Origin of the sequence: Lysinibacillus sp. UBA5994, assembly GCF_002429725.1 — a bacterium.
Classification (GTDB): Bacteria; Bacillota; Bacilli; order Bacillales_A; family Planococcaceae; genus Lysinibacillus; species Lysinibacillus capsici.
Window position 1 is genome coordinate 1 of the sequence record NZ_DJAU01000026.1, and the last position, 57,671, is coordinate 57,671.

The window sequence follows — 57,671 nt, forward strand, 5'->3', positions numbered from 1 at the left end:
AAACCACGTGAAATCTTAACAGTAACTGCTAAATCTGAAGACGGCACAGTTAAAACTTTCCAAGCTTTAGCTCGTTTCGACTCAGAAGTAGAGGTAGACTACTACCGCCATGGTGGTATCCTACAAATGGTTCTACGCGCAAAAGCTGCTGAGTAATCATCACCATAAAAACCGATCTCTTAGGAGGTCGGTTTTTTATTTATTAAGAGAGTGTTGGATAGAAGTGACCAAAATATGTATAAATAGCACCAAATGACGGATTTAATGGATAATTATAATTTAATTTCCAATGAACCTAGCATTTTTCCAATTCTTTCGCTAAAATTAATAGGTAAGCATTAAATTTACATAAACGGGGGACGATTGATTATGACAAAGAAAAAACATAAGTTTTATACAGCGGCAACAGCTGCAATGGCGGTTACTGCTGTTGCGGTAGTACCTGTATCGGCGGCTAGTCCATTTTCAGATGTGAGTGAGGATTATGCGCATTTTAATAGTATTTCTACATTGCATGCAGCAGACATCATTAATGGTTTTCCAGATGGTACATTTAAGCCTTCAAAGGATGTGACACGTGGACAAGCAGCAAAGATGATAGCAAGTGCTTTTCATCTAACTACAACGGATACGGCTGTCGAGAATCCGAATTTCAAGGATGTCGACTCATCTAGCCCATACTATAAAGCGATTGTTACATTAGTTAATCTTGGCGTTGTACAAGGCTATGAGGATGATACATTCCGTCCAGATGACACAATTACTCGTGGTCAAATGGCAGTAATGGTAGCAGAGGCTGCAGGTTTAACAGCAGAAGGTAAAAGTCCATTCACAGATGTACAGCAAGATAGTCCATTTGCAGATGCAGTAACAGCTCTGTATGAGGCAGGCATTGCGAAGGGTGTTACTGCCACAGAATTTGGTGTAGATAAAAATGTTACTCGTGGTCAGTTAGCAACATTTATTGTGAACGCATTAGGCTTAGCTGAGGATACACAGCCTACAACAGAGGTAAAAGAGGAAGAGCCTAAAGAGGAGCAAGTAACAGAAGAACAACCTACTACAACAAAGGATAGTGCTTTGTTAGAGGAAGTATTTACGAAAACATTAGCCAAGCAAAAAGAGCTAAAAAGCATGAAGGCTACCATGACGATCTCTCAGACAGTAGAGGCAAACGATGGTAAGGAAACCATGAAAATGGATTCTAAAGGCAACATGAAGATGGAAATTGTTACAGAGCCAATGCAATTCTTTGCTGATGGTTCAATGGCTTTAACAGATCCAACAAGTGGTGAAGCGATTAATTTGCCGATTAAAATGTATATGACGGCTAAAGATGGTATGTATATGTATGAGGCAGAACAAAAGGCCTGGGTAAAGTTCCCGAAACAATTATTTGAAGATGTACTGAGCCAAACAGGGATGCAGCCAGATGCAACTGAACAATTGGAGATGCTACAAGCATTTGCCGAAGATTTTACATTAGTAGAATCAGCAAACCGTTATGAATTAACATTAAAAGGCTCTGGCGATAAATTCACAGAGCTAGTGAAGCAGCAGCTTGGCGCAATGGATTTAGGAATGGAAGCGGATCTAGAGGCACAATTAGGCAATATTTCCTTTGATGGTCTCACATATAAATTATTGATTAATAAAGAAACATTCGATGTAGAAGAAATTGCTATGGACATGACATTAAAGATGCAAGTAGAAGGCAATTCGATCAAAACAAGACAGCAAACAACGATCAAATATCATGATTTCAATGCGGTAACGACAATTACGATTCCAAAAGATGTGCTAGACAATGCAAAGGAAATGGATTTGAGTGCATCAGAAACAGCACCAGTAAGTAAATAATACAAAAAGTAGGTTTATGCCAAGTATATTGGTGTAAGCCTACTTTTTTTATGCTTTAGTGGAAGCCCATTAATTCTTTTACTTTCGCTGTGTTTGGAGCAGATGTTAGAGTTTCTAGTAAGCGAAAGGCAACATCAAAGGCTGTTCCTGGATTGGAGGAGGTGATGATATGATCAGTTTGCACAATGCGCTCGTTGACAATTGCTGCACCATAGCCCTTTAGCTGTGCTAAACGTTTACTTGTTGGATGATTATAGGTTGTTGCTTGACGATGCTGAAGAATTCCACTGTGGCCTAAAATAAGAGAAGCTACACAGATTGTTGCAATCGGTTTTTTGTGTTCATCAAAGTGACGAACGACTGCCTGAAATTCCTCGCTAAACGCATCCTCATAAAAACCGGCTTCCTCAAAGCCTCCAGGAATCGCTAATGCATCAAAATCCTCTAATACAATTTCATGAAGCAATTTTTCAGGAGTGACTTTAAAATTCCAGGTGCATTGCAGCTGTTCATGCAGGCCGACCGTAACCACATCTGTTGTACCATCACCTTCCCACTTATTCCAGCCGAGCACATCAGTAAAGACGCTTGCCTCCACCGCTTCAAAGCCATTTGCTAATAGTAACAATATTTTTTTCATGTTTGATTTGCCTCCTTTATTGATATTATTGTAAACAAAAGGGAGAAAAGATTACATACGTTGTATAATGGATTTTAGGTAAAAAACTTTATTTGAAAAGGTATTATGTCATAAATAATTTATTTAGAAAGGTGAAGGACCATGGATCATATTGATACACAAATATTACAGCAGTTACAGCAAAATGCCAAAATCTCTATGAAGGAATTAGCCACTACCGTTCATTTATCCTCTCCTGCCGTTATTGAAAGAATCAGAAAGCTAGAGGAGCAGGGGGTGATTGAGGGCTATCATGCAAAGGTAAATCTGAAAAAGATGGAGCGTACGATTGAAGCCATTATTTTATTTAAGTCCATTGATTGTAAAAGTCTTTCTTCATTTTGTAATGCTCATCCTGATGTTTTGGCATGTTATCGAGTGGCTGGGGAAATTAGCTATATTGTTAAATTAGCGACCTATTCAGTAGAAACATTAGAACAATTTATTGATGCGGCTATGCCCTATGGCACACCTTCTACTAATATCGTGTTATCTTCAACGGAAAAACAAGTGATTACACCATTTGCTGACAATGATTTGGAGTAAATGACAAAAAAAGCAAACCTCGAAGCCGTGAGCACCGTTTATAGGGTAGAGAGGAGGAAGAATGTTGCTAATTCATGAACTGGAAAGAATAATGGAACAGCATACAGAGAGGCTTATTCGTCTTGCCTTTTACTATGTGAGAGATTTACAAAGTGCTGAAGATATCGTACAGGATGTCTTTATTAAGTTCTATGATAATCAGCAAAACTATGAGGAACGCGGGGAGCTAAAGGCGTATTTATCGAAATTAGTTAGTAATCGAAGTAAAGATTATTTACGCAGCTGGACCTATCGGAAAATTCAAGTGCAACAGAAGATTTTTCCGCAGCAAACCGTTATGAGAAGAGATATGCTTGTACAGCAAGATGAACGTACTTTGATTGAAAATGCGATTCTAGCTCTCCCTTTCAAACAGCGAGAGGTCATTATACATTTTTATTTTGAAGAAATGCCTGTGGTAGATATTGCAGAGCTGTTAACGATTCCTGAAAGCACCGTCAAAACAAGGCTACGTCGTGGGCGAGAGTTATTGAAGCTACAATTACAGCATGTTGAATGGGAGGTGCTCCTGCATGAGTAAAATGGATGCTCGCGTAGTAAGGGATTTATCAGAAAGTAAAAAGCGTGTGATGACAAATGTGGTTCAGCATTTACAGCAACGCCATGAAAAAAAATCTGCAAAACGCTGGCCATATGGTGTTTTGGCTATGATTTTAAGTGTCTGCATAGGGCTGTTTATATATCAGCAATATAATGAACAACAACAGCAAGCTTCTACTATTCCACCCGTATTAGATGAGCGGATTTTAGAGCTATATTTACAACTTGATTCTTTTATGAACGGAAAGAATCGTTTATATAAGGCAAGCTTTGATAATTTTTTATATTTTGAATCGACCTTTGCTTATGCGCAATCGAAAAAACTAGTACCTACACAAGAGCAAATAGATAAGGCACTCGAACAGTTCATGCAAGAGTGGAGCTATGAGGATGATACTCGGCCAACTTATGATAAGCTTCTGCAAATGTTGCAAGTCACAAACGAAGGGTTTATAGAGAACTATGGCAAGCCAATTGCCTATAAAATGGCTACATTTGACTTGTTATGGGAGGCAAGCCAAGCCGATTATAAGGATGTAAGTAATCCCATTCGTACATGGCTTGTCGAGCAAGAAGCCATGAATTATTTAGAACAACATTATCATAAAGACCTTGCTTCCTTACGAGAAAAATATAAAATCCCTGAAAAGGACAGCCAAATGAAGCTCATCAGAAGTGGAACCGTCTTAGCGATCAAGGAACATGAATTTTTAGTTGTCTCAGGCGTATTGGCTAGCGAGGTTGGGCAAAAATCTGTCGATGAATTAGTGCAAAAACATAGTAATGGTACATGGTTTCCTCTAGTGGATGTCCCGCAAACACTATCAGTTGGTGATCGAGTAGAAGTTCAATATAGACAGTCGATTGGGAACGATGACGCTCAGCCATTCATTGATTATAAGGATATCGTAGAAATGAAAATAGTAAAGGAATCTCCCTAACAAGAAGCTAGACATTCTCGTGCTATTCAATAGTAAAACATTGCTGAAGAGCTTTTTGATTCAAACCATTCAACAGCCACAATATGCTGATCTCCATCAAAGTATTGCCACTTGTCTCAACGAAATTTTTTAAGATTGTCCACCGTTGACAGACAATTGGTAATTTGCTAAGATGAAGGACAATAAAAGCATACAAATTCGTTGATGAGAAAGAGTAGTGTTTCACTTTGTTCTACAGAGAGCCGACATTTGGTGGAAGTCGGTGTGCAGGTGTTACATGAAAATCCTCTCTGAGAAGATTAGCTGAATGGAGTAAGCTAATCCGGGTGTCTACCGTTAAAAAGAACACGTATGATTGTACGTTGCTGAGTGCTATTGGCCATCGTGTCAATAGAATTAGGGTGGTATTCGCGGTTAACCCCGTCCCTTTTCCTTGGGACGGGGTTTTTTGTATGCCTTTTATACAAATTTGCTTGTATAGGAGGAACTAATATGCAGAAAGAACAAAAGAAAGAAACAACGGTTGAACGAGAAACAAGGATTCGTACATTATGGGCGCAAGAAGGGACCTTTGCAAAATCTGTAAGTAATCGTGCTGAACAGCAGCCCTTTGTATTTTATGAGGGACCCCCAACAGCGAATGGTTTACCACATGTTGGCCATGCATTTGGTAGAACCATAAAAGATGTGGTGGCACGTTATAAAACAATGCAAGGCTATTTAGTTGAACGCAAAGCAGGTTGGGATACACATGGGTTGCCTGTGGAATTAGGGGTAGAAAAGGCATTAGGAATCTCAGGAAAGCAGGAGATTGAGAACTATGGGGTGGAGCAATTTATTCAAGCATGTAAGAAGAGCGTTTTTACCTATGAGCAAAAATGGCGTACTTTTACAGAGCAGCTTGGCTACTGGCTTGACATGGATGATCCTTACCTAACATTAAGTAATGACTATATTGAATCTGTGTGGCATATTTTAAGCCATGTTCACAAGGAAAAACTGTTATACAAAGGACATCGCGTTTCACCTTATTGCCCTAGCTGTCAAACTTCCTTAAGCTCTCATGAGGTGGCACAGGGCTATAAGGATGTTAAGGATTTATCCGTTACTGCAATGTTTAAGCTAGAGGATCGAGACGAATATATCTTAGGCTGGACAACGACGCCTTGGACACTACCAGCCAATGTAGCCTTGGCTATGAATCCTGCTCTTCGATATGTCCGTGTAAGGCATGCAAACAGCATCTATATACTAGCTAAATCGTTGGTATCAAAGGTTTTTTCAGAGCCTGTAGAAATATTAAGTGAGCATGACGGACAGGAGTTTGCAGGTGTTTCCTATCTATCACCATTTTCCTATGTAACCGTCGATAAAGGGCATATCATTGTCATGGCAGATTATGTGACAGAGCATAGTGGAACAGGAATTGTACACATAGCGCCTGCTTATGGAGAGGACGATTATAAAACGGTGCAGCAACATGGCTTGTCCTTTGTCAATGTAGTTGATCTTAAAGGCTGTTATACAGAAGCGGTACCTGAGCTTGTTGGACGATTTGTGAAAGATTGTGATGTCGATATCATTAAAATGCTTGCAGCAAAAGAGCTTTTATTTACTAAAGAAAAATATGAGCATAGCTATCCGCATTGCTGGCGCTGTGATTCACCATTATTGTACTATGCAACAGATAGCTGGTTTATCAAAATGTCGGCATTAAAAGAGCAGCTTTTACAAAATAATCAGCAGGTGACATGGTACCCTACCCATATTAAGGATGGACGATTTGGCAACTTCCTAGAAAACTTAGTGGATTGGAATATTAGTCGTAATCGTTATTGGGGAACACCACTCAATGTGTGGATTTGTCAGGATTGCAATCATGAGGAGGCACCTAACAGTGTTGCAGCGCTACAACAATTAGCCAAAGGAGCTGTCAAAGAACAATTAGAGCTCCATAAGCCATTTATAGATACCATTGTCTGTACCTGTCCTGTCTGCCAGGGCGACATGAAACGTACGCCTGAAGTTATCGATGTTTGGTTTGACAGTGGCTCGATGCCATTTGCCCAACAGCATTATCCTTTTGAAGACGTAGCGAACTTTCATCATCAGTTTCCAGCAGATGTGGTCATTGAGGGCATCGACCAAACGCGAGGATTTTTCTATAGCTTATTAGCAGTATCGACCTTGTTTACAGGAAAACCACCTTATAAAAATGTGCTATCGTTAGGGCATGTACTCGATGAGCATGGACAGAAGATGTCCAAAAGTAAAGGCAATGCATTAGAGCCTGTTGAGTTAATCCAGGAGTATGGAGCAGATGCTCTGCGTTGGGCATTTTTAGTTGATAGCTCACCATGGAATCCAAAGCGTTTTTCGAAGAAAATTGTCTTAGATGCGAAATCTAAGCTGGTGGATACACTCGACAATACGTTTAAATTTTATGACATGTATGCCCAAATCGATAACTTTACGTATGATGCTACAAATACAGGTACACGTTCACAGCTAGATCATTGGATATTGTCCCGCTTACATCACACTATCCAGCTTGTCACAACCTCTATGGATGATTATCAATTTACACAGGCTACAAGGGAAATTGGTCAATTGGTGGAAGAGTTAAGCAATTGGTATATACGTCGTTCACGTGCTAGATTTTGGGCAAATGGAATGACAGCAGATAAACGAGGTGCATTTAGCACACTTTACGAGGCACTGACATCCATTTGTCAATTAATAGCACCGTTTACACCATTTATAGCAGAAGATATCTACCGTCAACTATGTGGAAAAAGTGTTCATCTTGAGGAATATCCAATATTCGACGATCAACTAGTGGATGTGAAGCTTGAACAAGAAATGGCAACGGTCTTAACCGTTGTGGAACTTGGACGTAGTATTCGCAATAGTCAGGGAATAAAGGTCAAGCAGCCTTTAAGTGAACTCATTGTTGCCCTAAAAGGTGAACTGTCGGATTACCAAGCCTATAGCGAACTCATTCAGGATGAGTTAAACATCAAAGCTTGTAGATGGACACATGATTTTTCAGCCTATGAAAGCGTGCATTATAAATTGAATTTTAAAACAGCGGGAGCGGCATTTGGTCCAAAGGTTCATCAAGTAAAAGAGTATGTGTTGTCATTAACAGAGGAAGAGAAACAAAGGCTACAACATCATGAAACTGTGGATCTCATGATGGACGGTCAACAGCTAACATTATTAAGAGAACATGTAATAGCTGAATCAATCGTCAAGGACCATTATATTTTAGCGGAGGATAGCACTTGCCGTGTCTTGATGAATGTTCAACTTACAGAGAGCTTACTACAAGAAGGGCAAATACGAGAATTGATTCGTACTATACAAGATGCACGAAAAAAATGGCAGCTACCAGTGGCGCAATATGTATCGATTGCCTTTAATGGTAGTGCAGGGGTACTTTTCATGATTCAGCAGCACGAAGCTTTATTACAAGAAAATGTATTAGTTAAAGCTATTCATTATGGTGAGCAATGGCCTCATGCAAAATCCATTGAGACGTCATTGTTTAATGAAAAGCTCACTTTATTTGTTACTCTATAAAAGAAAAGCTCAGGGTTACCTCCTGAGCTTTTTCTATGTACGTTAAAATAAGCCACTTGCCAGATAACATGCTGTTGCCCAAATAAAGACGGCGGAGCATTTATTAAATAGTCGCATCAATTTTCCAGAGCCGTCTAGTTTTTTGAACGAGGCGCCAGTCAATGTGAGACCGAAAAACCATAGCCAGGAAATGAACACACAAGCAACAGTGAACATTATTTGCTCGGTTCCACTATATTTTAATGCGCTTGTACCAATAACACCGATTGTATCTAAAATAGCATGTGGATTTAGAAGTGACACAGAGAGTGCGAAGAGAATTTGTTTTTTTATAGGCAATGCTTCGCTATTTTCAGTGTTTGCTGGATTTGAACGCCAAATGCTATAGCCCATGTAAAGTAAAAAGATGATACCAATAGTCATTAAAGTGATACGCAACCATTCAAACTGTAGAACAATTAATGACAGACCGAATACCGCAAGTAGAATAAGCAGTGTATCACAGATCGCAGCAGTCACACCTGCTGGCAAAGCGCGTAATAAACTTGGTTGTGTAGCACCTTGTGAAAAAACAAAAACATTTTGTACACCTAATGGCAAAATGAGTCCAAATGCTAAAATGATCCCATGAAGAAAAGCTTCCAATGACCATTCCTCCTTTCTTTACTTATTTTAGATATGGTATAACTAAAAGAAAACGACCAATTGGATGGTTTTTTATCCACCCAATTTCATTGCATGGAAGGAGAAGGAACATGAGCTGGCAGCCGAATAGACGAAGTGATAATACATTACAGCAGCAGATTGTACAGTGGATAACAGCCAATGTGGAGCGAGGAGACTGGGCAGCAGGGACAAAACTACCTACCCAAAGACAGCTGGCCATGCAGTTCGATGTGAATCGTAGCACAGTTCAGCAGGCTTTGGAGGAATTAAAAGCAATGGGCATTCTTGAAGCAAAGGTAGGCTCTGGTGTTTATGTTACGCACAATTCCTGGCATGCATTAATCCAACAAACACAGCCGAATTGGCAAACTTATATCGAAACAAGCATCCACAAGCCAAACTACCACACCATCCAATTAATTAACGAATACGAACAGCGCGAGGATGTAATTCGTTTAGGAACGGGAGAGCTAGCACCCAGTTTGTTGCCTACCGAGGAAATAGAAGCTTCACTGCGAGAGCTATCCTTTCAACCCAAAGCATTAGGCTACTCTTCGCCACAAGGTAATGATCAGCTTCGTAAAGCTATTTGTAAATATGTTCAAAAAAGAGGCATTCCTGCTGAGCCTCAAAACGTCTGTATTGTTTCAGGTGCACTTCAGGCACTACAATTAATTGCTGTTGGCTTATTAGAGCAAGGGTCTATTGTGTTTCAGGAGCCAACCTCCTATTTAAATTCTGTTCACCCTTTTCAGTCAGTTGGCATGCAAATGATTAGTATTGAACGTGATGTACAGCTTGCTCAAACATTAGCGCAAAGGAAACGAAAGAAACAAGCCGTGTTTTATGCCATTCCTACTTTACATAATCCAACAGGTCATGTATGGACAACACGAGAAAAAGAACAGCTATATGAAGCTTGTCAGGCATCACGGATTCCGATTGTAGAAGATGATGTTTATCATGAATTGCTTTTTGAAGAGGCATCACCGCCGCTTAAGGCCATGGATAATAGCGGACAAGTTCTTTATATTGGCAGCGTCTCTAAAACCTTAAGCCCAGGGCTACGCATTGGCTGGCTCATCGGTCCAACCACTGTCATTGAGCGATTAGCCGATATAAAAATGCAAACAGACTATGGCTCAAGTGCCATTTCTCAGGAAATTGTCCTACATTGGCTGCAATCAGGAAAATATGAAAAGCATCTCGCAGGATTACGTCAACAATTACAGGAGCGAGCCGATTTTACGGAACAGCTTTTAAAGGAGAAGTTTACAGATGTGGCGAATTGGAGCAAACCAAGGGGAGGCTTTTATATTTGGCTCAAGTTTCATGAGCCGCTTGTAGATAAAGACTTCTTTATGAAGCTGTTGCAGCGGCAAGTATTAATCAATCCCGGCTATATCTATGATCCACAAGATCATCATCATATTCGTCTATCCTACGCCTATGCAACCTATGAAGAATTACAGGAAGGCTTACAAATCCTACATGAATGTGCGGTGGAGGCTATTGGACGAAAGAGTAAATAAGGGCTTGTCCTGAAGTTAGGGAAACGAGAGAAGGTTGCTCTAAAATTGATCAAAGAAGTGAGAAACCCGCTCTAAAGTGGTTGAGAAACGATCAAACAAGTAAGGAACCCGCTCCAAAGTAGATGAGAAGTGATCAAACAACTGAAGAACCCGCTCGAAAATTAGCGAAAAGTGATCAATATAGCAAGCTCCTCTCTCAATAAAGTATCTATGCTTAGTAGCCAACCCACTGCCAGAAAAGAAAGAGAATAATCCAAGCTGTGTATCCATACATTTTAGAAGAATAGAAGTATTTTATTTTGATTACAAACATAAAGAGGTGAACGATTGGAAAATTTGCCACCGGGTTATTTTCAGGTGCCTCAGCCTATTCGAGGTGATGGGGCTGGAGGGGTGGATAAGGGGCCACGGGATATTATGAGGGATTTAGAAAATCCTGATATGCTAGTGCCACCAACGACTGATGCGGGTTTGATTCCTAATTTACGATTCTCGTTTTCAGACACGCATATGACCTTAAATCAAGGTGGGTGGTCACGGGAAATTACGGTTCGTGAATTACCGATTGCTACGACTTTGGCGGGTGTGAACATGAGTTTGACACCAGGAGGCGTACGTGAGCTGCACTGGCATCAACAGGCAGAGTGGTCTTATATGCTGCTTGGCCATGCTCGCATTACAGCCGTCGATCAGAATGGTTGTAACTTTATAGCGGATGTGGGACCTGGTGATTTATGGTATTTTCCACCTGGCATTCCTCATTCCATTCAAGGACTTGAGGATGGCTGTGAATTCTTATTAGTATTTGATGATGGGCATTTCTCAGATCTGAACACACTGTCAATTTCAGATTGGTTTGCTCATACGCCAAAAGAAGTGTTATCAGCGAATTTTGGGGTTCCTATTCATGCTTTCGATCACATCCCGAGTGAACAGGTATATATTTATCAGGATCGGGTTCCGGGGCCAATTGATTCTCAGAAAGTGCAATCTCCATATGGTGAGGTTCCGCAAACCTTTAAACATCGTTTGTTGGCACAGCCTCCATTAAAAACACCTGGAGGCAGTGTGCGCATTGTCGATTCGACTAATTTTCCAATTTCTAAAAATATCGCGGCTGCACTGGTGGAAATTGAGCCAGGGGCGATGCGGGAGTTGCATTGGCATCCTAACAACGATGAATGGCAATATTATCTGCAAGGAAAAGGCCGTATGACAGTTTTCACAGGGAATGGAACGGCTCGAACATTTGATTATCGGGCGGGAGATGTTGGCTATGTCCCATTTGCGACGGGGCATTATATTGAAAATACTGGAACAGAGCCATTATGGTTTTTAGAAATGTTTAAAAGTGATCGATTCCAGGATGTGTCCTTAAATCAATGGATGGCGTTAACGCCGACAGAATTGGTGCGAAGTAATTTACAGGTCGGTCCTGAGCTGCTTGAGGCTCTCAGAAAAGAAAAATGGCCGGTTGTAAAATATCCTGGTTTTTCCTATTATCCGAAATAATTAAAGCAGGTGGGAAGTTCTCCACCTGCTTTTTGTTTAATATTGATATTTTTTGCGTGTCATTAGCAAAATAGCGATGGCTGGTATTGTACAAATGAGCATGGCTGCGAAGGACAGACCTGGTGATATTTCGTATAAATAGCCACCTAAAAATGTAAGGATGGCAGTACTTAAGCCCATAGCTAATGCAGAGTATAAACCTTGTGCATTGGGGATTTGTTCCTTTGGTAGCGCTTTTGTTAAGTAGCGAATAAAGGCAAAATGGGCTAATGCAAAGGATAATGCGTGCAAGGTTTGAGAAGCGATAAATACCCAGACATTTGGGAACAAAAAGATAAGTAACCAACGTAGGGAAGAGCCGCTCGCTGCTAAGAGTAATAAGGATGATGAGCGCCATTTCGTCAATAACGTATCAGCCTTCATAAAGTAAAGAATTTCGCAAATAACAGCGATATTAATAATCATACCCATATAGAATGGATCAACCTGTAAATCTTCTAAATAAATATAACCGTAGCTATAATAGGAGGCATGTGCACCCTGTAGCAAGATCACGATGAATAAAACAATCGGGAAGCCTTTGATAGTCCATAGTGTTTTCATCGACAATGATTTTGCACGCTGTTCTTTTGTTGGTACTACGAGTAATTCCTTTGGTGTTGCTAATTGTTGCATAAGTAACATGCCCACCAACCCTATAATCATGCTCCAGAAGATGATGTTCTTTCCAAAAACGCCGGTCAGCATACTAATAATTAAAACAGCGATGACAAAGCCAAATGAACCATAGGAACGGCTTTTACCATAATGAATATTGCCATACTGCACAAGCGTAGCGGCACTGCTTTCCACAGCAGGTAATAGTGCTGGGTAAAAAACACTAAATAAAATGGTCACGATTAATAATGCTGTAAAGCCTGTGCTTGGAATATAGAGCAAGGCAGTTAGCAACGAGCCTATTGCTAAAATTGTAATGAGTCGTTTATTGTGTACGTATTTTGCAAGTGTTGGGAAGAAGAAGAGATTGGATGTGGCACGAGCTAGGAGCCCACAGCCCATCACTACACTTGCCTGCGAGACGGTTAGATGTTTCGCATCCACCAGCCAACCTGTCCAGTAGGGTAAGAAAATGCCCCAAGTGATAAAAAATGTAAAGAAATTCTGAGAAAGCCATCGTTGATTGTTCATATAATTTCCGTACCTCCATTAACTATGTTGAATAATAGCATGTTCATCGCTACAATAATGTGAGATATCTCATATTTTTTATAGGAGAGAGTAAAAAATGCATATTTTAACAGCTGAAGCCCGTACCCATTATCTTGAAAAATATCCGATCGATGATTTTTTCTCATTTGATATCAATCCCTATTTAGAAGTCCGCCAGTTTGACAAGGGGGAGTGGATCTTCCAGGAAGGCTCCTTTCCAGACACCGTGTATTACATGATAGAAGGAAAGGCGAAGCTCTATATGACACATAAAAATGGGAAGGTATCTCTTATTGAATACCTAGAGGCTCCTCTTTTTATGGGGGAAATTGAATTGTTAAATGAGGCTAGGTATACAAAGGGGATACAAACCGTCACCAAAACAATTTGCTATTCGATTACACAGTCATGTAAGGAGAAGTTACTTGCGGATGCTTTGTTTTTACGTAGACTTTGTGTATTTTTAGGGGAAAAAGCGACAAAAATGACATCTAAATATACACAAAATCAGGCCTATCCGCTGGAAAATCGCTTAGCAGCCTTTATCCAATTATCAGCCGACCAAGGTGTCTACAAGGAAAAACATACGGAAATCTGCGAATATTTAGGGGTCTCTTATCGCCATTTACTATATGTCTTGGCACAGTTTTGTGAAGAGAGGATATTGGAAAAGCGTAAGACAGGCTACCAAATTATTGATAAAAATCGTCTCGCACAACTGGCACAGGAAGTACTATGAAAACAACCATTCCATAAAGGTTGTCTATTAGTGCAGATCAGCTGAGGGAATTAATTCAATTTTATAAGTTATAAATTAAAAAGGATTTGACTTCTTTAAATGAAGTCAAATCCATTTTTGTTGTATTCACTTTTTTTAATTAACCAGCGAGCGATATCCTTACCACTATGGTAAAAGTCCACTTCATTTACCTTGTTTTTTTGGATGGAGAGGTCAGGGATGTTTTCTAAAACGTCAAAAGGTAAAACACCGATACATAAATGATTATTTGTTGGAAAATCTCCTTGTTGCTTACTGCCACTTTGTATCGATTCACTATGCTTGTTCATTGAGTTTTGTGTCATATGGAATGCAAGTAGTTCTCCTTGTGCCAATGCTGTCCTTGATGAGTAACCAGTACTTTTCATTCAACATGCCCCCTTTTGTCGTTACAGTTATTGTACAAGACTAAGTGGGAAAATAGCCGTTATTTACAAGGCTTTTACAATAACTTTAAGGTTCATGGAAAATTTAGTGATTTGTAACCGTATTCATACCATTATGGGATAAAAACCATAGAAAACTGATATAAATTCTTTTTAAAAAACTCATACTCAAACTATTGTGAATTTTTCTAACACGAAGTATTATTGTAATTAGATTTAACGTGAAAGTTTTCACAAAGTCGCGAAATCGTTAGGAGGAATTTTTAATGAGTGCAATTCGAGTAGGTATTGTAGGATATGGAAATTTAGGACGTGGTGTGGAGTATGCCATTTCACAAAATCCAGATATGGAATTAGTAGCAGTGTTCACACGACGTGATCCTTCAACAGTAAACGTAGCAAGCAATGCAAGCGTATATTTAGTAGATGACGCTGAAAAATTCCAAAACGACATTGATGTTATGATTTTATGTGGTGGTTCTGCAACAGATTTACCAGAGCAAGGTCCACATTTTGCACAATGGTTTAATACAATTGATAGCTTCGATACACATGCGAAAATTCCTGAATTTTTCGATGCTGTAGATGCAGCGGCACAAAAATCTGGTAAAGTATCTGTTATCTCAGTTGGTTGGGATCCAGGTCTATTCTCTTTAAATCGTCTACTTGGAGAATCAGTATTACCAGTTGGTACAACATATACATTCTGGGGCGATGGCCTAAGTCAAGGACATTCAGATGCTGTTCGTCGTATTGAAGGCGTAAAAAATGCTGTTCAATACACATTACCGATTAAAGAAGCGGTAGAACGAGTTCGTAACGGTGAAAACCCTGAACTAACAACACGTGAAAAACATGCACGTGAATGTTGGGTTGTATTAGAAGAAGGTGCAGATGCAACAAAGGTTGAACAAGAAATTGTCACAATGCCTAACTATTTCGATGAATATGACACAACAGTGAACTTCATTTCTGAAGATGAATTTAAAGCAAATCATACTGGTATGCCACATGGTGGTTTTGTCATTCGCAGTGGTGACAGTGGTGCAAACGATAAACAAATTCTCGAATTCTCATTAAAACTGGACAGTAATCCAAACTTTACATCTAGCGTATTAGTGGCTTTTGCACGTGCAGCACACCGTTTAAGTCAAGCGGGTGATAAAGGGGCGAAAACAGTATTTGATATCCCATTCAGCCTACTTTCGCCAAAATCAGCTGCTGAATTACGTAAAGAATTACTATAAACGTAGCTAATAATCCCGATTATCATTGAGTTGATAATCGGGAATTTTTTTAAGCCTAATTTTTTGCTAAAAGTAATGCTTCCTTTATAGCAAGAATAGCCTTTCTAGTTGCCACTGTTAAATTTTCTTTCATAAATGGTACTAAGTCTTTTGGAATTGCAATAACCACATATCCATACTTCACTCAAATTCCTTCGCTCGGTAAAGCAGTTCCATTATAATCGGAACTCGTATAATCTCTATATTTAAAGGCGGTTCATTTAGCCACTTTCCTTCTCAATTTTAGTAATATAACAGGATACTAAAATTGAGAAGAAAATACCAACTAAATTCAACTTCCATCCCTCAAACAAAAAATGGGGATAAAATCTATAAAAATACATAAAAAATATGGTAAACTGTCAATAATTTAATAATCCGAATTTTTGTAACCTTACAAAATATGGAGGTTATGTTTATATGACAGCAGATATTATTATTCAATCAAAATGTATGGCCCCCAATCCATCCACGCATTGTATTAATAGAGCAACACTAATGCGAACGCTAAAGAAAAGTCATCATCATACTTGTACTTTCTTGCATAGTGGTGCAGGGTACGGTAAAACAACCATTCTAACTCAATTTCTTGCAACCGAATCAAGTACGTTTTCTTGGTATAGTATTTCTGATGAAGATGATAATTTATTACCCTTTTTGAGGCACCTCTTTTTTAGTATACAGCGCGTCGTACCGAATTTTGGTCATACATTTGATGGGTGGAACCAATTATCGCGCTTTCCAAAAATGGATGAGCTCAATCGATGGTATAAGCTTTTTGTCAATTGCCTCTGCGATATAGATGAGCCTCTTCTCATCGTGATTGACGATTTTCACCTAGTAGATCATGTTTTTCCTATTAATTATTTCATGGAAAAAATCATTGAATTTGCTCCACCCAGCATTCATTTTATTTTGGCTTCCAGAACACTACCCAATTGGGATATTATGAGGAAATTAAAGCTACAAAAAAGATGGCTCGTTATAAAAGAGGACGAACTGGCATTTTCAACTGAGGAGATTGAAGTGTTTTTTGAAGAATATGTAGATGTACATTTATCCGAGGCTGAAATGAAAAAAGTATTAGAGATCACTGAAGGCTGGGCCATTAGCATTTCCTTATTGGCAGAGCAATGGCATCATGCTTCGCTAGATCATTGGCTGACGATTCCCACAAATGAGCTATTCACATATTTATCAGAGGAAGTTTATAGTAGGATGACTGCTACTGAGCGGGAGACGATCTTAAAATTAGCGATTTTTCCTACCTTTTCTGCGGAGCTATTGAAAGCATTTTATGGCGCTGAGATTGCGCAAATGCTGAATGCATTAACTCAGCGTCATTTATTTATCCAACCTGTGACAACAGATGGCTTCTATCGTTTTCATGCATTGTTTAGTCGATTTTTAGAAATGAAATGGCGACAGTATCCAACACAACATGCGGACCTTCATAAACAAGCAGCATTGTATTATGTAGAACTTCAAAATATTCAAGCTGTCCTGTATCATGCCTTTAAAACGAATGATCATCATTTTTGCGGAGAGCTCCTACAGCTTCATGCAGAATCAATCGTACGGGCTGGTCAATTTGAGTGGTTGCTAGATAAAATCAATCGATTCACTGTACAGGAAAAAGATAAATTTTATAAATTAAATTATTTTGAGGGTGAATGTCATCGCTACCGAGCTTATTATGAAAAAGCGAAACAATCCTATGAAAAATGTGCAATCCTCGCAAAGCAGCAGCGGGATCACCTATTTATGACAAAGTCACAAGCTGGGATAGCCCATATTTACTTAGACACCATTCAACCTGCTTTAGCAGAGCCATATCTCGAGAAAGCATTAGAGCTAGCGAAACATACACCATTGCGCAAAGAGGAATTACTAGAACTTCAACGGCAATACGCTGAAAATTTAGTGAATCTAGGGAAGGCCAAGGGTGCACAGCTCTTTATGGAGGACGTCGCATTGCCAGAGGATGTCATACAGCGAGCAAATGTTGATGTACGTGTTTTACTACGAACAGGACAACTACGGGAGGCCAAGGAGTTATTAGCGCAGCGACTTGAATTACCGCCTCAGCTTGTTGCAACCCATCGAGAAAGTGAACTGCTAGCAGCTTTCGTTTATGCACTGTTAGGTCAAGGCAAAGAAGCCTGGTATGCTGCCCAGCATGGCATTCGAAGAGGAATAAAAGAGAAGTCTATTTTCATAGAGGCGGTTGGCTATATCAGAAAGGCTCATGCCCTGCTGTTAATGGATTTCCCAGATCATTATGGGGCATGTCAAGCCTATGAAAAAGCGTTGACCCTCATGAATGCCATTAATATTTCTCGTGTGAAGGCGGAGCCATATATGGGGTTAGCCATTGTCAAACATTTGTTAGGAGATATGGTAGCGGCTAAGAAATACTTAGCATTGGGCTTACAGGAAACGGAGCAAGTTCAAGATGCTTGGATGACAGCGCTTATTCTTTTAGCAGAAGTAAAAATAATACTTTCTGAGCAAGAAATAGGGAGAGCGAAGCAATTATTAAAGAAGACACAGCAACTATTTCAGGAGTGCGGTGATCGCAATGGCTTGATGCATGTCTTATTTTATCAATCAATGATTGCCCTAAAAGAGTGTAATAAGAAGCCGTTTCAACAGTATTTTCAACAGTTTGCACAACTATGTGTCTCAAATGGCTATGAATACTTCTTACAAAGGCCAACGATACTTGGTCCGAGCAATCGAATGGTTTTTTACGAGCTATTGCAATTTAGTCAAAAATGCCAGATGGAGCATCCAGCTATATTAGCATTGCAAAATCATTTTCAGGTCGAGGATAGTATTAGTTATCCGCATGATGAAATACAGATGAATCTTTTCGGGAGTTTAAATTTAATTCGTACACAACGAAAGCTAGAAGACAAAGAATGGCAACGTGATAAATCAAAGGAATTATTCGTATATCTCTATTGCCATCGCCATCGCTTTACACCAAAGGAAGAAATAGCACAGGCATTATGGCCAGATCGTAGTGTCGAGTCCTTGGATCGTGATTTTAAGGTGGTGTTAAATACGTTACTTAAAGTGTTGGAGCCGCAACGACATGCAAGACAAGAGAGCTTTTTCATTCAGCGGAAAAATAATATGTATCAGTTACAAAATATTGCTTTTCTCCAAATTGATGTTGAACGTTTTCACTATTATTACAGCTTAGGAATCGACGAATTTGATCCACAGCTGTCCAATGAGTGGCTCTTATTAGCGGAAGCGAGCTATACGGATGCGCTCTATGCGGAAAAAAAGCAAATCGACTGGCTAACGCAGGACCGTGAAAAGCTACAATTTTTATATATCGAAGTCTTAGAACGACTAGCACAAAATGCAACAAGACAACAGCAATATAAAAAAGCCATTTTTTTCGCAGAAAAGATGCTACGCGAGGATGCACTCTGGGAAGAAGCGTATCGCCTGCTCATGTACAGCCACTACCAGCTCCATAATCGTTCTCTTGCCTTAAAATGGTATGAAAAATGTGTCCAGCAATTACAACAGGAGCTAAACACAACCCCGATGGAATCTACCATGACGGTCTATGATTTGATAATGGGGTAATTGGTGTTGTTATTAAGGCTAGGTGAAGTGATTTTGTATTGGATGGGCTTGCTCAAGTGTGGGGAAGTGCGCCATTGATTATGGGAATGCTCATTCATATGAGGAAACCGACTCCAACTGAGAGTAGAGCCGCTCCTAAGTTAATGTGAAAACGCTCCAACAGAGGGGGTGCCCTTCCTAGTCAAAGCGCTCATTCTATGAGGAACTCACTCATAAACTATGTCAATCCGCTCCAACAGTGGGGTAGACAATACTATAAAAATGTAACCTATATGGAGGAACAACAATGCCATTTTGTCAGACAAATAAAGCGAAAATTTACTACGAAATAATTGGAACAGGGATACCTATCATCATGCTACATGGTTTTTCTCCTGATCATCGTTTGATGAAGGGCTGTATGGAGCCTGTTTTTAAAAAACGTGAAGGGTGGAAACGTATTTATCTGGATCTTCCGGGAATGGGAAAAACAACAGACTATTCATCAATTCAAAACTCGGATGAAATGCTAGAAGCGATTATCGAATTGATACACACAATCATTCCACAAGAATCGTACTTGTTGGTTGGTGAATCTTATGGTGGCTATTTAGCGCGCGGTATTATGAGGAAATCAGTGGATCAACTTTTAGGTACTGCCTTTATTTGCCCTCTCATCATTCCTGAAAAAGAACAACGTACGGTGCCACCGCATTGTATTGTACAAGCAGACACCGCTTTTTTATCAACATTAAGTCAGCAGGAGCAAGATGATTTTATGGCTAATCAAGTTGTCTTAGATGCCTATAATTGGGAGCGTTATTCAACAGAGGTGTTGGCAGGGTGTAATCTAGCAGATCAGGCATTTTTAGAAAAAATTCAGCAAAGCTACGGATTTTCCTTTGCCGTTGACGAAAAGTCCTTTGATAAGCCAAGTCTCTTTTTGCTGGGTAAACAAGATTCTGTGGTTGGCTATAAGGACGCGTTATCACTTCTAGAGAAGTTTCCCAGAGCAAGCTTTGCCATTTTAGATAGAGCAGGCCACAATTTGCAGATCGAGCAACCTGAATTGTTTACCGAGCTGATGAGTGAATGGTTGAATCGTGTAGAGGGAGCGATGGATTAAAGTGATACTTGCAAATGATAAATTATTTTTAAGAGAATTCAGACAGCAAGACTGGGTTGATGTGCATAAATATGCCTCTCAGGAGGTTGTTTGTAGGTATCAAACATGGGGACCGAATTCAGAAGAGGATACAAAAGAATTCATTCAGGATGCTCTCGAAGAAGCAACACAAACACCAAGGGAACGATATGTTTTTGCTATTATTCATCAAGAAACATTAATAGGTGCGGTAGAAATCATGATTAGGGATTTTGTAAATGAAATCGGGGAGATTGGCTATATCGTGAACCCTGATTATTGGGGTAAGGGAATAGCAACGCAGAGTGCTAAATTGATGATGACTTTCGGCTTTGAAACATTAAAGCTCCATCGTATTTATGCAACCTGCGACCCTCGAAATATTGGATCATCCAAAGTGTTAGAGAAAATAGGAATGTCAAAGGAAGGAATATTACGTGAAAACATGCTAATGCAAGACGGCGTTTGGCGAGATTCATTATTGTATAGTATGTTGAAACAGGAATGGTTATCATGAAGCGTACGATTAAAAGTCATCTTTATTTAGGGGTATAAAGCTATGCAGAAGGAAAAGAGCAATAAGAATCCGATGTATCACTGCAATTAAATGCAGTAGGGAAAGAGAAACGAATTATAGGAAAAAAATAGATGTGGACTCTAAAAAGCAAGAATGTTGATTTCTAAACATTCTTGCCTTTTTGTTTTAAGAAATGTTGTTTAGTTGCCATTCTGCTTCGCTCCATTTTCGGGACAGAGCTAGGTGGCTCATATTTGAGCCATCTAGCTTGTAACTAATTTGTAACTGGACTTTTATATAGTGTTGTCATAGCAAGAAAGCGCTTTCTAGGGAGCTTATTTTGAAGGGGGATATGGGATGAGGAAGCAGTGGTATTGGTTTCTTTTAGTGATGTTGGCTGTGGTGTTGGTGGCTTGTAATGGGGATACGAAAGACGGCGCAACGGAAGCGGATTCTTCTGATGGGGAGACGAAGGCGGTTACTGCGGAAGGCGGCACAATTAAGATTGGTGTACTTGCATCGTTAACTGGGGCGCTTGAGTCATATGGGAAGCAGACGCAGCGAGGATTTGATTTAGGAATTGAGTATGCAACAGGCGGCACGATGGAGGTCAATGGTAAGAAAATAGAAATTGTATATGAGGATACCGAAACAAAGCCAGAGGTGGCTGTGCAAAAAGCGACAAAGCTTTTAGAAGATGATCAGGTTGATTTTTTAGTCGGCTCTTCAAGCTCGGGTGATACGCTCGCTGTTCTACCACTTGCCGAGGAGTATGAAAAAATTATGGTGGTAGAGCCTGCAGTGGCTGACAGTATTACAGGTTCAGAGTTCAATGAGTATATTTTCCGAACAGGTCGTAATTCATCACAGGATGCCTATGCGGCAGCAGCGGCTATTGCAGGCAAAGGTGTGAAGATTGCTACATTTGCGCCAGATTATTCGTTTGGCTGGGATGGTGTGAATGCCTTTAAAACGGCAGCGGAGAAATTAGGGGCTGAAATTGTACTAGAGGAGTATGCAGATCCTGCTGCAACAGATTTTACTTCCAATTTGCAAAAAGTGATTGATGCGAAGCCAGACTATTTGTTTGTGGTTTGGGCGGGGGCAAATTCACCATGGAATCAAATTGCAGATCTTAAAATTCAAGAAAAGGGCATTAAAATTTCGACGGGTGCGCCGGATATTATTGCGCTTCAATTTATGAACCCATTGGTTGGGATGGAAGGCTTCTCGGTGTATTATCATACACTTCCTCAAAATGATGTCAATGAATGGTTAGTAGATGAACATCAAAAACGTTTCAATGAAGTGCCCGACTTATTTACGCCTGGCGGCATGTCTGCGGCGATTGCTATTGTGGAGGCATTGAAACAATCGGATGGGGATGCAGACGCCAACAAGTTAATCGACGTTATGGAAGGTATGTCCTTTGAAACACCAAAAGGGACAATGACATTCCGTGAAGAGGATCACCAGGCTCTACAATCCATGTATTCGATTCGCTTAGAGCAACAAGATGGTGTGGATTATCCAGTACCAGTACTTATTCGGGAGCTTAGTCCTGAAGAGACAGCACCGCCCGTTATGAATTAAAGAATTGAGAGGCAGCATAGCTGTCTCTCTACATAAATGTGAGAAGGAAGGGAGTAGAGAATGGAGCCTATATTATATACAGATAATTTAACAATTCGTTTTGGGGGACATACGGCTGTAGATGGCGTTAATTTTCAAATGCCTGAGAAGCATTTAAAGTCCATTATTGGGCCGAATGGTGCTGGGAAAACAACCTTCTTTAATTTGATTAGTGGTGAGCTAAAGCCAACTGCGGGTGATGTTTATTTTAAAGGGCAATCACTTGCACAAAAGTCGGCCATTGAAAGAACTCGAATAGGATTGGGACGATCTTTTCAGATTACCAATGTTTTTCCAAACTTAACGGTTCTCGAAAATGTTCGTTTAGCCGTCCAATCCAAGGAGAGAATTCGTTATCAGCTATTCCGCCATTACAAAAGCTATCAGGCGATTACGGACAAAGCGGAGGAGTTATTGGCACTTGTGTTACTCGACAATAAACGAGATGCCCTGACAACAATGCTATCCCATGGAGAGAAAAGAAAGCTTGAGATTGCCATGCTACTCGCGTTAGATACAGAAATTCTACTGCTCGATGAACCAACTGCAGGGATGTCATTAGAGGAAGTACCTACGATTTTAGAAATTATTCGAAGCATAAAACAGCAGGGGGATAAAACCATTTTGCTCATTGAACACAAAATGGATATGATTTTGGATTTATCGGATTCTATTATGGTGTTGTTCAATGGTCAGCTATTAGCAGATGGCTCACCAGAGGAAATTATGAATAATGATACTGTGCAACATGCATATTTAGGAGGGCTGTACGATGACCACCTTACTGACATTAAATGAGGTTCACACGCATATTGGTCAATATCATATTTTGCAGGGCGTTAATTTTGAAGCGAAGGAGGGGCAGGTTACGGTACTGCTCGGACGCAATGGCGCAGGGAAAACGACCACCCTGAAAACAATAATGGGTTTAACGCCTGCAACAAAGGGTGACATTGCCTTTCGCTCCCAATCGATTAAAAAAAGTCCTACCTATAAGGTGGCGAAATTAGGAATCGGCTATGTACCTGAAAATCAAGGGATTTTTGCAGATTTAACGGTAGAGGAAAACATGAAGGTAGCGATGCGCAAGGAGGATACAGCCACATTAGAGCGACAGCAATATGTGCTAGAGCTGTTTCCTGATTTAAAGAAGTTTTGGAAAAAGGCTGGTGGGCATTTATCGGGTGGTCAAAAGCAAATGCTGTCCATGGCAAGAGCCTTTATCAATGATAGCCAATTAATATTGATAGATGAGCCTTCCAAGGGACTTGCTCCGATAGTTGTGGAAAAAGTGATGGAAGCGATTGTGGAAATGAAAAAGAAAACGTCCATTGTTCTAGTGGAGCAAAACTTTATAATGGCTAGTCGAATTGGTGATACCTATACATTAATCGATGATGGTAGAACAGTAAATTCGGGCAATATGCAGGATTTGATTGATGATGAAGAGCTAAAACGCAAGTATCTTGGCATTGGATAGAGGGGGGTGACTATCATTGGAGCTATTGGTCAATTTAATTATTAATGGCTTGGCCACTGGGATGTTAATTTTTCTGCTAGCAGCTGGTTTGACATTAATTTTCGGTTTAATGGATGTATTGAATTTTGCGCATGGTGGGCTATTTGTTTGGGGGGCCTATGCGGGCATCTTTACCTATATGTTGACAGAAAGTTTTATCGTTGGGATTATAGGCGCGATTGTGACCGGAGCGTTGCTTGGACTGCTGACAGAGAAATTCATTATTACGCCTGTTTACGGCAATCATATTCAGCAAATTTTAATTACCTTAGGGCTGATGCTCGTGTTGCAGGAGCTTATTAAGGTGGTCTTTGGACCAAATGGGGTGGCAGTAAAAACACCAAGTTATTTAGCAGGTAGCTGGGAAATTGGTGATGTGATCATCATTAAATATCGTTTATTTATTATTGTCATAGGGTTTGTGATTTTTGGTATTTTCCAATACATGCTGAAGCGTACGAAGATTGGCTTGATCGTTCGGGCTGGGGTGCAGGATAAGGAAATGGCGCAGGCTCTCGGTATTCATATTAAGCGTGTATTTTTATACGTCTTTATGGTGGGCGCTGCTCTGGCGGCACTTAGTGGGATGTTGATGGCTCCCTATTCAGGTGTGATTTATGCGGAAATGGGCATGGAGTATGCCATTTTAGGCTTTATTGTTGTGGTAATTGGCGGTATGGGTAGTTTTTCCGGCTCCCTGCTTGCAGCGATTTTAGTAGGGCTAGCAGGTAGCTTTATGGCTTATTATGTCCCTGTGCTGTCACTGGCGGTCAATATGATTTTAATGGCCATCGTTTTAATTTTCCGTCCTCAGGGGCTGTTTGCGATGCGAAAGGAGCGGACATCATGAACAACAAAATATCTTTACGCGCTTTCGCTTTTTTCCTGTTACTTGTCATTTTTATTATCCTTCCTTTTGTCAATGATTCAAGGACACTACTTATTTTACTCACACAAATCTTTATTTTTGGGATATTGGCAATGAGCTATGATATTTTACTAGGCTATACAGGCATCGTCTCCTTTGGGCACGCCATGTTCTTCGGCATAGGTGCCTACACAACAGCAGTCATGCTTAAGCAGATGGATCACACACTCTTGATCTTTGTACTGTCCATCGTGATTGGTATGATACTAGCAGGCTTCATTAGCTTTTTAGTAGGTTTATTAACCTTACGCTTAAAAAGTCATTTTTTTGCGATGCTGACGCTAGCCTTTTCGGGGTTATTTTTAGTCTTAGCTGAAAAGTGGCGCTCTGTTACGTATGGCAATGATGGCTTTACATTCAGAGCACCTGATCTATTTAGAGATCGAATGACCTTCTATTTCTTTGTGCTAGCAAGCTTGGTTGTCATCTTTTTGGCGCTCTACCGCTTTGTTAATTCACCAACAGGCCGTATTTTAATTGCCGTTCGTGAAAATGAACAGCGGACCAAATCATTAGGTTTTAATACGTTGCATTATAAAGTCATTGCCTCAGTTGTGGCAGGCATTGTAGCAAGTTTTGCTGGCTCCTTATATGCAGTGTCATTGCGCTTCGTTAATACGAGTGTGATGGCCATGGATATTACGCTGGATGCATTGTTAATGACGATTATCGGTGGGGTTGGTACTTTAGTGGGGCCGTTATTAGGCTCGGCGGTCATTGAATATGCGCAACATGCACTGTCGGGGCTTGCACGAGATTATCCTATTTTCGAACGTTGGATTATCTTCTTCGGGATTCTCTATATTTTAGCCGTTATCTTCTTCCCAAAAGGTATTATTGGCTCATTAAGATTGCTCTTTTGGAAGTGGCGAGGAAGGCTAAAGCAAAGAAAAACGACAGGTCCCTTGCCTCAGGAAAAGGAGCGATTTGAATGACAGTTGGTATTGTTAGTACAGGTATTTATCTACCTCAACAGAAGATGGCGTCGCAGGAAATTGCGGCTCTTTCCAATATTCCTGAGGCCATTATCCGTCAAAAAATGGGCATTCATGAAAAGCCAATTCCTGATAAGTCTGATCATACCGTGCAAATGGGTATATGGGCAGCACAGGAGGCGATTCAAAAAGCGAATATAGACCCTAAGGATATTGATGTTGTCATCTATATGGGGGAGGAGCATAAGGAATATCCACTTTGGACAGCCTCCATTAAAATGCAGGAGGAGCTTGGTGCTGTGAATGCATGGGCATTTGATGTGCAATTACGCTGCGGCACTACAATCATGGCGTTGAAAGTGGCGAAAAGCCTAATGGCCTCAGATGACACGATACGAACCATTCTGTTAGCAGGTGGTTATCGCAATGTTGATTTTATCGATTACAGCAATCCACGAACGCGCTTTATGTACAATTTAGCGGCTGGTGGAGGGGCCATGTTATTACAAAAAAACTATGAAAAAAATTTGCTACTAGAGGCAGATATTATAACGGATGGTTCTTTCTCAGAGGATGTAGTCGTGCCAGTCGGGGGAACGAAAAATCCATTAACCCCAACCCATTTAACCGAAAATTTATATAAGCTTGACGTTTTGGACCCCATTGGGATGAAGGAGCGGCTAGAACAAAAATCTTTAAGCAATTTTTTGAAGGTCATTCGCAGTTCTTTAGCGAAAAGTGGATACAGTGACGATCAGCTAGATTATTTAGCGATGTTGCACATGAAAAGATCTGCACATGATTATATTTTAACGGAGCTTGGCTTACAGCAGGAGCAGTCTATTTATTTGCAAGACTATGGACATATTGGTCAGATCGATCAAATATTGTCCCTACAGCTAGCACAGGAGCAAAACCAAATTCAAGCAGGCAATATTGTGACGCTTGTTAGTGCTGGCATTGGCTATGTATGGGGAGCTATCACAATACGTTGGGGATAAGGGGGAAATGGCATGGTAAAAACGATTCAACTAGCAAATGGAGAAACAATGGCCTATCGCAAGCGATCAGGTGGAGGTCATCCTTTAGTGTTGGTACATGGCAATATGACATCTTCTAAGCATTGGGATATTCTGATGGATGCTTTAGATGAGAAATACACCATTTACGCGATAGATTTACGTGGTTTTGGTGAATCATCCTATCTTAAGCCAATCACTGCTATTAAAGATTTTAGTGATGATGTCAAACTATTTGTGGATGCACTGCAACTGCACAGCTTTGATATGATTGGCTGGTCAACAGGTGGAGCTGTCTGTATGCAGTTTGTAGCAAATTATCCAGGACACTGTCAACGACTAATTTTACTTGCGTCTGCTTCTACACGTGGTTATCCATTTTACACGGATTTAGGAACAGGCAATCCAGCCTCCTTTAAGCGAGCCTATCATTATGAGGAGGTATTGGTGGATACATCCAAAACAAAGCTTATTCAAGGCTTCTACGATGAAAAAAATGCGGAAGGCTTACAGTCTATATGGAATGTATTAATTTATACGCATCATCGACCAAACGAGGGAAAATATCAAGAATATGTAGAAGATATGCTTACACAGCGCAATTTAGCAGAAGTATATCATGCACTCAATACATTTAATATAAGCGCTGTTGACAATGAGGTGGCAAAAGGCTCTCGGGAGGCCATGCTGCTTCATATCCCAATTTTAGTGCTCCGAGGGGATCGTGATTTGGTGATTACAGAGGAAATGAATGCAGAGATATTACATGATTTAGGCAAAACAGCACAGTTTGTAAGCCTAAAAAATTGTGGGCATTCGCCTTTGGTCGATGATTTAGCACAATTGACAGCTGAAATTGAAGCTTTTTTAGAAATTGGAGGAAGACAGTATGCGTTTGAACAATAAAGTGGCTATCATTACAGGCGCTGCAAATGGTATTGGCTATGCGGCTGCTGAGCGTTTTATCGAGGAGGGGGCATGGGTGTTTATCGCCGATTATGACGATAAAGCAGGCATTCTAGCAGCACAACAACTAGGCGAAAATGCTGTATTTATACAAGTAGATGTTGCAAGTAGAGAGAGCGTTAATCAGCTGGTGACGGCAGTGATCGAACAGGCAGGACGGATTGATATTTTAGTGAATAATGCGGGGATTACAAGAGACGCGATGCTGACAAAAATGACGGAGGATCAATTTCAGCAGGTGCTAGATGTCAATTTGACAGGTGTTTTCCATTGTACACAGGAGGTCATTCCCTATATGGTGGCAGCAGGTGGAGGCAAAATTATAAATACATCCTCAGTTAGTGGAGTATATGGCAATGTTGGTCAAACCAATTATGCAGCGACAAAAGCAGCGATTGTAGGTATGACAAAAACATGGGCGAAGGAATTAGGGCGTAAGGGGATTAACGTTAATGCAGTGGCACCTGGCTTTACAGAAACAGATATGGTCAAAAAAATGCCTGAAAATATTTTGGCTCAAATGCGATCAATCGTCCCCCTACAACGCCTAGGGACACCACGTGATATTGCCAATGCCTATTTATTTTTAGCATCTGATGAGGCCTCCTATGTTCATGGGCATACTCTGCATGTGGATGGCGCAATTATGATGTGATAGGGGGTAGTCAAGATGTTTGTTGAGCAAGAATGGATTTTAAAACGTGCAGCTTTAACACCTCACCACCTCGCCTTGATTAATTTAACATCAAAGGAACAATTGACCTACCAGCAATTATCTGAGGAAATCGGCAAATGGAGTCAATTTTTCGAACGGCAGCAGCTACAAAAGGGAAGTAGAGTCGCTGTTTTTGCGAAAAATCATATCCAATTGTTTGCTGTTTTATTTGCCTGTGGGCTACGTGGGCTCATTTATGTACCTTTAAATTGGCGCTTAAGCAAGGAGGAGCTAACACAAATTTTGGAGGATGCAACTCCTGCTATCCTATTATACGAAGAGGATAGTCATTGTCCCTTAGTTTTAGAAAAAATGTTTTCACTTCATGTTAGCCAGCATGAGAAGGAGATACAACCAAGTAGGCAAGACGTGGATGTGGATGATCCATGGTTAATGATTTATACAGGAGGCACGACGGGTCAGCCAAAGGGAGTAGTGTTATCCTTTCAGTCGGTCAATTGGAATGCCATGAATACTATTATTAGCTGGGGTTTACATGCTCAAGATCGGACATTAAATTATATGCCGATGTTTCATACTGGTGGCTTAAATGCTTTATGCATTCCCTTACTGATGGCGGGAGGAACCGTCATTATTGGCGATAAATTTGATGCAGAAGAGGCACTACAAGCAACGAACCAATATCAAACGACAATTTCTCTTTTTGTGCCAACAATGTATCAAGCAATGATTGCTACGAAGTATTTTCAGGAAAATCAATTTCCTTCCATGAAGGTATTTTTATCTGGAGGTGCCCCGTGCCCTCATCCTATTTACGATGCTTTTTATAATAAGGGATTATTTTTTAAAGAGGGATATGGTTTAACAGAAGCAGGACCCAATAATTTTTATATTGACCGAGAGCGTGCCTATGCAAAAAAGGGGGCTGTCGGGAAAAGCATGCAATTCAATGAAGCTAAAATCATCAATCATACAGGAAAAAGTTGTGCACCTGGAGAAGTAGGAGAGCTATTGGTAAGAGGGAAGCATATGTTTCGCTTTTACTGGAATAACAAGCAAGAAACTGCCAATATCCTGCAAGATGGCTGGTTGAAAACAGGGGATTTAGCGATGATGGATGCGGAAGGCGATTTTTATATTGTTGGGCGTAGAAAAGAAATGATAATTTCAGGTGGTGAAAATATCTATCCTCAGGAAGTAGAACAATGTCTACTACGGCATCCAGATGTGCGGGAGGTGGCCGTGATTGGTGTAGGTGATGACTATTGGGGTGAGATCGTGACAGCTTTTATTGTTTGTCCCCACCAAGTAGCCTCTCTAATAGATGATCTTAATGAGCTATGTCATCAACAATTAGGACGTTATAAGATTCCAAAACAAATGATTTTCTTAGACGAACTACCAAAAACAAGCGTTGGTAAAATCGATAAAAAGGCATTGTATAGGCTTGTCGACTCATCTATCTGTTAAGTATGATGAGAAGGAAGAAACGCTCGTCTTTCTAAATCCGAAATAAGAGAGGGACACATAAATGGCCCACGCATTAGTTATTGGTGGAACAGGGATGTTGGCTGACACATCCTGTTGGTTAGTGAATGATGGCTACCATGTCTCAGTAATTGGACGTAGTGCCCATCGAATGGAAGATTTGCGAAATAGAACAACCAAACCCGCACTTGTAACGCCGATTTTAGTTGATTATTGTAATATAGCCTTATTAAAAGAGAAGCTAGAAGAAACGCTTAAGCATAATGGGCCCATTGAATTGGTCGTTGCTTGGATTCATTCCTATGCGGATACTACATTAGAGAACATCTCCAATGTAATTTCAATAGAGAATAACGGGGAATGGAAACTGTTTCATGTGTTGGGGAGTAAGGCGAATTTAAGTGAAGTCCAAGAGAAATTGAAGCTCCCTGCTCGTTCGCAATACAGGCAAATCCAGCTAGGTTTTATGATGGAAGAAGGTCATGCGAGATGGCTTACGCATGAGGAAATATCGCAAGGTGTCGTTGCTGCTATTCAACAGGATCAACCTATCCATATCGTCGGGACGCTACAACCTTGGGAAAAGCGACCATTATAAACTAACTAACCTTCGTCTAACTAGATGGACGAAGGTTTTTACTTATCTCCATAATCAGTTTGTTGTAGATGTCTACATAATTGTGAGGGATAGTTAGGTTTGTGTGAAAAACGTCAGGATCAAGCAACTTTCTTCTCCTTACCTTTTACTTAGTATAACAAAATCATTTCCATATAACTTATCCTTATTTACTCACATCTCTTCCCATCAGACCGACATATCAGTAAAATAGAGTAGGTTAGGGGGATTACATGTGAAAGATCAACGCTTTAAAATAGCGCATCGAGAGGCGCTTATCGGAATTGGACTCGTCCTTGTCAACTTTGCGATTTGGTTTGGCTTTGCCTATGGATTAGGTTCAGGAGATCCAAGAAATTATACGTATGTATTTGGTTTTCCTGCCTGGTTTTTCTATAGCTGTATCGCTGGGACAGGCTTTATGATCCTTCTTATCTGGATTGTGATGAAACTCTTTTTCAAAGAGGTACCATTCGATGATGAGGAGGTGGATCGCTAATGCATTGGCAAGTTGTATTTCCATTGCTATTATTTTTAATTATTATTTTTGGAATCGGTATTTGGGCCAATAAGCATGTCCGCTCCTCTAATTCATTCCTGCAGGAGTATTTCCTAGGTGGTCGTGAAATGGGTGGTTTTATCCTTGCAATGACGATGATTGCTACATATGGCAGTGCGAGTAGTTTTATCGGAGGACCGGGTGTAGCCTATACAAAAGGACTTGGGTGGGTATTACTGGCAATGGCTCAGCTACCAGCAGGTTATTTTGTACTCATGATTTTAGGGAAAAAATTCGCCATTATTGCTCGTCGTTACCAGGCCATTACGTTAATCGACTTTTTACGTGAACGCTACAAAAGCCATGTCATTGTTATTTTATCAGCCATTAGCATCATTGTTTTCTTATTTTCGGCTATGATGGCTCAATGGGTTGGGGGTGCACGCTTAATTGAGTCATTAACTGGCTTAAGCTACACAGCAGCACTGTTTATTTTTGCGATTTCCGTGTTAGTATATGTGATTATCGGAGGCTTCCGTGCGGTTGCACTTACAGATACGGTCCAAGGTTCAATTATGGTGATTGGTACAATTATTTTATTAATCGGCACCATTGTGGCAGGTGGAGGCATCGACAATATAATGGCCTCACTGGTCGCTGAAAATCCTGACTTTGTGTCACCATTTGGCGCACAAGGAGATTTAACGCCTCTGTATGTCTCAACATTTTGGATTCTCATTGGTGTAGGGGTTGTAGGACTTCCGCAAATTGCGGTTCGTGCGATGAGCTATAAGGATTCCAAAAGTATGCATCAAGCGATTCTTATTGGCACGATTGCCATAGGGACAATCATGTTTGGCATGCATTTAATTGGGGTGTTAGCCCGACCTGTCTTACCGGGCATTGAGATTGGTGATAAAGTCATGCCGCTCCTGACGTTGAAGGTATTACCGCCATTTTTAGCAGGAATCGTTTTAGCTGCACCAATGGCTGCGACAATGTCTACGGTTAATGCTTTACTAATGCTTGTCAGCTCTACAGTTGTCAAAGACATCTATTTAAATTATATGAAGCCGAAAGCTAGTGATGCAGAGATAAAGCGTGCAAGCTTTATTGTAACAACAGTCATTGGCCTAGCCGTTGTCATCTTTGCACTCAATCCACCTGATTTATTAGTGTGGTTGAACTTATTTGCCTTCGGTGGACTAGAGGCTGTCTTTATTTGGACAGTCGTTTTAGGATTGTATTGGAAAAAAGCGAATAAATACGGAGCGATTGCGTCAATGATTTCAGGCATGTTGTTGTATATTATGATTGATCGGTTTTATCCTTCTGTCTTTGGTATGCATACAGTCACGATACCAATTGTCGCATCCTTCTTTATTTTTGTGATTGTCAGTTTGTCCACTAGTCATAAATTTAAAAACGAAAAGCTTATGATTTAACGCCAAAACGCCACAGATTTCAAATTCTGTGGCGTTTATTTTAATGCATCATAAAATCATAGGCATTTTTCGCAAGTAATGTCATTGTAACGACAATAAATAGCGTGCGGACAAAGCCACTTCCTTTCTTGATTGCCATCCGTGAGCCAAGCATAGCCCCACCAATTTGCGCAATGCCCATGACTAGACCATAAACATAATGAATTTGACCTAAGTAAGCAAACATACAAACACCAGCCACATTACTCGCCAAATTTAAAAACTTCGCATTACCAGCCGCCTTTAAAAAATCGAAGCCTACCAATAAGAAGCTAAAGATTAAAAACGACCCTGTCCCAGGACCAAGAAATCCATCATAAAAACCAATAGCAAATAATAGCAGCATAAATAAAAACAAATGTTTTTTAGATAGATTTTTTACGGTAGAGACGGCACCCCAATCCTTTTTAAAGATCGTATATACCCCAACAGCCGCCAGCATAACAAGCATTAATGGCTTTAGTAATGCTGGATTAATCAGATGCACAGTCCAAGCACCACATAATGATCCGATAAATGCTAGTGGAAAATATTTGAGGACAGAGCGAATGTCCAGCTGGCCAGAACGATAGAAAGAAATAGAGGAAGTGAGCGAGCCCATAGCTCCTGCTAGTTTGTTCGTGGCAACCGCAGCAGCTGGATTGAGCCCAACAAATAGTAAGGCTGGTAGTGAAATTAAACCGCCCCCTCCCACTACTGAGTCAACAAAAGCCGCCAGAAATCCAAAAGAAATTAATAGTATGAGAATATGTACATCGATTTCAAACAACATATGACACCTCTTTATAATTAGTTACTACTGAAATAGTAACTAATTTTATTTACGCTGTAAACCCCATTTTTTCATTGGCAAATCTTCACATTGGTAGCCTATAATAAAGATAATGGAGGGATTACATGGAGGAATTAATCACCCAGCTGAAAGAAATGGGTTTTACAGAATATGAAGCGAAGGCCTATACGGCACTTGTTCAGCAAAGTCATGTCAGTGCTTATCAGGTTAGTAAAAATTCTGGCATACCACGTGCAAGAGTGTATGATATTTTAAATATCCTTGTAGAAAAGGGCATCGTGTTAAAAGAAGAGACCGCAGAACAAACGACCTATTCGGCAATGCCTGTGTCTGTGTTCTTACAGCAAATGCAACAGCGCTGGGAGTCGAATTTTACGTCTATAAGCGGAAAATTAGAGAAATTAGAGGAAAAAGTACAGGAAGCTGAGCCTAAAGTGGTCATGCTGAAGGGCAAGGAATCCATTATCAACTATTGTCAGTCACTTCTAAAGAAGGCGAAGAAAAAAGTGATGCTGTCGATGTGGGAAGATATGTATGATGCCTTACGTGAAGATTTGCAAGAGGTGGCGCTGCATGTTCCTGTTCATGGCATTACGTTGTATGTAGGAGAGCATCTCGCCTCAATTGACCAGCATAGAGCCACACATTATACAAAAAAAGCGTCTACACCGCATTGGTTTATCTTATCGATAGATGGTCAGGAAATGATTTATGGTCATTCTCCATCTACCCAAGAGACGGCCTTTATCACCAATGATCCGGTTCATATTTATTTGTTAGAGGATTATATATGGCATGATGTGCTCATCAATCGGTTAGTAAAACGTGATGACCAGGAGTTAGAAGACTGGATTGCTAAGGAACGTAAAGCTTTTTTCTTAGAATAGTCGTATAAGGAAGGGGAGTTACTTGAAAAAATTCGTGTTGCTAGGTTTAATAAGCCTACTAATGCTAGGAGCCTGTAATGCTACACCACCTACCGATCCACCAACGATTCATGAGCTAACGGTTGTCCCAGATAATGTCCAAAAAAATATCGTTTCTAATGACAGAATACAACTATTGCATGAAAAGGATGCTCCATATTACCTTGTTTATTATTCAAAAGGGAATGTATTGGCAAGTATTACAGCTGAGGGAAATAGGCTTATTATCCAGTTAGAAGAAGGCAGCGAGCAAAGGAAAGAGGCTCAACCCTATGTTTTTAAAGTCACCGTCAAGAATCCTGAGCTGGATACCATTGATTTGCGAATTAACGGTCAGAGTACGCCAATTGATCGTATGACCATTATGTGATAAAAGAAACCGAAATCCCTTTAGAAATGAGATTTCGGTTTCTTTACGTGATGCCTAATAAAAGACTTTGTCTACGTTATATTTAGAGCGGAAAGTATTAATCGCATATGTTTCGTAAATTTCACGTTCCATTGGATCTTCTACTTCATAGACTTCAATTTTGAACACTTCATCACGATGGTTTTTCATCGGAGATACATTATCCTCGAAATGTTTTTTAATACGTTGACGAATTTTACGTGCTTTCCCAACAAACAATAGCTCATTCTTGTCATTATAGAATAAGAAAATGCCGCCTTTATCACGTGTGATTTTATGGAAGTCAATAAAACCGAAGTAAGGTGTGATCGGCACATCACCTGGTTTTAAATCTTGTTCACGTTGACGGATTACTAGATCTGGTTTTGGAAATTCAATTTTAATCAAACTATTCACGTTCCTCTCTCTTACTAAAAGTATATGGTAACATAATTACTGCATGTTTACCATAAATTTTAAATGCAGAAACACCACATATAGCAAGCTTAGTGTACATCAAATGAGCAAGGAACATGCACATGAATCACAAAATATTCTATGAATTATTGATATTCTAACTAGTTCGTGTTACAATTCAAGATAATTAAATAATCTTATCAAGAGAAGCTGAGGGATTTGGCCCGATGACGCTTCAGCAACCTCTAACAATTGTTAGAAAGGTGCTAATTCCAGCAAAGGATTTTTTCCTTTGAGAGATAAGAGTGGACGTGAAAAAAATCCTTCTCATTCTATCTCGTATGGAATGAGGAGGATTTTTTAATTTCGTTGCATCCTACGCAAGTAAGATTTGCTAAAAGAGAGTGATTATAGAGAGGGGAAAGCAAGATGCCAATTAATATTCCGAAAAATTTACCAGCTGGAGAACATTTACGTGAGGAAAAAATCTTCGTCATGGAAGAAGATCGTGCGAAAACACAGCAAATCCGTCCATTAAATATATTAATATTAAATTTAATGCCTGAAAAAGAAAAAACAGAGCTCCAATTATTACGTTTATTGGGGAATACACCATTACAAGTCAATATTACCTTTTTGAATACAGCCACACACGAGTCTAAAAATGTGAGTAAATCCCATTTGCAGCTTTTCTACACAACGTTCAATCAGATTCTACACCGACGCTATGATGGTATGATTATAACTGGTGCGCCAGTAGAAAAAATGGCTTTTGAAGAGGTCAACTATTGGCAGGAAATTTCAGAAATTATGGATTGGTCTAAAAAGAATGTGACATCCGTGCTACATATATGTTGGGGGGCACAGGCTGCATTGTATCATCATTATGGCATTGGGAAGGTTGAGCTTTCTGCTAAATGCTCAGGCGTCTATTCCCATGTGATTACAGATTTAACTGTAGATTTGGTACGTGGCTTTAGTGATTTATTTACTGCACCTCATTCACGCTATACATCTGTTTCGATTGACGAGGTTCGCAATCATCCAGATCTACGATTATTATCCTATTCAGAGGATGCTGGGGTATTTATTGTACAATCAAAAGATAATAAAAATATTATGATTACGGGGCATCTAGAGTATGATGCGACAACACTAGCCGATGAATATAGTCGCGATGTGGCGAAGGGCATAGATATCGCCGTTCCTGTAAACTACTTCCCGAATGACGATCCGACACAAGTGCCGATGAATACATGGCGTGCCCATACGCATCTATTATTCTCTAACTGGTTGAACTACTATGTTTACCAAGAAACACCATATGAATGGGATTTTGTAGATGAAATCGAATATCATATTTAATTAATAAAAAGTCTAATTTCTTTTCTAGCTTAGAAGAAATTAGACTTTTTGATTGTCATCTTCTGTTTCCTGCTGAGGTGTTTCGTTTTTTTGAGCCTTGGATTTACGATTGCGAATAACTACCACAATCAACAAAAGTATGGGTAATAAAATGGTGAAAATAAAGGAAAAGATTGGCCAAATTTCATTATTATAATTAGTAGAATGCACAATATCTGGATGAACAATTTGAGAAAGTCCAATGACAATTATACCCATCGGTATAATAAGCGGACGATGATCCTTAATCTTCAAAATTTGTGCAAGGCCAACAACGGTCGTATAGAAATACATAAATGTACGAATATATATAGACGTAATCCACATAAATGCCATAATGATTTCTATGCGCTGTAAAAAATTCCCTATAGATATTCTTTGCGCTAAGGCATAGCTAGGAAATGTCCTTGATGCAGTGTTTTCAGGACCTAATACAAGAATCGATAGGACAATCAACGTAACTAAGACGATTCCGCCAAGGATTGCCCCAATATATAGCCCTTTCTGTGCAGACGGCTGTACATTGACGCCAGTAGGATAGAGCATCAATAATACAATTAATGGAAAGGAAAAGATACTCATAAAGCGTGCAATACTATAAAACATAGATGCTTTGGTCGCTTCTAGTAGAGGCTGAATATTCTCAAATGTAATTTGAGGGGTAATACTAATGACGAAAAAAATAAAAATAAAGATAAACAATGGGAAGAGGATTTCTGCCGAACGGGCAAAGGTCTCAATCCCTAAATAAGCGGCATACATAATAAGGATACTGAACAGTAGGGCAAATGCTAATGTCGGTGTCTCTGGCATAACTTCCGTTTTCATGAAAATACCGATAAAATAAAGTAATTCTCCAGCCGAAAGAAAGGTCATAATCAGGAAACAAATCGCTGTGATTTTCCCGAAAAAACGCCCAAGAATTTTTTCATTGGCCTCGATAAAGTTTAGGGACGGTGTTTGATTGGCCAGTGTTAAAAATAATTTTAGAACCAGTAAACTGAGCAGAACACCAATGCTTGCCGCTATCCAAGCATCTTGCTTAGCGGCACCAGTAATACTCGAAGGGATAATTAAAATCGCTGTACCGATAGAATAGAGAAAGGTAACGATTGTAAACTGTCTTGAACTAATTAGCTCTTTTTCCATCAAGCTACCCTCCGTTTCTCAGTCCATCTTTCTATTTTGTGAATGACACAATGTAATCCCTAATCGGTGTGAAGATAAAGGTAATCAAATCTAATGGGCTAGGAATATGGATTTTAAGGGCAATCCCCATATTTAAAGCCGTTCCAATAAATAGCAAAAAGGAGAATACAATAATGGCTTTTCTATCCTGTTGCTTTTTTAGCTTTGGAATAAAAACAAGAGCAACAATGATTGCAATAATCAAGATAGCTACGGCTAGTACCATCTCATTACTCCTCCTTTGGCTTGTTTAATAATGAATTTTGCATCGTACCTGAACCTTGGGTTGTTACCTTTACATGAACAGCCACTGCTAAATCTGGAAAAATGGAAGTCCAGTCATCCTTAATTTTTTTCCACTGCTTTGGATCTGCCCGATGTAGGGCATCCCCAAATCCAAAAACATCGACTTCATATTGCTGTTGAATTTTCTCTACTGTTTTTTCAATGCGGTCATCAATCCCCTGGGCTGTTTTTTTATTAACGTAATCAATCGATTTATTTTTGGTAAGATCGATATCACATTCGACCTCTCCAACATTCTGCTCTACATTAATATGGACATCGATTTTCGGTTTCCCGTTTTTAAATGACCCTTTCACCTTTGTAGTGGATTGGGTGATTTCAGTAGACAAGGTCCCTTTATTAGGACAGGCGATGATTTCTATCGTACTTTGAATTTTGTCATTAAGAAAACTAATACTTTTGCTTTCGCTTTCAGTCAGTAGCCCTATATATTTATCCCCTTTAAATACTGCTAAACCTGTATAACGTAATAGCACAGGTGTTTTAACACGTTGCACATTTGTTTGATCTACACCTAATTTCTTATCGCCATGAACTTCAATAGCAGAAATTAACGCCCCTTTATGCTTATTGGTTAACGTATTGACTAATTCATCAATATTAACAGCTATCGTGGAGCCCCAAGCCTTTTCAGAGACATCAAGGGAATTCAAGATTTTATTTGCAGGAACTTTTTCGATGGGTGTTAGTACATTTAATACTTCCTTCGCTGTTGCTTCGTGAGACATAATGACGTCGAAATCCTTACGAAATTCATGGTCCCTTACAATTAAATCAAGTGCATCACTAATGCCTTCTTTCGCGAGATCTTCCCCTAATACAACCACTTGAAGGTGGGCAAAATAAGGTTTTCGAGCTGCAATAGTCGTCATTTTCCGAATGGCTTCAAAGATGGTCTCGCCTCTCGAATGATAGCTAACGACAGGAGAGCGTTGAGTGGAAGCTTGGCGCACTGAGACTTCACTAGGATCAACAATTTGAACTGTAATTTCATATTCCTCATCTATTTTGTCAATGCCAAATGCTACGACTATGGCCAATTCATTTAATTCACGCTTACTCCAGCAGCCACTTAACAGTATTGTGAGGATACATAGTAAGCAAATCCAGTTTATTTTTGCCATATTTCATTCCTCATTTATCCAGTTGTTATTTCCTGCTTTTTACATTGATATATTTATGTCCTCTAACAATATTTTTTTGATTGACCAAACGAGGTCGTGTAAGTAACTTTCTACGCGGGAACAGCAGAAACGCATCCTTCTGATCCTGTAATACCAACGGTGCGAATGGGCTTAAATAAGGTACACCAAATGAACGAATGCTACATAGATGAAGAATAATTAGCATAATGCCAAACATTACACCGAATAAACCAAACATAGCAGCTAAAATCATTAATGGGAAACGTAGTACACGAATCGTATTCGATAAGCCATAGGCAGGGAATAGAAAGCTACAAATCGCTGTTAAGGCTACAATAATTACCATTACAGCGGAAACGACGCCTGCATCAACTGCTGCCTGACCAATAACTAAAGTACCTACGATGGATACCGCAGGACCGATTGTTCGAGGCATACGAAGTCCAGCTTCCCTTAAGACCTCAAAGGCAACCTCCATAATAAGCGCTTCTACTACTGCAGGAAAGGGTACGCCTTCCCTTTGTGAAGCAATGCTAATTAACATGGGTGTCGGTAGCATTTCCTGATGAAAGGTAGTAATCGCCACATACAAGGATGGTGCTACTAATGCTAGACTGATACCAAAGAAACGCAAGATACGTACAAGTGAGCTAATCATCCAATGCTGATAATAATCTTCTGCTGATTGTAAAAAGGATGTAAATAGCGCTGGAACGACTAAGACAAAAGGTGTGCCATCAACTAGAATCGCCACTTTGCCATCTAATAATTCACCTGCGATGACATCAGGTCGTTCAGAGTTGTAGACGGTAGGAAACATAGAGTTTTTTGAGTCTTGAATAAAATCCTCAATATAGCCACTTTCCAGAATGCCATCAATATTAATACGATCTAATCGAGCCAATACCTCTGCGACGATTTTGTCACTGGCGATGCCATTTATATACATCACTGCTACATCTGTTTGTGTCACATCTCCGATAACGCGTGATTTTATCCAGAGATTCGGACTTTTTATTTTGCGACGAATGAGCGCTGTATTCGTACGCAAGGTTTCCGTAAAGGATTCCCTCGGTCCGCGAATTACGGATTCCGTCGATGGCTCTGTGACAGCTCGATCCTTGGCACTTCTAGTACTTGTCACAATCCCTTCGGCAAAGCCATCTAATAAAATAACCGTTTCACCATTGAGAATGGCATTGTAGAGTGTTGTGAAATGCTCAATATTCGTCACATCGCCTACCGTTAAATAGGAATTCCGAACATATTGATTAATGGTTGTTATTTCAATATCTTGTTCTTCTTCAATATTTGCCATCAGTTTATCGATAACAGAATCAGAAATAGTCGTTTTATCCGATAAGCCATCAATGGAAATAATGGCGAGGCTATGGGGATCAGTTTCTCCAATCGCAATTTCACGTATGATAATATCATTACTATGCCCTAGTGATTGTTGAATGATTTTTATATTTTTAGATAGGGAAGTATACAATAAATCGTTCGTTGTATGGGATGGGGAGGTCTCGTTATTGTTAGACATGGACATGTGTTTTCCTCCTCAAATGGTCGTTCATTACCTTTAGAATGGACAATTTTTTTGAGAGATAAACGAAAGAGATATGAAAAATCTAGCTATTTGTGGCAATATCACATTCCTTGCAACTTTCGTGTGTCTTGTTTTGTAATAAATAAAAAAACAGTCTGTCCTTTCATGTATGGAAAGGACAGACTGCTTTATGTACGATAGTCGTATTGTAATTCATCATTACTTGTATCAACATCAACATGTAAATTGTGATCGTTAAAGAACCAAAGATCTTTCTCATCAATGTAATAGATAACACCATCAATTTCTGTTTGCACACCTATGGCAATAGGTTCCTCACGTGTCATGCCTAGTGAAAAGCCTTCGTGAAACGGACTTGAGCCACCATAACGTGCATAAAAACGAATTGTATCACCAGGTTCAACTTCCATTTCATGTTTGAACCATTGTAGGGCTTCATCTGTCAATGCAATATTCATTTCAAATGCTCCTCTCTTCCTACAGCCATTTTACCTTTGGTTCGGTGCCGTTTTTAATACGAGCAATATTGGCACGGTGACGATAAATAATAAAGGTAAATAAAAAGGCTACCAAGATGCCTAATGCAAAGTCACCTGTAATAAAATAATAAACGATTGCATAGATAAGCGCTACTAAAGCGGCTATCATCGATGTTAAGCTGACGATTTTTGTGATTTTTAATGTCACAATAAAGGTAATAAATAGTAGGACAAAGAGTGGCCAAGAATAGCCTAATAATACACCAGCTGACGTTGCCACAGCTTTCCCACCACGGAAGTTGGCAAAGATCGGGAACATATGACCGATAACAGCGACAAGACCCAGTAATAAAGAGTGGAGTGTAGTATCAGAGAAAACAGGAAGTGTCACGAGTAAGACAGCGGCTGTTCCTTTTAAGACATCCATCACCGTAACAATAATACCAGCCTTTTTCCCTAATGTTCTAAAAGTATTGGTCGCACCAAGATTACCGCTCCCGTGTTCACGAATATCGGTATTATAAAAAATTTTGCCTATCCATAATCCAGAAGGTATAGAGCCGATTAGATAAGCACATAAAATAATAAGTCCATTGATCATAGTTGGACTCCTTTCATTCATAGTCCATCACTTGGTACTAATAGTTTGTAACAAGTATTTTACACTTTTTCTTGCTAATCTACAATGTTATGAAGGAGATTTCATCCGAAGTCTTGAATCAATACAAAAGAGAATCTATTAGCGAGGACTAGGCTTTTAGACATAAATTTGTAGGAAGCACTAAAACCTTTATAAAAATATAGGCAAAATGGCAATTTTGTCAATCGCTCATTCCTTTGGTAGAATAGAAGTCTAACTTTATCCTGTTTAATCGCAAGGCACGAGTTAGTGTGCTTTTATTTGCAAGCATCACAACTTTATTTTGCAACTAAGTAGGCTTCAATGCGTCAAATGATGATGGAAGCTAGAAGCAGTCTGTCTTGCTCAAATACCAATTTTAAGCAACTGTTGAAGATGTTTACTATTAATAAAAAAGATCAAAACTGTGAGCAAATTTTAAAATTTTATTGGACCTGTCGCTAGCTATTGACAGGAAATGCTATTATTATTAGGATGAGAACATAAATAGAACATGTGTTTGTTTTTTGGAGGGGAATTTTTTTGACGAATAAACAGTCACCTAGCGTCTATAATGATGACGCTATACAAGTATTAGAAGGATTAGAAGCGGTACGCAAACGACCTGGCATGTATATCGGTTCTACGGATGGCCGTGGACTTCATCACCTTGTGTATGAAATCGTAGATAATGCGGTGGATGAAGCACTGGCTGGCTTTGGATCTCATATTATTGTCACAATTCATAAAGATCAAAGTATGAGTGTGCGCGACTTTGGCCGTGGGATGCCAACCGGTATGCATAAAATGGGCAAACCGACACCAGAAATTATTTTTACAGTGCTACACGCTGGTGGTAAATTTGGTCAAGGTGGCTATAAAACAAGTGGAGGTTTACATGGTGTTGGTTCTTCCGTTGTGAATGCGCTCTCAACATTTTTAGAGGTGACAATCCATCGCGATGGTAAAAAGTATCGTCAACGCTTTGAGCATGGTGGACATCCTGTCACAACACTTGAAAATATTGGGCAGACCAAGCAGACAGGAACGCTTGTTCATTTCCTACCAGATGAAACGATCTTCTCTGTCACAAAATTCAATTATGATACGTTAGCGGAACGATTACGTGAATCAGCCTTTTTATTAAAGGGCTTAAAAATTGAATTAATTGATGAGCGCGAGGAAGGCAAGAGCGATGTGTTCTTTTATGAGAATGGCATTGAGGCTTTCGTTGCGTATTTGAATGAGGAAAAAGATGTCCTTCATCCAGTAAAATATGTAGAAGGCGTACAGGATGAAATCGAAGTAGAGTTCGCTTTCCAGTATAACGATGGTTATTCAGAAACGATTTTATCATTCGTTAATAATGTCCGTACACGTGATGGTGGTACACATGAAACGGGTGCAAAGGCAGCATTGACACGTGTCTTTAATGAATATGCAAGAAAAATTGGCCTGTTAAAGGACAAGGATAAAAACCTTGAGGGGACAGATATTCGTGAGGGCTTAGCAGCGATCGTGTCTGTTCGTATCCCAGAGCATTTACTGCAATTTGAAGGACAAACAAAGGGCAAGCTTGGGACAAGTGAGGCTCGTTCTGCAGTAGATAGTGTAGTGTCTGAGCAAATTTTGTATGTGCTAGAGGAAAATGCAGAGTTATCAGCTTCTCTTGTTCGTAAAGCGATTCGAGCGCAGCAAGTGCGTGAAGCAGCTCGTAAAGCGCGTGAGGATGCACGAAATGGCAAGAAAAACAAAAAGGGTAGTACGATTTTATCTGGAAAATTAACACCAGCTCAGTCACGTAATGCGGCAAAAAATGAGCTGTATTTAGTCGAGGGTGATTCTGCGGGTGGCTCTGCTAAACAAGGTCGTGACCGTACATTCCAAGCGATTCTGCCATTGCGCGGGAAAGTAATCAATACAGAAAAAGCCAAGCTACAGGATATTATGAAAAACGAAGAAATTTCAACGATTATCCATGCGATTGGGGCAGGTGTTGGTACGGATTTTGCGGTGGAGGATTCTGCCTACAATAAAGTAGTCATCATGACCGATGCGGATACAGATGGGGCACATATTCAAGTCTTGCTATTAACATTCTTCTATCGTTATATGCGTCCGCTCATTGAGTCTGGGAAGGTCTATATCGCACTACCGCCGCTTTATAAAGTCTCAAGAGGTACAGGGAAAAAAGAAGTCATTGAATATGCTTGGACAGAAAGTGATTTACAAAAGGCCATCAAGAAGGTTGGAAAGGGTTACATATTACAGCGCTATAAAGGTCTTGGTGAGATGAATGCAGACCAACTGTGGGACACAACGATGAACCCTGAAACACGGACATTGATTCGTGTCACAATCGAGGATGGTGCACGAGCGGAGAGACGTGTCACGACGTTAATGGGTGATAAGGTGGAACCACGTCGTAAATGGATCGAAGCCAATGTAGACTTCGGTATGGAGGATGATTCTAACATTTTAGAGAATGAATTCATCCAACAAGAGGAGGACCAAGCATGAGTAGTACAGAAAAGTTTCAAGATTTACCGTTAGAAGAAGTAATGGGTGACCGTTTTGGTCGCTATAGTAAATATATTATTCAAGACCGCGCGTTGCCTGATGCACGTGACGGTCTTAAACCAGTACAGCGCCGTATTTTATATGCGATGTTTACGGAAGGTAACACACATGATAAGCCGTTCCGTAAATCCGCAAAAACAGTGGGTAATGTAATTGGTAACTATCATCCGCACGGCGATAGCTCTGTGTATGAAGCGATGGTACGGATGAGTCAGGACTGGAAGGCACGTCATATGCTCATTGAGATGCACGGGAACAATGGCTCGGTAGATGGCGATCCTCCAGCTGCAATGCGTTATACAGAGGCGAGACTATCAGCTATTGCCGCTGAAATGCTACGAGATATTGGCAAGAAAACGGTTGAATTTGTGCCAAACTTTGATGATCAGGATATGGAGCCAACTGTATTACCAGCACGTTTTCCTAACCTTTTAGTCAATGGCTCTACAGGAATTTCCGCTGGTTATGCGACAGATATTCCGCCACATGCCTTAGATGAAGTACTGGATGCTGTGTTGATGCGCTTAGACAAGCCTAATGTTACTGTAGATGAATTGATGACGGTGATTAAAGGACCTGATTTCCCAACGGGTGGAATCATTCAAGGTGTTGATGGCATTAAAAAGGCGTATGAAACAGGTCGTGGTAAAATCATCGTCCGTGCACAAGCAGTTGTTGAACCAATCAAGGGTGGTAAAGAGCAAATTGTTATCACTGAGTTACCATATGATGTAAATAAAGCGAATCTTGTGAAAAAAATTGATGAGCAACGTGTAGATAAACGACTAGAAGGCATTGCAGAAATTCGAGATGAATCAGACCGTACAGGCTTACGTGTCGTAATTGAGCTGAAAAAGGATGTACCAGGACAAGGAATTTTACAGTACTTGTTTAAAACAACGGATTTACAGGTAGCTTATAATTTTAATATGATTGCCATTCATAATCGTCGTCCAACGATGATGACATTGCCATTATTGCTAGATGCGTATATTGCCCATCAAAAAGAAGTGGTAACAAACCGTTCCATTTATGATTTACAAAAGGCAAAGGATCGTTCCCATATTGTAGATGGATTAATTAAAGCCCTTTCCATTTTAGATGAAGTCATTGCGACGATCCGTTCTTCTAATGATAAGAAGGATGCGAAGCTTAATTTACAAGCGAAGTTTGATTTTACAGAGGTACAAGCAGAGGCCATTGTAAGCCTGCAATTATATCGTTTAACGAATACGGATATTACAGAGCTTCGTCAGGAACAGGACGAGTTAAATAAGCTAATTGCGAAGCTAGAGGGGATTCTACAAAGTGAAGCAAAGCTAGTGCGTGTTATTAAACAAGAGTTACTAGATATTAAGAAACGCTTTACAGAGCCTCGTCGCTCGAAGATTGAGCAAGAAATTGAAGAAATTAAAATTACATTGGATGTCCTTGTGCCAAGTGAAGAGGTTGTCGTAACAGTAACGAAGGATGGTTATATTAAACGTACATCCACACGTTCTCATGCCGCTTCAAACGGGCAAGATTTTGCCATGAAGGATTCAGATTATTTATTGTATGAAGCAAACTTAAATACACAGCACCATCTATTGCTGTTCACAAATCGAGGCAATTATATTTATCAGCCTGTTCATGAGCTGCCTGATATACGCTGGAAGGATCTCGGCCAGCATATTTCAAGTATTGTGCCAACAGGGGAAGATGAATCCATTATTGCGGTTTATGGCTTCGAAACATTTGAACAGCCAAATACGTATGTCTTCACAGCCACAAAAGATGGCCAAATTAAGCGCTCACCACTCGCAGACTATGCGGTAACACGTTATTCAAAGCCAATTAAAACGATGAACGTCAAGGCTGGTGATGCGATGATCTATGCATCATTTGTAACAGATGACGTGGAGCTGATGCTCACAACGGATACAGCCTATGCGATTCGTTTCCCTATGGAGGAGTTACCAGTTACAGGTGTGAAAACAGGCGGTGTGAAAGGGATCACACTAAAAGATGGAGAAGCCTTAGTTGGAGTCAATGTGTTACAGCCTGATGTTACCCACTATGTAGTGATTGTGACACAGCGTGGGGCCGTAAAGAAAATGAATGTCGCTGAAGTTGAAGTAGCGAGTCGTGCAAAACGTGGACTAAAAGTATTAACAGAGTTAAAAGCAAACCCTCACCGAATTGTGGCAGTTGTTCAAGCAACAGACGAGGAGCAGGTTGTGATTGAAACTGAAAAAGGTGTTCAAGAGATGATTGACGTACAAGCATTGTCTCGTGCGGATCGCCATTCCAATGGTTCATTTAAAGTGGATATTGCAACAGATGGAGCAATTTCTCATGTTGTAACAGCCAAAAAAGAACAGAAACCAAGCTAAAAGCATGCCCAGCCTCTTAGGAGCGCTGGGCTTTAAGCTCTATTCAAAAATAGCACCTTGTCATTTAAGTGAAACTATGGGTATAATAATCATCGAAAAGTTCATAGCGAAAGAATGTAGGGGGGCTAGTAATTGCTAGCTGAGATTGTGTCCGGTAGACGCTGACCCTTTGAACCTGATTTGGCTCGTACCAGCGTAGGGAACATCTATTCAAAAAGCAAAGTTTTGAAGATTGATTGCAATACGTCTGGGAGGAATCCTAGGCGTTTTTTTATGTTTTCAAGCAACAGCTTGCCAACATTGTATACGCTTTCTTCTGGTGACAACATTCATTCATGAACACTTTCATATTACAAACTGGGAGGCTTTCGCATGAAAAAATGGTTTTTTATTTTATTGGCAGCACTATTGACATTAGTAGGCTGTAGTGACAAGGATGACAAGCAGGCTGCAGACAAGCTGAAAAAGGTGTCTGTGGTACTGGATTGGACGCCGAATACAAATCATACAGGACTATATGTTGCCAAAAAACTCGGTTATTTTGAGGAACAGGGTTTAGATGTTGATATTATTATGCCTGGTGAGGCGGGCGCAGATCAGCTTGTTGCTTCTGGAAAGGCGGATTTTGGCGTGAGCTATCAGGAAGGCATAACACAGGCACGAGTCCAGGATGTGCCGCTGGTCTCCATCGCAGCAATTATACAGCATAATACATCTGGCTTTGCTTCTATTGCTTCAAAGGGCATTACATCGCCAAAGGATTTTGAAGGTAAAACCTATGGTGGTTGGGGCGCACCATTAGAGCAAGCCGTTTTACAATCACTCATGCAAAAAGAAAAGGCAGATATTAATAAGCTAGATATCGTCAATGCAGGGGATTTAGATTTCTTTACAATGATGGAAAAAGATATAGATTTTGCTTGGATTTATTATGCATGGACTGGGATTGAGGCTGAGCTGCGTGGGGAAAAGATTAATATGCTATATCTTACAGATTATAGTGATCAATTGGATTATTATACGCCAGTTTTAGCTACAAATGAAAAAATGATACAGGACAACCCGGATGTAGTCAAAGCCTTTGTGGCAGCTGCATCGAAGGGCTATGAATACGCAATTGAAAACCCAAGTGAAGCGGCTGATATTTTAATCGAAGCGGCACCTGATTTAGATAAAGCATTAGTGCATAAAAGTCAGGAATGGCTGGCTGATAAATATCAGGATGATGCCAAGCAATGGGGAGAGCAAAAGCTTTCTGTGTGGGAAAATTACGCGAAATGGATGTCTAGCAATCAAGTACTAGAGGGCGAATTTGATGCGAAAAAAGCCTTTACTAATGATTTCTTACCTAAAAAGGAGGCCAAATAAGATGGCAAATTCATTAATCAGTGTACAAATCATTCCGAAGACAGAGAAATATGAAGATGTTATACCATATGTCGATGCAGCAATTGCGGTGATCGATGCTTCTGGGGTGAAATATGAGGTACATCCATTGGAAACAACGATGGAGGGTGAGCTTTCAACATTGCTCCAAATCATTGAAAAAATGAATGAGAAGATGATCGAACTTGGTGCCATTAATGTCATTACACAAGTGAAAATTTTATATCAGCCAACGGGTATTACGATGGATACATTAACGGAGAAATATCAGTAATGAAACGTGCATTACAGAAGGGAAGGACGATAATTTTTATCGCCTTCCTCTTGTTCATATGGGAACTAATCGTGCGGTTTGCTGAAGTTCCTCATTGGTTAGTACCCGCACCAAGTAGTATTTTGTCGGAAGCCATCCAGTCGTATCAAACCTTTCTACCACATGCATTCGCTACGGTACAATTAGCTCTACTAGGATTGGCCATTGGCATCGCTTGTGGGCTAACGGTGGCAATAGTGTTGCATCGATTTACATTTATTCGAGAACTGTTTTATCCAATTCTTATTATGTCGCAGAATGTTCCTATTCTAGTCTTGGCACCGCTCCTTATTATTTGGTTTGGCTTTGGCTTATTACCGAAGCTTATCATTATCTGTCTTGTGTGCTTTTTCCCGATTGTCATTGCAGCGATGGATGGATTTAGACAAACAGCTCCAGAATTAAAGCATTATTTTGCCATGGTTGGTGCTACAAGGGCACAAACCTTTTGGAAGCTGGAATGGCCTTATGCCTATCCTGCTATTTTTTCAGGCATTAAAATTGCGGCTACATATAGTGTAATGGGGGCTGTGATTGCGGAGTGGCTTGGTGCAAAAAAGGGTATTGGTGTTTACATGACCCTAGCCCAATCCTCCTTCCGTACGGATCGCGTATTTGTGGCAATTTTTGCGATTGTTCTCTTGAGCTTACTATTGTTTAGTGGTATTCGTTTAATTGAAAAATTCATGGTGAAGGGAAGAGGCTATCATGCTCAGCATTCAAAACATCGCTAAATCCTTCGATGCGCTCAAAGTCCTTGATCAACTTTCTTTTGACGTCAAGGATGGAGAGTTTGTGGCGATCGTTGGTCCTTCAGGCAGTGGTAAAAGTACACTTTTTCAATTAATTGGTGGTGTTTCGCCAATTGATCAAGGAGCCATTTTATTAAATGGAGAGGATATCCAACAAAAAAAAGGAACGATTGGCTATATGCCACAGCAGCCATGTCTATTACCCTGGCGTACAATACTAGAAAATGTCACGCTTGTACAGGAATTACAACATAAACCAAATGTTGAACGTGCCAAGGAATGGTTAGAAAAGGTTGGTCTTGCCTCTTTTATCCATGCCTACCCGAACGAACTGTCTGGAGGCATGCAGCAGCGTGTGTCCTTTATTCGAGCAATGGTCAGTGATAAGCCGATTTTATGCTTAGACGAACCATTTTCTGCGTTGGATGAATTTACTCGACTGGAAATGCAAGCATGGCTTTTATCTATCTGGGAGGAGTACCGCAAATCCATTCTATTTGTTACACATAGTATTGAAGAAGCTCTCTTTTTAGCAGATCGCATACTTGTTTTAACCAAACGTCCAGCTACCGTTAAAAAGGAAATCATCGTGCCGTTTGAGAGACCTCGGAAAGAGGAAATTCGACATTCTGCAGCATTCACAGCATTAAAGCAACAATTATTTATGTATTTACAGGAGGAAAAGGGTGATATGTATGTTGATTGATGCGCATATTCATTTGGATCAGTACACCGATGAGGAAATTCCTTCCTTATTAGAAGAAGTGAAAGCTGTAATCGCGGTTAGTATGCAACTTTCCTCTTGTGAAAGAACGTTGCGTTTATCGAATAGCTATCAGCAAGTAAAGGCTGCTTTTGGCTTTCATCCTGAACAGCCTTTACTAAGTCCAAATGATGAGACAGCTTTATTTGATTGGATTCGCTCGCATCAGGATGATATGGTTGCTATTGGTGAGGTGGGTCTACCTTATTATTTAAAACAAGAGCAAGCGATTGATGAACGTCCCTATGTGGAGTTATTAGAGCGTTTTGTTGTATTGGCGAAGGAGCTGGACAAGCCAATTGTGTTACACGCAGTATATGAGGACGCCCATATTGTGTGTGATTTGCTGGAAAAACATCAGCTTCACGAAGCCCATTTTCATTGGTTTAAAGGGGATGAAGCTATTGTGAAGCGCATGATAGAGCGTGGTTATTTTATTTCCATTACGCCAGATTGCTTGTACGAAGAGGAAATTCAACAGCTAATTCATGCTTATCCCATTGAACTAATGATGGTAGAAACGGATGGTCCTTGGCCGTTTGAGGGACCGTTTACGAAGAAGCGTACATCTCCCTGGATGATGCACTCAACGATTGAGGTGATTGCCTCCATCAAAGGGCTATCAACACAGGAAGTGGCCAAAATTATTACGCAAAACACGAAAACATTTTATCGGATTTAATAAGAAAAAGCAGTATAGGGTACGAGTTATTCGTCCTTATACTGCTTTTTATATTTCGTATAATCATGCTCTAATTTTTCGTTTTTTGTTTTCGTTAGACGTTCATGTGTACTAAAAGAGATAGATTGTCGATTTTTTTCAACATCTTTACCAACTGTGCGTTTAATGTGCATCCGCTTCTTTTTAGCTTTAGATTGTGACATGAGCATCGCCTCCAATTCATTTTTAATTCTATAGTAACGAATAGGGAAGAAAAAGTAAAACCTCGTAAGCAAGATACTTACGAGGCTGTTGAGTGTATTAGTGAGATACGTCCTGTACAGAAATACCTGTGTTTGCTTTAACGTCAACTTCACGATACTTCGCATCATCTGTTTCTTTAGAAAGTAATGTGCCGATGAAACCACCAAGGAAACCAAGTGGTACAGAGATTAAGGCTGGGTTCGTTAACATAATTAAAGGATCACCAACGAAAATTGCCTTACCTTCAACTGGATTCCAAACGTTTGGAGACATAGCAACTAATACTAACGCAGAGATTAAACCTGTTAACATCGCAGTAACAGCACCCGCTGTATTAAAGCGTTTCCAATAAATTGTGTAGATGATAACTGGAAGGTTAGCAGATCCTGCGATACAGAATGCTAAAGATACTAAGAATGCAACGTTTAATGTTTGTGCACCAAGTGCTAATAGGATAGAAATAACAGCGATTGTAATCGAACCGATACGAGCTGCAAGAACTTGCTCTTTTTCTGTAATTTTACCCTTTTTGATAATTTGTCCATAAATATCATGAGATAGGGCAGATGCACCAGAAAGTACAAGACCTGCTACTACCGCTAAAATTGTTGCGAATGCTACCGCACAAACGAATGAGAATAGAATGTCGCCACCTAGTGCTTCTGCAAGAAGTGGGGCAGCCATGTTACCAGCAGCGTTTGCTGCGATAATATCTTCTTTCCCAACGAATGCTGCTGCACCGAAGCCTAAGAAAATTGTTAGAACGTAGAAGATACCTACGATCCAAGTAGCCCAAATAACAGATGAACGAGCTGTTTTCGCGTCTTTTACTGTGAAGAAACGCATTAAGATATGTGGAAGACCCGCAGTACCTAATACTAACGCAATTAACATAGAGATTGTATCAAGTCCATTTGTATATTTAAGACCTGGGTTTAAATAAGCAGCTCCACTGTCAGTAACCGTTGTCATTTCTTTAAACATTGTAGAGATACTGAAGCCGAACTCTTTTAATACTAAGAACGAAATAATAACTGTACCCAACATTAAAAGACAAGCTTTAATAATTTGTACCCAAGATGTTGCTGTCATACCACCGAATAGTACGTAAGTAGTCATCATGAATCCTACGATTAATACGGCGATCCAATAGTCGATTCCTAAAAGTAATTGAATAAGTGCTCCTGCACCAACTAGTTGTGCAATCATGTAGAATAAAACAATTGTAATAGTGCTTAAAGCAGCTGTTCCACGGACTTTGGCGTTATCAAAACGCGCTGTAATCATGTCAGCTAATGTAAATTTCCCAAGGTTACGTAATGGCTCAGCAACGATATATAATACCACTAAGTAAGCTACTAAATAACCAATAGAGAAGAAGAATCCATCAAATCCAAATAATGCTACAGCACCAGCGATACCCAAGAAGGATGCTGCTGATAAGTAGTCACCAGCGATAGCTAGTCCATTTTGCCAGCCTGTTAAGCCACCACCAGCAGTATAGAAATCACTTGCTGAAGATGTACGTTTGGATGCCCACCATGTAATAACTAATGTTAAACCAACAATGGCTACGAAGAAGAATATGGCTGTAAGACTCATTCCGTTACTCATCGGCGGCCACCTCCGTTCTCGTATTCAGCGATAATCGCTTTTGCTTCTCTATCGAAGCTGTTTGCTTTTGCTACATATAAATGACATAACCCCCATGTCATGATGAAAAGACCTGCTGCATAGATCCACACCCAAGTAATTTCCCCAAATGCCTTTTGGTGTAGAATTGTCGTGTACGATGTCAGAATTGGTAACAACATGTATGCCGATAAAAATATGGCAGTCATTGACCAAAGAAAAGAGTTCTTTCTTCGTACAAGAGACTTAAATGATTCTTGATTTGCAATTGAATCATAGTCAATCACGATACCTTTTTTTGCTTGATTGTTCGCCATTAACATTCCCCATTTTGTGTATATTTTTTCTACCTCAAGACTTGATTTTGCTAGTTTAGTGAATTCACATTTTCATTTTATGTAACAGTTCACAAAATTGCAATACATTTCAGAAAAATTATGTAAAAAAAATTTTTCAGAAAATACTCCTAAGAGAGAAAAAATGGCGCAAAGCCAAGAATATAAAGGGTTTTAGAAAATTCAGATAAATAAATGAAGTGAAGAGAAATCTAGATTCTTAACAAAAAATGAAGGGTAAATTTACAAAAAAATCTTGTTTTTTCAATTAAAAATAAACACTATTTACCTAGTGAAAATTGGATTTTTTCTGTTTTTTGGAAGTGAAATAATATTGTTCGATAAATAAATTGGTAGATATTGAATAACAAAAAAGGCGAAAAACTCGACCAAAAATCGAATTTTTTGCCTATTTTTTTGCATTTTTTGAATTGAGATTCATTATGCAGGAGGTGTATAAATATTAATGTGAAATATCAGAGACAGACACGCCTGTATTTGCTTTCACACGAATTTCTTTATAAATACGTTCTGCTTCTTCCTGTGGCACTTTGTTAGATGAAAGAACAGTACCTAAGTATCCAGCAATAAAGCCTAATGGAATCGTAATAATCGCTGGAACAGCAAGTGGCACAAGTGGTTGTCCAACAAAGATAGCCGCACCTTCAACAGGGCTCCACACATTTGGTCCCATTGCTCCTAAAATTAAACATGATACTAACCCCGTTACCATCGCAGTTACAGCACCTGTAGAATTAAATTTCTTCCAATAGATTGTATAAAGGATTACAGGTAGGTTTGCTGACGCACCGATACAAAAGGCGAATGATACTAGGAATGAAACGTTTAAGCTTTGTGCAAACAGAGCGAGAATTATAGACACGATCGCAATTGAGATAGAGCCTGTACGAGCTGCTACTACCTGTTGCTTCTCTGTTAAATTACCACCCTTAATGATTTCTCCATAAATATCATGAGAAATGGCAGAAGCCCCTGTTAGTACTAAACCAGAAACAACGGCTAAAATAGTCGCAAATGCCACTGCGCCGATAAATGCCATCAATACATCTCCACCTAAGTAATGCGCAAGAAGCGGAGCAGCTGTATTACCAGCCTTACTTTCAGCAAGAATTTGATCTAAACCTACAAAGTTTAATGCACCGAACCCTAAGAAAATTGTTAATGAAAAGAAAATAGCTGTAATCCAAGTTGTCCAAGAAATAGAGGAACGTGCTGTTTTTGCATCCTTTACAGTAAAGAAACGCATTAAAATATGTGGTAAACCAGATGTTCCTAAAACTAAAGCCATCATCATCGAAACGGAGTCGATTGTGCTTGTATACTTAATTCCAGGTACAAGGAACTTTTCGCCATGATCTACTGCAATTGTGTCGAACATCTTCATAAGAGAGAAGTCAAATTTCATTAACACTAAAACCGCTAATAAACCTGTTCCGAATAATAATAGACTTGCTTTAATGATTTGCACCCAAGAAGTCGCTGTCATACCACCAAACAATACATAAGTTGTCATCATAACACCGACAATTAAAACGGCAATCCAATACTCAATACCGAATAATAGCTTAATCAATGCACCAGCACCAACTAGCTGTGCAATCATATAAAGAATTACGATAATAATGGTACCAGACGCTGCCACACCACGAATTCGCTTTTCATTAAAACGAGCCGTTAACATATCTGCTAACGTGTAGCGGCCTAAGTTTCGCATTGGCTCAGCAATGACATAAAGCAGCACTAAATTCGCTACTACATAGCCTACAGAGAAGAAGAAACCATCAAAGCCAGTTAAGGCAATTGCACCAGACACCCCAAGAAAGGCTGCCGCAGATAAATAGTCACCAGCAATCGCAAAGCCGTTTTGCCACCCCTTTAAACCACCACCAGCAGTGTAAAAATCAGCCGCAGAAGATGTACGCTTTGCTGCAATATAAGTAACAACAAGTGTTAAGCCAACAATAGCTAAAAAGAAACCTATGGATACGATGTTCATTTATTTTCCACCTTTCGCCTGATACTCTGCAAGAACAGCGGCTGCAGCTTTATCGAATGAAGCAGCTTTTTTTACATATACTGTACAAAGCACAATGGTCATGATAAATAATCCTGCAGAATAAACCCATACACCCGTAATATTTCCGAAGAATTTTTGTTGTAGTACAGGCTGGAAAGCAAGAATCGGAAGCAGGATATAAAGAATTAAAAACACTGCTGTAATCGAGAAAAGAAAGGTATTTTTCTTTTTTACAAAGCTATTAAACGATTCCATTGCTTCAATTGCATGATAATCAATTGATTGGGCCTGTTTTTTGCTTGAAACATTCGCCATTATTATTCCCCCTAAAGTTATATATTTCTGTTTTAAACGACATATTTCTTTTTCGTTCGTCGTTATATTCACTTATTTTATGGGGGAGAATCCTATAATGCAATACTAAATTTTGAGTTTTTATAATTTTTAGTCACTTCTGTTTTGTGGAAATAACATAGAAATAATAAGGATTTATTAGAAAAATTCTGTTTAAAAGAGCGTGCAGTTTTCTGATGAAATAATATTGTTAAAATAGTTTGTTGTTGATAAAAATGAATGTAGGAGAAAATACAAACATAAAAGAGAATTTTCTGTATTTTATTATTCTGCTATTAAATTCCAGGGGAGCTTGTTAAGTAGAAATAATTTGTTATATAACAATTATCTGAGATTTTGGGAAATAACGAAAATGATAAAAAAAAGCTATGAAAAAAATTTTAAAAAGGATGTGTCATTTGGAAGAATTAGTGAGGCGGAATTCCAGAATCAGTTAATGTTCACATGTTATACAAATAGCCATCTGGGTGTAAGTCCATTATCTTGTGTTTAGCTTCTATAATGAATAAAATAAGGTGATGAAATGAAGGGAAGTGGGCACCACTAATGACAAAGAAAAGTATATTGCTAGTTTTAGTTCTAGCATTTAGTAGCATTCTAGCTGCTTGCGGTAGTTACAAGTTTGAACCAACATTAAATCTCGAGGTTCAAGATTTCACAGTAACGAATCAAAAAAATGAACAAGTGACCCTAGATGATCTTAAAGGTAAGCCTTGGCTAGCCATGTTTATTTTTACAAACTGTACGACAATCTGTCCACCCATGACATTTAATATGACAGAAGTTCAACAAGCACTACAGGATGAAGGCCTTGAAGATTATCAAATTGTGGCATTTAGCGTGGATCCAGAAGTGGATAAGCCTGATGTTTTAACAAATTACTTAAATACGTATAATGTTGTAGATGAAAGCAAATGGCAGCTACTAACTGGCTATCAACAAAAATTCATTGAACAATTTGCACGTAAATCATTTAATTCATTAGTTAAAAACGATCCTAACTCAGACCAAGTCATACATATGTCGAGCTATTATTTAGTAAACGCAGACGGCACAGTTGTAAAAGACTATGATGGGGCGACAAACGTACCAGTTGAAACAATCGTTGGAGATATGAAGGCTCTTATTAAGGAGAGCAAATAACACAGAAGTCCATGTGACTTCTGTGTTTTTTTATGGAAAGAGGGGAAAGTGGAAGATGTACGCCTTTAAAAATCATTCGTCTCGATTTACTTTCCCAATATTGCAGCGAATACGGCAATATTATATCGTTATATGCAGCAATGGTTCATTAACTTAAACTATTCAACTGATTAGTAAGAGGAGGGATTTTAATGAATAAACAGGACCAGCTTAACTTGATTAAGGACGACTTTATAAATTCTCAAAAGGTACTATTAGCAATTGGTGATGAAACCAGACAAGCTATTTTAATGGTATTAATGAGCACAGATTGTCAAACGGGATTGCGTGTAGGTGAAATCACAGAACAAACACATCTATCTCGACCAGCTGTGTCACATCATCTTAAGATTTTGCGAGATGCTGGTGTTATTTTAATGCGCAAAGAAGGTACAAAAAACTTTTACTATATAGATATACGGACAAAACTAGGTTCGTTAAAAAATCTGGTGTTGGATATTGAGACGTTGTTAACGGAATTTTATTGACAATTAGTAGGTTATCTGGAGGAATGAACGATGAAAGCAATGGTGATAGATCAATATGGCAAAGCCCCAATGCACATGGCAGAATTGCCTACACCTGAAATTGATGAATATGAGGTACTTGCTGAAATCCATGCAGCAAGTATTAATCCGATTGATTTTAAAATCCGTGATGGGAAAGTAAAGCTGTTAATCCACTATAAAATGCCACTGATCCTTGGAAATGATTTTTCAGGAGTCATCGTAAAGGTTGGCGAAAAAGTGACGCGCTTTAAAGTAGGAGATGAAATTTATGCACGTCCAAGGAAGAGTAAAATTGGTACTTTTGCGGAATATATCTCGATTCATGAAGATGACATAGCCCTAAAGCCTAAAAATTTGAGCTTTGAGGAAGCTGCATCAATCCCACTGGTTGGCTTAACGTCATACCAAGCTTTACATGACATCATGCAATTACAAAAAGGTCAAAAGATTTTAATTCATGCTGGCTCTGGTGGTGTAGGTACCTTTGCTATACAACTAGCAAAAGTAATGGGCGCCTCAGTGGCAACAACGGCTAGCGAAGCTGGTGCAAACCTAGTTACATCTTTGGGTGCAGATAAAGTGATTAATTATAAGAAAGAAAACTTTGAAGCTATACTGAAAAATTATGATGCAGTCTTTGATACGCTTGGAGGAAAGACCTTAGAAAAATCTTTCGAGATTATCAAGGATGGTGGGAAAAT

At 39.6% G+C, this 57,671-nt stretch carries 55 protein-coding genes, 2 riboswitches and 1 other annotated feature (1 of these 58 running past the window's edge); of the genes, 37 read left to right on the plus strand and 18 right to left on the minus strand.

Translation table 11 applies throughout. The features are described from left to right. Positions 1–369 precede the first annotated feature (369 nt). Positions 370–1,860, plus strand: coding sequence for an S-layer homology domain-containing protein (locus B3D98_RS08100; protein WP_048393125.1), 1,491 nt, complete (start codon positions 370–372; stop codon positions 1,858–1,860). Between the two features lie 55 nt (positions 1,861–1,915). Here B3D98_RS08100 and B3D98_RS08105 read toward each other — a convergent pair whose 3' ends face one another. After that, entirely contained in the window at positions 1,916–2,500 is a 585-nt protein-coding gene (locus tag B3D98_RS08105; RefSeq protein ID WP_054550256.1) for a DJ-1/PfpI family protein, read from the minus strand. A gap of 141 nt (positions 2,501–2,641) precedes the next feature. Here B3D98_RS08105 and B3D98_RS08110 point away from each other — a divergent pair, with 141 nt between their 5' ends. The 4 genes from B3D98_RS08110 to ileS all read left to right on the plus strand — a co-directional run bounded on the left by B3D98_RS08110 (position 2,642) and on the right by ileS (position 8,211). Then, positions 2,642–3,085 (plus strand): Lrp/AsnC family transcriptional regulator, encoded by a 444-nt coding sequence (locus tag B3D98_RS08110; RefSeq protein ID WP_048393120.1) that lies wholly within the window; start codon positions 2,642–2,644, stop codon positions 3,083–3,085. Positions 3,086–3,149: 64 nt separating this feature from the next. Further along, positions 3,150–3,665, plus strand: coding sequence for a sigma-70 family RNA polymerase sigma factor (locus tag B3D98_RS08115; RefSeq protein ID WP_081011042.1), 516 nt, complete (start codon positions 3,150–3,152; stop codon positions 3,663–3,665). Continuing rightward, positions 3,658–4,626 (plus strand): DUF3221 domain-containing protein, encoded by a 969-nt coding sequence (locus B3D98_RS08120; protein WP_288582267.1) that lies wholly within the window; start codon positions 3,658–3,660, stop codon positions 4,624–4,626. The genes B3D98_RS08115 and B3D98_RS08120 overlap by 8 nt, the downstream gene beginning before the upstream one ends. A gap of 192 nt (positions 4,627–4,818) precedes the next feature. Then, positions 4,819–5,057: a binding site (T-box leader), on the plus strand. 61 nt (positions 5,058–5,118) lie between these two features. Beyond that, on the plus strand, positions 5,119–8,211 hold the full coding sequence (ileS, locus tag B3D98_RS08125) for an isoleucine--tRNA ligase (protein ID WP_288582269.1): 3,093 nt from the start codon (positions 5,119–5,121) through the stop codon (positions 8,209–8,211). A 42-nt stretch (positions 8,212–8,253) separates the two neighbouring features. Here ileS and B3D98_RS08130 read toward each other — a convergent pair whose 3' ends face one another. Beyond that, on the minus strand, positions 8,254–8,856 hold the full coding sequence (locus B3D98_RS08130; protein ID WP_054550253.1) for a LysE/ArgO family amino acid transporter: 603 nt from the start codon (positions 8,854–8,856) through the stop codon (positions 8,254–8,256). Positions 8,857–8,966: 110 nt separating this feature from the next. Here B3D98_RS08130 and B3D98_RS08135 point away from each other — a divergent pair, with 110 nt between their 5' ends. Then, a complete protein-coding gene (locus B3D98_RS08135) occupies positions 8,967–10,409 on the plus strand; it encodes a PLP-dependent aminotransferase family protein (protein WP_048393111.1) in 1,443 nt (480 codons plus the stop codon). Between the two features lie 327 nt (positions 10,410–10,736). Next, on the plus strand, positions 10,737–11,921 hold the full coding sequence (locus B3D98_RS08140) for an oxalate decarboxylase family bicupin (RefSeq protein ID WP_054550252.1): 1,185 nt from the start codon (positions 10,737–10,739) through the stop codon (positions 11,919–11,921). A 36-nt stretch (positions 11,922–11,957) separates the two neighbouring features. Here B3D98_RS08140 and B3D98_RS08145 read toward each other — a convergent pair whose 3' ends face one another. Next, positions 11,958–13,109: an MFS transporter gene (locus B3D98_RS08145; RefSeq protein WP_048393107.1), complete on the minus strand. Its 1,152-nt coding sequence runs from the start codon at positions 13,107–13,109 to the stop codon at positions 11,958–11,960. 97 nt (positions 13,110–13,206) lie between these two features. On the opposite strand from B3D98_RS08145, the gene yeiL reads away from it, so the two are divergent. Further along, positions 13,207–13,869, plus strand: coding sequence for a transcriptional regulator YeiL (gene yeiL / locus B3D98_RS08150; protein ID WP_279495168.1), 663 nt, complete (start codon positions 13,207–13,209; stop codon positions 13,867–13,869). A 95-nt stretch (positions 13,870–13,964) separates the two neighbouring features. Here yeiL and B3D98_RS08155 read toward each other — a convergent pair whose 3' ends face one another. After that, a complete protein-coding gene (locus B3D98_RS08155) occupies positions 13,965–14,276 on the minus strand; it encodes a hypothetical protein (RefSeq protein WP_288582279.1) in 312 nt (103 codons plus the stop codon). A gap of 284 nt (positions 14,277–14,560) precedes the next feature. On the opposite strand from B3D98_RS08155, the gene B3D98_RS08160 reads away from it, so the two are divergent. Continuing rightward, on the plus strand, positions 14,561–15,541 hold the full coding sequence (locus B3D98_RS08160; protein WP_281216375.1) for a diaminopimelate dehydrogenase: 981 nt from the start codon (positions 14,561–14,563) through the stop codon (positions 15,539–15,541). 55 nt (positions 15,542–15,596) lie between these two features. Here B3D98_RS08160 and B3D98_RS08165 read toward each other — a convergent pair whose 3' ends face one another. Beyond that, positions 15,597–15,725 (minus strand): hypothetical protein, encoded by a 129-nt coding sequence (locus tag B3D98_RS08165; RefSeq protein ID WP_009371726.1) that lies wholly within the window; start codon positions 15,723–15,725, stop codon positions 15,597–15,599. Between the two features lie 275 nt (positions 15,726–16,000). Between B3D98_RS08165 and B3D98_RS08170 the strand changes: the two genes are divergently transcribed. From B3D98_RS08170 to panF, 15 genes are all read left to right on the plus strand, one after another. Next, on the plus strand, positions 16,001–19,189 hold the full coding sequence (locus B3D98_RS08170; RefSeq protein ID WP_288582282.1) for a BTAD domain-containing putative transcriptional regulator: 3,189 nt from the start codon (positions 16,001–16,003) through the stop codon (positions 19,187–19,189). Between the two features lie 286 nt (positions 19,190–19,475). Beyond that, on the plus strand, positions 19,476–20,294 hold the full coding sequence (locus B3D98_RS08175) for an alpha/beta fold hydrolase (protein ID WP_216486807.1): 819 nt from the start codon (positions 19,476–19,478) through the stop codon (positions 20,292–20,294). Between the two features lies 1 nt (position 20,295). Next, entirely contained in the window at positions 20,296–20,829 is a 534-nt protein-coding gene (locus tag B3D98_RS08180) for a GNAT family N-acetyltransferase (protein ID WP_288582285.1), read from the plus strand. Between the two features lie 357 nt (positions 20,830–21,186). Beyond that, entirely contained in the window at positions 21,187–22,422 is a 1,236-nt protein-coding gene (locus B3D98_RS08185; RefSeq protein ID WP_048393095.1) for a substrate-binding domain-containing protein, read from the plus strand. 60 nt (positions 22,423–22,482) lie between these two features. Further along, positions 22,483–23,259, plus strand: a complete 777-nt coding sequence (locus tag B3D98_RS08190; RefSeq protein WP_288582290.1) for an ABC transporter ATP-binding protein — start codon at positions 22,483–22,485, stop codon at positions 23,257–23,259. Next, positions 23,234–23,941 (plus strand): ABC transporter ATP-binding protein, encoded by a 708-nt coding sequence (locus tag B3D98_RS08195; protein WP_054550244.1) that lies wholly within the window; start codon positions 23,234–23,236, stop codon positions 23,939–23,941. Before B3D98_RS08190 ends, B3D98_RS08195 begins: the two co-directional genes overlap by 26 nt. A 16-nt stretch (positions 23,942–23,957) precedes the next feature. Then, the gene (locus B3D98_RS08200) at positions 23,958–24,830 is read left to right on the plus strand and encodes a branched-chain amino acid ABC transporter permease (RefSeq protein ID WP_004227888.1); all 873 of its coding nucleotides are present in this window, start codon (positions 23,958–23,960) and stop codon (positions 24,828–24,830) included. Then, on the plus strand, positions 24,827–25,843 hold the full coding sequence (locus B3D98_RS08205; protein WP_048393091.1) for a branched-chain amino acid ABC transporter permease: 1,017 nt from the start codon (positions 24,827–24,829) through the stop codon (positions 25,841–25,843). The genes B3D98_RS08200 and B3D98_RS08205 overlap by 4 nt, the downstream gene beginning before the upstream one ends. Continuing rightward, positions 25,840–26,844 (plus strand): 3-oxoacyl-ACP synthase, encoded by a 1,005-nt coding sequence (locus B3D98_RS08210; RefSeq protein WP_288582300.1) that lies wholly within the window; start codon positions 25,840–25,842, stop codon positions 26,842–26,844. Before B3D98_RS08205 ends, B3D98_RS08210 begins: the two co-directional genes overlap by 4 nt. Before the next feature lie 12 nt (positions 26,845–26,856). Continuing rightward, the gene (locus B3D98_RS08215) at positions 26,857–27,768 is read left to right on the plus strand and encodes an alpha/beta fold hydrolase (protein WP_288582301.1); all 912 of its coding nucleotides are present in this window, start codon (positions 26,857–26,859) and stop codon (positions 27,766–27,768) included. Next, complete coding sequence (gene fabG / locus B3D98_RS08220) at positions 27,752–28,483, plus strand: 3-oxoacyl-ACP reductase FabG (protein WP_048393085.1); 732 nt, start codon at positions 27,752–27,754, stop codon at positions 28,481–28,483. Before B3D98_RS08215 ends, fabG begins: the two co-directional genes overlap by 17 nt. 15 nt (positions 28,484–28,498) lie before the next feature. Further along, positions 28,499–29,974 carry a class I adenylate-forming enzyme family protein gene (locus B3D98_RS08225; RefSeq protein ID WP_288582304.1) on the plus strand — a complete coding sequence of 492 codons (1,476 nt, stop codon included), beginning with the start codon at positions 28,499–28,501 and terminating at the stop codon, positions 29,972–29,974. Between the two features lie 61 nt (positions 29,975–30,035). Beyond that, on the plus strand, positions 30,036–30,590 hold the full coding sequence (locus B3D98_RS08230; protein ID WP_288582305.1) for a short-chain dehydrogenase: 555 nt from the start codon (positions 30,036–30,038) through the stop codon (positions 30,588–30,590). Between the two features lie 253 nt (positions 30,591–30,843). Beyond that, entirely contained in the window at positions 30,844–31,107 is a 264-nt protein-coding gene (locus B3D98_RS08235) for a YhdT family protein (RefSeq protein ID WP_004227902.1), read from the plus strand. Further along, positions 31,107–32,552 carry a sodium/pantothenate symporter gene (gene panF, locus B3D98_RS08240; RefSeq protein ID WP_048393080.1) on the plus strand — a complete coding sequence of 482 codons (1,446 nt, stop codon included), beginning with the start codon at positions 31,107–31,109 and terminating at the stop codon, positions 32,550–32,552. Before B3D98_RS08235 ends, panF begins: the two co-directional genes overlap by 1 nt. A 40-nt stretch (positions 32,553–32,592) precedes the next feature. On the opposite strand, the gene B3D98_RS08245 is transcribed toward panF, so the two are convergent. Beyond that, positions 32,593–33,363 carry a TSUP family transporter gene (locus tag B3D98_RS08245; RefSeq protein WP_048393079.1) on the minus strand — a complete coding sequence of 257 codons (771 nt, stop codon included), beginning with the start codon at positions 33,361–33,363 and terminating at the stop codon, positions 32,593–32,595. A 125-nt stretch (positions 33,364–33,488) separates the two neighbouring features. Between B3D98_RS08245 and B3D98_RS08250 the strand changes: the two genes are divergently transcribed. Together B3D98_RS08250 and B3D98_RS08255 are read left to right on the plus strand one after the other, a co-directional pair. Continuing rightward, a complete protein-coding gene (locus tag B3D98_RS08250; protein ID WP_054550238.1) occupies positions 33,489–34,271 on the plus strand; it encodes a TrmB family transcriptional regulator in 783 nt (260 codons plus the stop codon). A 22-nt stretch (positions 34,272–34,293) separates the two neighbouring features. Continuing rightward, the gene (locus B3D98_RS08255; protein WP_112118567.1) at positions 34,294–34,680 is read left to right on the plus strand and encodes a hypothetical protein; all 387 of its coding nucleotides are present in this window, start codon (positions 34,294–34,296) and stop codon (positions 34,678–34,680) included. 54 nt (positions 34,681–34,734) lie between these two features. Here the strand turns inward: B3D98_RS08255 and B3D98_RS08260 are convergent, their stop codons facing one another. Next, positions 34,735–35,106 carry a nucleotide excision repair endonuclease gene (locus B3D98_RS08260; RefSeq protein WP_004227912.1) on the minus strand — a complete coding sequence of 124 codons (372 nt, stop codon included), beginning with the start codon at positions 35,104–35,106 and terminating at the stop codon, positions 34,735–34,737. A 203-nt stretch (positions 35,107–35,309) separates the two neighbouring features. Continuing rightward, positions 35,310–35,421: riboswitch (SAM riboswitch) on the plus strand. A gap of 123 nt (positions 35,422–35,544) precedes the next feature. On the opposite strand from B3D98_RS08260, the gene metA reads away from it, so the two are divergent. Then, entirely contained in the window at positions 35,545–36,480 is a 936-nt protein-coding gene (gene metA / locus B3D98_RS08265; RefSeq protein WP_288582313.1) for a homoserine O-acetyltransferase MetA, read from the plus strand. 39 nt (positions 36,481–36,519) lie between these two features. Here metA and B3D98_RS08270 read toward each other — a convergent pair whose 3' ends face one another. From B3D98_RS08270 to plsY, 6 genes are all read right to left on the minus strand, one after another. Continuing rightward, positions 36,520–37,668: a GerAB/ArcD/ProY family transporter gene (locus B3D98_RS08270; protein ID WP_288582315.1), complete on the minus strand. Its 1,149-nt coding sequence runs from the start codon at positions 37,666–37,668 to the stop codon at positions 36,520–36,522. 31 nt (positions 37,669–37,699) lie between these two features. Further along, positions 37,700–37,933, minus strand: a complete 234-nt coding sequence (locus B3D98_RS08275) for a hypothetical protein (protein ID WP_054550235.1) — start codon at positions 37,931–37,933, stop codon at positions 37,700–37,702. Between the two features lie 4 nt (positions 37,934–37,937). Next, positions 37,938–39,137: a Ger(x)C family spore germination protein gene (locus tag B3D98_RS08280; RefSeq protein WP_054550234.1), complete on the minus strand. Its 1,200-nt coding sequence runs from the start codon at positions 39,135–39,137 to the stop codon at positions 37,938–37,940. 25 nt (positions 39,138–39,162) lie between these two features. Further along, entirely contained in the window at positions 39,163–40,707 is a 1,545-nt protein-coding gene (locus B3D98_RS08285) for a spore germination protein (RefSeq protein WP_054550233.1), read from the minus strand. A 188-nt stretch (positions 40,708–40,895) separates the two neighbouring features. Continuing rightward, positions 40,896–41,186, minus strand: coding sequence for a HesB/YadR/YfhF family protein (locus B3D98_RS08290; protein ID WP_048393071.1), 291 nt, complete (start codon positions 41,184–41,186; stop codon positions 40,896–40,898). Between the two features lie 19 nt (positions 41,187–41,205). Next, positions 41,206–41,808, minus strand: coding sequence for a glycerol-3-phosphate 1-O-acyltransferase PlsY (plsY, locus tag B3D98_RS08295; RefSeq protein ID WP_048393068.1), 603 nt, complete (start codon positions 41,806–41,808; stop codon positions 41,206–41,208). Between the two features lie 561 nt (positions 41,809–42,369). On the opposite strand from plsY, the gene parE reads away from it, so the two are divergent. The 7 genes from parE to B3D98_RS08330 all read left to right on the plus strand — a co-directional run bounded on the left by parE (position 42,370) and on the right by B3D98_RS08330 (position 50,677). Then, a complete protein-coding gene (parE, locus tag B3D98_RS08300) occupies positions 42,370–44,346 on the plus strand; it encodes a DNA topoisomerase IV subunit B (protein ID WP_112118572.1) in 1,977 nt (658 codons plus the stop codon). Beyond that, on the plus strand, positions 44,343–46,781 hold the full coding sequence (gene parC / locus B3D98_RS08305; RefSeq protein WP_048393066.1) for a DNA topoisomerase IV subunit A: 2,439 nt from the start codon (positions 44,343–44,345) through the stop codon (positions 46,779–46,781). Before parE ends, parC begins: the two co-directional genes overlap by 4 nt. A 108-nt stretch (positions 46,782–46,889) precedes the next feature. Then, a riboswitch (TPP riboswitch) is annotated at positions 46,890–47,000 on the plus strand. A gap of 153 nt (positions 47,001–47,153) precedes the next feature. Continuing rightward, complete coding sequence (locus B3D98_RS08310) at positions 47,154–48,149, plus strand: ABC transporter substrate-binding protein (protein WP_103118202.1); 996 nt, start codon at positions 47,154–47,156, stop codon at positions 48,147–48,149. A gap of 1 nt (position 48,150) precedes the next feature. Next, positions 48,151–48,441, plus strand: a complete 291-nt coding sequence (locus B3D98_RS08315; RefSeq protein WP_004227928.1) for a thiamine-binding protein — start codon at positions 48,151–48,153, stop codon at positions 48,439–48,441. After that, on the plus strand, positions 48,441–49,214 hold the full coding sequence (locus tag B3D98_RS08320) for an ABC transporter permease (RefSeq protein ID WP_288582328.1): 774 nt from the start codon (positions 48,441–48,443) through the stop codon (positions 49,212–49,214). Before B3D98_RS08315 ends, B3D98_RS08320 begins: the two co-directional genes overlap by 1 nt. Beyond that, a complete protein-coding gene (locus tag B3D98_RS08325) occupies positions 49,189–49,938 on the plus strand; it encodes an ABC transporter ATP-binding protein (RefSeq protein WP_288582330.1) in 750 nt (249 codons plus the stop codon). Before B3D98_RS08320 ends, B3D98_RS08325 begins: the two co-directional genes overlap by 26 nt. Further along, positions 49,928–50,677 carry a TatD family hydrolase gene (locus B3D98_RS08330; RefSeq protein WP_288582582.1) on the plus strand — a complete coding sequence of 250 codons (750 nt, stop codon included), beginning with the start codon at positions 49,928–49,930 and terminating at the stop codon, positions 50,675–50,677. The genes B3D98_RS08325 and B3D98_RS08330 overlap by 11 nt, the downstream gene beginning before the upstream one ends. A gap of 26 nt (positions 50,678–50,703) precedes the next feature. Here the strand turns inward: B3D98_RS08330 and B3D98_RS08335 are convergent, their stop codons facing one another. The 5 genes from B3D98_RS08335 to B3D98_RS08355 form a co-directional block, all read right to left on the minus strand. Continuing rightward, positions 50,704–50,880 carry a hypothetical protein gene (locus tag B3D98_RS08335; protein WP_004227938.1) on the minus strand — a complete coding sequence of 59 codons (177 nt, stop codon included), beginning with the start codon at positions 50,878–50,880 and terminating at the stop codon, positions 50,704–50,706. Between the two features lie 97 nt (positions 50,881–50,977). Next, the gene (locus tag B3D98_RS08340) at positions 50,978–52,522 is read right to left on the minus strand and encodes a solute symporter family protein (RefSeq protein ID WP_048393165.1); all 1,545 of its coding nucleotides are present in this window, start codon (positions 52,520–52,522) and stop codon (positions 50,978–50,980) included. An 8-nt stretch (positions 52,523–52,530) separates the two neighbouring features. Next, positions 52,531–52,869: a DUF485 domain-containing protein gene (locus B3D98_RS08345; RefSeq protein ID WP_048393058.1), complete on the minus strand. Its 339-nt coding sequence runs from the start codon at positions 52,867–52,869 to the stop codon at positions 52,531–52,533. A gap of 481 nt (positions 52,870–53,350) precedes the next feature. Further along, complete coding sequence (locus B3D98_RS08350; RefSeq protein ID WP_048393056.1) at positions 53,351–54,904, minus strand: solute symporter family protein; 1,554 nt, start codon at positions 54,902–54,904, stop codon at positions 53,351–53,353. Further along, complete coding sequence (locus B3D98_RS08355) at positions 54,905–55,240, minus strand: DUF485 domain-containing protein (RefSeq protein ID WP_004227946.1); 336 nt, start codon at positions 55,238–55,240, stop codon at positions 54,905–54,907. Positions 55,241–55,825: 585 nt separating this feature from the next. Here B3D98_RS08355 and B3D98_RS08360 point away from each other — a divergent pair. The 3 genes from B3D98_RS08360 to B3D98_RS08370 form a co-directional block, all read left to right on the plus strand. Next, the gene (locus B3D98_RS08360; protein ID WP_004227948.1) at positions 55,826–56,422 is read left to right on the plus strand and encodes an SCO family protein; all 597 of its coding nucleotides are present in this window, start codon (positions 55,826–55,828) and stop codon (positions 56,420–56,422) included. A 191-nt stretch (positions 56,423–56,613) separates the two neighbouring features. Next, the gene (locus B3D98_RS08365) at positions 56,614–56,949 is read left to right on the plus strand and encodes an ArsR/SmtB family transcription factor (RefSeq protein WP_054550229.1); all 336 of its coding nucleotides are present in this window, start codon (positions 56,614–56,616) and stop codon (positions 56,947–56,949) included. A 30-nt stretch (positions 56,950–56,979) separates the two neighbouring features. Beyond that, on the plus strand, positions 56,980–57,671 hold the 5' portion of the coding sequence (locus B3D98_RS08370; RefSeq protein WP_288582337.1) for an NADP-dependent oxidoreductase. Its footprint extends 307 nt past the window's final position; only the first 692 of its 999 coding nucleotides appear in the window; its start codon is at positions 56,980–56,982; its stop codon lies off the right edge, out of view.

What these genes read in the sequence shown, in the direction of transcription:
- B3D98_RS08135 (WP_048393111.1), top strand. Translation starts at nt 8,967, where the DNA reads ATGAGCTGGCAGCCGAATAGACGAAGTGATAATACATTACAGCAGCAG.
- B3D98_RS08100 (WP_048393125.1), top strand. Translation starts at nt 370, where the DNA reads ATGACAAAGAAAAAACATAAGTTTTATACAGCGGCAACAGCTGCAATG.
- B3D98_RS08270 (WP_288582315.1), bottom strand. Translation starts at nt 37,668, where the DNA reads ATGGAAAAAGAGCTAATTAGTTCAAGACAGTTTACAATCGTTACCTTT.
- B3D98_RS08345 (WP_048393058.1), bottom strand. Translation starts at nt 52,869, where the DNA reads ATGGCGAACAATCAAGCAAAAAAAGGTATCGTGATTGACTATGATTCA.
- B3D98_RS08315 (WP_004227928.1), top strand. Translation starts at nt 48,151, where the DNA reads ATGGCAAATTCATTAATCAGTGTACAAATCATTCCGAAGACAGAGAAA.
- B3D98_RS08280 (WP_054550234.1), bottom strand. Translation starts at nt 39,137, where the DNA reads ATGGCAAAAATAAACTGGATTTGCTTACTATGTATCCTCACAATACTG.
- plsY (WP_048393068.1), bottom strand. Translation starts at nt 41,808, where the DNA reads ATGATCAATGGACTTATTATTTTATGTGCTTATCTAATCGGCTCTATA.
- B3D98_RS08355 (WP_004227946.1), bottom strand. Translation starts at nt 55,240, where the DNA reads ATGGCGAATGTTTCAAGCAAAAAACAGGCCCAATCAATTGATTATCAT.
- B3D98_RS08120 (WP_288582267.1), top strand. Translation starts at nt 3,658, where the DNA reads ATGAGTAAAATGGATGCTCGCGTAGTAAGGGATTTATCAGAAAGTAAA.
- B3D98_RS08275 (WP_054550235.1), bottom strand. Translation starts at nt 37,933, where the DNA reads ATGGTACTAGCCGTAGCTATCTTGATTATTGCAATCATTGTTGCTCTT.
- B3D98_RS08360 (WP_004227948.1), top strand. Translation starts at nt 55,826, where the DNA reads ATGACAAAGAAAAGTATATTGCTAGTTTTAGTTCTAGCATTTAGTAGC.
- B3D98_RS08230 (WP_288582305.1), top strand. Translation starts at nt 30,036, where the DNA reads ATGGCCCACGCATTAGTTATTGGTGGAACAGGGATGTTGGCTGACACA.
- B3D98_RS08175 (WP_216486807.1), top strand. Translation starts at nt 19,476, where the DNA reads ATGCCATTTTGTCAGACAAATAAAGCGAAAATTTACTACGAAATAATT.
- B3D98_RS08185 (WP_048393095.1), top strand. Translation starts at nt 21,187, where the DNA reads ATGAGGAAGCAGTGGTATTGGTTTCTTTTAGTGATGTTGGCTGTGGTG.
- parC (WP_048393066.1), top strand. Translation starts at nt 44,343, where the DNA reads ATGAGTAGTACAGAAAAGTTTCAAGATTTACCGTTAGAAGAAGTAATG.
- B3D98_RS08105 (WP_054550256.1), bottom strand. Translation starts at nt 2,500, where the DNA reads ATGAAAAAAATATTGTTACTATTAGCAAATGGCTTTGAAGCGGTGGAG.
- B3D98_RS08110 (WP_048393120.1), top strand. Translation starts at nt 2,642, where the DNA reads ATGGATCATATTGATACACAAATATTACAGCAGTTACAGCAAAATGCC.
- B3D98_RS08190 (WP_288582290.1), top strand. Translation starts at nt 22,483, where the DNA reads ATGGAGCCTATATTATATACAGATAATTTAACAATTCGTTTTGGGGGA.
- B3D98_RS08285 (WP_054550233.1), bottom strand. Translation starts at nt 40,707, where the DNA reads ATGTCCATGTCTAACAATAACGAGACCTCCCCATCCCATACAACGAAC.
- B3D98_RS08330 (WP_288582582.1), top strand. Translation starts at nt 49,928, where the DNA reads ATGTTGATTGATGCGCATATTCATTTGGATCAGTACACCGATGAGGAA.
- ileS (WP_288582269.1), top strand. Translation starts at nt 5,119, where the DNA reads ATGCAGAAAGAACAAAAGAAAGAAACAACGGTTGAACGAGAAACAAGG.
- B3D98_RS08245 (WP_048393079.1), bottom strand. Translation starts at nt 33,363, where the DNA reads ATGTTGTTTGAAATCGATGTACATATTCTCATACTATTAATTTCTTTT.
- B3D98_RS08365 (WP_054550229.1), top strand. Translation starts at nt 56,614, where the DNA reads ATGAATAAACAGGACCAGCTTAACTTGATTAAGGACGACTTTATAAAT.
- yeiL (WP_279495168.1), top strand. Translation starts at nt 13,207, where the DNA reads ATGCATATTTTAACAGCTGAAGCCCGTACCCATTATCTTGAAAAATAT.
- B3D98_RS08225 (WP_288582304.1), top strand. Translation starts at nt 28,499, where the DNA reads ATGTTTGTTGAGCAAGAATGGATTTTAAAACGTGCAGCTTTAACACCT.
- B3D98_RS08205 (WP_048393091.1), top strand. Translation starts at nt 24,827, where the DNA reads ATGAACAACAAAATATCTTTACGCGCTTTCGCTTTTTTCCTGTTACTT.
- B3D98_RS08160 (WP_281216375.1), top strand. Translation starts at nt 14,561, where the DNA reads ATGAGTGCAATTCGAGTAGGTATTGTAGGATATGGAAATTTAGGACGT.
- B3D98_RS08310 (WP_103118202.1), top strand. Translation starts at nt 47,154, where the DNA reads ATGAAAAAATGGTTTTTTATTTTATTGGCAGCACTATTGACATTAGTA.
- B3D98_RS08350 (WP_048393056.1), bottom strand. Translation starts at nt 54,904, where the DNA reads ATGAACATCGTATCCATAGGTTTCTTTTTAGCTATTGTTGGCTTAACA.
- B3D98_RS08170 (WP_288582282.1), top strand. Translation starts at nt 16,001, where the DNA reads ATGACAGCAGATATTATTATTCAATCAAAATGTATGGCCCCCAATCCA.
- B3D98_RS08250 (WP_054550238.1), top strand. Translation starts at nt 33,489, where the DNA reads ATGGAGGAATTAATCACCCAGCTGAAAGAAATGGGTTTTACAGAATAT.
- B3D98_RS08210 (WP_288582300.1), top strand. Translation starts at nt 25,840, where the DNA reads ATGACAGTTGGTATTGTTAGTACAGGTATTTATCTACCTCAACAGAAG.
- B3D98_RS08215 (WP_288582301.1), top strand. Translation starts at nt 26,857, where the DNA reads ATGGTAAAAACGATTCAACTAGCAAATGGAGAAACAATGGCCTATCGC.
- metA (WP_288582313.1), top strand. Translation starts at nt 35,545, where the DNA reads ATGCCAATTAATATTCCGAAAAATTTACCAGCTGGAGAACATTTACGT.
- B3D98_RS08155 (WP_288582279.1), bottom strand. Translation starts at nt 14,276, where the DNA reads ATGAAAAGTACTGGTTACTCATCAAGGACAGCATTGGCACAAGGAGAA.
- B3D98_RS08290 (WP_048393071.1), bottom strand. Translation starts at nt 41,186, where the DNA reads ATGAATATTGCATTGACAGATGAAGCCCTACAATGGTTCAAACATGAA.
- B3D98_RS08145 (WP_048393107.1), bottom strand. Translation starts at nt 13,109, where the DNA reads ATGAACAATCAACGATGGCTTTCTCAGAATTTCTTTACATTTTTTATC.
- B3D98_RS08340 (WP_048393165.1), bottom strand. Translation starts at nt 52,522, where the DNA reads ATGAGTCTTACAGCCATATTCTTCTTCGTAGCCATTGTTGGTTTAACA.
- B3D98_RS08325 (WP_288582330.1), top strand. Translation starts at nt 49,189, where the DNA reads ATGCTCAGCATTCAAAACATCGCTAAATCCTTCGATGCGCTCAAAGTC.
- fabG (WP_048393085.1), top strand. Translation starts at nt 27,752, where the DNA reads ATGCGTTTGAACAATAAAGTGGCTATCATTACAGGCGCTGCAAATGGT.
- B3D98_RS08320 (WP_288582328.1), top strand. Translation starts at nt 48,441, where the DNA reads ATGAAACGTGCATTACAGAAGGGAAGGACGATAATTTTTATCGCCTTC.
- B3D98_RS08335 (WP_004227938.1), bottom strand. Translation starts at nt 50,880, where the DNA reads ATGTCACAATCTAAAGCTAAAAAGAAGCGGATGCACATTAAACGCACA.
- B3D98_RS08195 (WP_054550244.1), top strand. Translation starts at nt 23,234, where the DNA reads ATGACCACCTTACTGACATTAAATGAGGTTCACACGCATATTGGTCAA.
- panF (WP_048393080.1), top strand. Translation starts at nt 31,107, where the DNA reads ATGCATTGGCAAGTTGTATTTCCATTGCTATTATTTTTAATTATTATT.